Origin of the sequence: Pseudodesulfovibrio sp. lm2024 (assembly GCF_051175575.1) — a bacterium.
GTDB lineage: Bacteria > Desulfobacterota > Desulfovibrionia > Desulfovibrionales > Desulfovibrionaceae > Pseudodesulfovibrio > Pseudodesulfovibrio caledoniensis.
On the sequence record NZ_CP195092.1, the window covers coordinates 667,490 to 725,160 of the forward strand.

The following is a 57,671-nucleotide window of genomic DNA, read 5'->3' on the forward strand; positions in this document are numbered from 1 at the left end:
TGCTCCCGGTCCGGGCGCACGCGGCCCTTGTCGTCCGTGGTCTTGCGCCCGAGGATATAGGCGTCGCCGGTGCTGGGCGCTTCCAGGCCGAGCAGGATGCGGCCCAGCGTGCTCTTGCCCGAGCCGCTCCGGCCGATGAGGCCCACGCATTCCCCGGCCCGGATGGTCAGGTCCACGCCATGGAGCACCGGGACCTCCTCCGTCCGCTGGAAAAAACCGCCTCGGGAATAGGACTTGGTGATGTTCCGGGCTTCCAGGACCGGGGCGGAATCGTCCGCAGGGAAGCTTCGGGGCGTTGCGCCGGTTTCGGTCTTCATTGCAGGCTCCTTGATGCGACTTCCGGTTGCGCGGTTGCGTCCGCGGGCCGCCGATCGGGGGGCGTCAGCCCGTAGAGGCGGCAATGGGCGGCCAGCAGGTTGGCGGTGTATTCGTGCTTCGGGGCCGTGAACAGCGTCTTGACCGGGCCGCGCTCCACGATGACGCCGTCGTGCATGACCAGCATGTCGGAGGCCAGCCGGGCGATGACCGACAGGTCGTGCGTCACCAGGAGCACGCCGATGTCGCGTTGCCGCACCAGGGTTTCCACCAGGTCCAGGATGCGCGACTGGGAAACCGCGTCCAGGTCCGTGGTGGCCTCGTCCGCAATGAGAAAGTTCACGTCCAGGGCCAGGGCCAGGGCGATCATCACCCGTTGCAGCATGCCGCCGCTCATCTGAAAGGGATAGAGCGGGAGAATGGTCTTGGGGGCCGGGAATCCCACCTCGGCCAGTTCGGCCTGCCAACGGTCCGGGGTGTTCTCCCGTTTGGGCACGCCGTGCGCGGCCAGGGTCTCGCGGAAGTGGCTCTTTATGGTAAAGACCGGGTCAAAGCAGCTCATGGGGTTTTGCAGGATCATGGCCGCATGTCCGGAACGGGCCTTGCGGATGCGCGAGGAGGGTCCTTTGAGCGGCATGTGCTCCCCGTCCAGGGCGATGACTCCGTCCGAGGCCAGCTCGTGGGGGAGCAGCCCCATGACCGCCTGACAGGTCAGGGATTTGCCGCTGCCGCTTTCGCCCACCAGACCGGTAACCCGTCCCTTGTGGGCGTCGAAATCCACGCCCTGGACCAGGAGCTTGGCCCCGGATGCGATACACAGTCGACGTACGGACAAGTAGGCGTCGGGATTGGTTTTGCCGGTGCAGGACATTACAATCCCTCCGTGATGACGGCCATCCGGGCCGGTTCGGCCAGGGTGTCCTCTGGCGACGAGGATGTCTGGGTGTGCGGGTCGAGCGCATCGCGCAGCCCGTCGCCCAGGATGTTGAAGGCCATGACCGTCAGGAAGATGGCCAGCCCCGGGTACAGTATCAGTTCGGGATGGGTCCAGACGAATTGGCGGCCGTCCGCGATCATCACGCCCCATTCGGGCGTGGGCGGGGTGATGCCCAGACCGAGGAAGGAGAGGCCGGAAACGTGCATCATCATGTGGCCGATGTCCAAAGTGGCCAGGATGGCCAGCTGGGCGAAGACAGGGGGCAGCACGTGGCGCAATACGGTCATGAACCGTCCCGTGCCCGCCACCCGCGCGGCCAGGACGTATTCCCGGTTTTTAAGTGAGAGCACGAAGCTGCGGATAATGCGGGCATACCATGCCCAATGGGTCAGGGAGATGGCCAGAATGACGTTGACGATTCCTGTCCCCAATACCCCGATCATGAACATGGCCAGGATGAAAGTGGGGAAGGTCAGGAACACGTCGCAGATGCGCATCAGGATCGAGTCCACCGAACCGCCCATATATCCTGCGGTGGCGCCGATGGTGAAGCCGAGCACCAGGATGAGGCCTGCGATGACGGCCACGCAGCCGAGCGAGGTCCGGGCGCCGTAGATCAAGCGCGAAGCCAAGTCCCGGCCCAGATGATCGCAGCCTAGCGGGTGGGCCATACTCGGCGGGGCGAACTTGAGTTCCAGGGTCACCTCATCCGGGTCATAGGGCGAAAGCACCGGGGCCAGCGCCGCGGACAGGACCAGCAGCAGGACCAGGAGTCCGGCCAGGATCAGGATGCCGTGGCGCAACAAGCGGTTGGATTGCATGCTCATTGATCATCCCCCTGCATCCGGATGCGCGGATCAAGCCAGGCGTAGCCGATGTCCACCGCCAGGTTCATGAGCACGAAGATGGTGGTCATGATGAGGATGAAGCACTGCATGACCGGGTAGTCGCGGTTGTAGATGGCCGAGACGGCGTAGCGTCCCACTCCGGGCCAGGCAAAGATGGATTCGGCGATGACGGCGCCGCCGAAGAGCTCTCCGGCGTGCATGCCGATGGCCGTTATGACCGGGATGAGCGAGTTGGTCAGCACATGGCGTCCCACCACCACGGATTCGGACAGCCCCCGCGCACGGGCATAGAGCACGTAGCGCGAGTGCATATTGTCCAGCATGGTCGATCGGATCAGCCGGGTGTTGATGCACATGCTCATGCAGGACATTGTCAGGATGGGCAGGATCATGTGCGAGAACCCGCCTTTGCCCAGGGGCGGCAGCCAGTGCAACTTGATCGAAAAGATCCAGATCAGGACAAAGCCCAGGAAGAAGTTGGGGATGGAGACCCCGAAGAAGCTCAGCCCCCGGGTCATGTGGTCGGGCAGCCGGTCCTTTTTCAGCGCCGAGATCATGCCCAGCGGCAGGCTCAGCAACAGGGTCAGGGCCAGGGAGTACCCGGCCAGGATCAGGGTGTTCGGCAGGTAGTAGAGAATCTCGTCCAGGACCGGTTTCTTGGTCACGTAGGAGATGCCGAAGTCCCCGCGCACGGCCTTGCCGAGCCAGGACACGTATTGCACGGCAAACGGTTTATCCAGCCCCAGCTCGTGTCGGGCCACTTCCAGGGCCTGGTCCGTGGGCGGGATGCTGGAAAGCCGCAGGTAGGCCATGGCCGGGTCCCCCTGGCCGAGTCGTAGGATGGTGAACACCACCAGGGACACGGCCAGGAGAATGGGAATCAACAACAGAAGTCGTTTCAGGATGTATCGTGTCATGGGCTTTTCGGCCTAGTCCTTGTAGATGGTCTCAAAGGGTATTTCGTCCTTGGTCGCGCCGAAGTACGCGCCCCTGAGGCCGTCCCGATAGACCATGATGTTGGTCAGGTAGGTGATCGGCATGTACACGGCCTTTTCATGCAGCGTACCCAGGATGTACCTGTACAGTTCCTGGCGCTTGGTTTTGTCCACGCTGACCAGCACCTGATCGATGGCCTTGTCGATATCCGCCTTCATGGGCAGACCGAGCTGGGCCTGGTAGTCGGCGTGGGCAGGCACGCGCATGGAGCTGACAAAGGAGTGCGGGTCGTAGGGCGCGCCAAAGGTGTTGCCGAAGATCATGCCGAATTCGCCGCTCTTCTGCCGGGCCAGGTTGGAGTCTTTTTCCTCGCCCACCAGATTGACCTTGATGCCGACCTTCTTGAGATCACCCTGCACCACCTCGGCCACGGATTTCATCAGGGTGTCGTTGCCTGCGAAGCACAGGTCCAGGGCCAGTTCCTTGCCGTTCTTGGTGCGGTACTTGGCACCGTCGGCCAGGACCCAGCCCGCCTTGTCCAGCAGGGCCTTGGCCTTGTCCCGGTTGAAGTCGTAAGGTTTCAGCTTCAGGTCGCAATAGGGGACGCTCGGGGAAAAGAGCGTGTCGGCCCGCCGTTCCACACCCATGAAGATGTGCTCGACCATGGCGTCCCGGTCCACGGCGTGCAGTATGGCCTTGCGCACCGCGATGTCGTTGGTCGGGAAACGGTTGGTGTTCAGCGCCAAGGCACGGGTGGCCAGGGGGCCGGAGATCTTGGTGACCACGCCCGGCATGTGGCGGTAGTTCTCGAAACTATCCAGGCCGATCTGGCCCGATCCATGGCCGGCCCCGCCGTATATAAGGTCGATCTGGCCGGTCTCATAGGCCACGACCCGGGCGTTGGTGTCGGGAATGATCTTGATCAGGAGATACTTGGACTTTGTCTTGTCACCCCAGTAATCCTCGTTGCGCTCCAGCAGGGCGTATTCGCTCTTGACCGATTCCACCATCTTCCATGGGCCGGTGCCGATGGGGGCCTTGATGCCCTTGGAAGTATTGCCGCTCTCAGGCATGGCGGCCGGAGACAGGAACCGGACCGGACGGATCAGGGCCAACTCCTGCAACGCGGGATAATAAGGGTCGTTCAGGGTCAGCTTGACCGTGTATTCATCCAACACGGTGGCGGGTTCCTTCCCGGTTTCCTTGGCTTTCCATAGTTGGTTGATAAGCTCCAGCCAGTGATGGCGCTCATGGTTGAGCAGGATGGCGTCGATATTGCGTTTCACGGCCATGGCGTTGAACGGCTGGCCGTCGGAGAAGCGCACGCCCTTGCGCAGCTTGAAGGTATATTCGCGGCCGTCCGGGCTGATGACCCAGGACTCGGCCAGGCCTGGGGCGACAGTGCCGTCGGCCTGATAGCGCACCAGCGGCTCATAGATCAGGTTCTGGGAGAACATCTGGTTGGGGGAATACAGGTGCGGGTTGAACTCGCCCATGTTGGAGTTCCAGGAATAGACCAGGACATCCTTGCCTTCGGGCGGCGCAGCCTGGACGCCCGGAAGAGCGGAAAAGAGCATGAATCCGATGACGACCGTCATCGCCAAGAGCCGCCGAACCGTATCGGCGGAGCGGGAAAGACTTTGCATTACGGCTTCTCCAATGGGGTCTATTTGCATATGAATATGGAAATAATGGCATGAAGTAGCATGATAAAATAAATCAATCAATCTTAAGAGGCATGAAATATAAAAAAGTAATACTCATGCGGTGTGAAATCCAAAGGGCCGGGTAAATGACCGGCTACAGGGGGGGGAGGGCGTGGCGCGAGCGCCGTGGGTTCCGTCGTTAACGGTCCAGGGCCGTTTTCCGCTACCCGGGCATAGTGTCGGAACCGGTTGGCCGGAGCGCCGTCGCTGTCGGCGATGGCGCTCCGGTGTGCCGGTTTTCGTGGTCAGCGTTTCTTGCGTTTATGCATGCGCTTGATCTCCATGGCCACGCCCTTCCAGCGCTCCCTTTCCACGCGGTCGGCGCTCTTTTCGCTGCGGGCCCGGACGTATCCCAGTTCGCGCTGCAGCTTGCGGTAGCTCTCCAGCCGGGCCGGTTCGAGCTGGCCGTCGGCCACGGCGCGGAGCACCGCGCAGCCGGGCTCGCGTTGATGCGAGCAGTCGGGGAAGCGACAGGATTCGGCCAGGGCGCGGATGTCGGAGAACGTCGCGTCCAGGCCGCCGCCGCTTTGGGACAGAGCGATCTCGCGGATGCCCGGATTATCCATGAGCAGGCCGCCTCGGGGCATGGCGATGAACTCGCGGGAGGTCGTGGTGTGGCGGCCCTTGCCCACGCTTTGGCTTACACTGCCGGTAGCCTGAATGCGGCTGCCGTGGAGCATGTTCGCCAGCGTCGACTTGCCCGCGCCCGAAGAGCCGATCATGGATACGGTCTGGCCTTCGTTCAGGTAGCCGTGCAGTCGGTCCACGCCGCTTGCGTCCGTCGTGGATGTCAGCACCACGTCCACGCCGAAGGCCACCATCTCGATCTCCTCGCGGAATTGTTCCGGGGCCGCGTGCAGGTCCGCCTTGGTCAGGACAACCACCGGGACTATCCCGCAGTTGTAGACCAGGGCCAGGTAACGCTCGATGCGGCGCGGGTTGTAGTCGCGGTCGAGCCCGCAGACGATGAACACCGTGTCGATGTTCGCGGCGATGGGCTGTTCGCGCAGGGCCGCGCCCTCCTGTTTGCCGCGCGAACCGGCATCGCCCCGGCTCAGGGTGTTTTGGCGCGGCAGGACGCGCCGGACCACGGCCTCGTCCGCGACCACCCAGTCGCCGGTGACCGGGTAGCCCCGTTGTTGGTGGCGGATGGCGCCAGACGGGGCGCACAGCCGCTCATCGCGTCCGTCGGTGACCAGGAACAGGTCCCGCTGGGCGCTGAGCACCCGGGCCACCCGGTTGAGGTCGAGGCCGTCGGCCGCCGCCAGTTGTTCGAAGTGGCCGTTCCAGCCCAGACGGCGGAGGCGTTCCGCGCACTCCTGCCTGTTGTCGGATAAAGTCCGTGTTTTCATCTTGCTTCCATTGTGTTGCGTCGAAGTCGGGCTTCGATCGTGCGTGATCTCGGCCGACCAGGGGGCGGTCGGCGGGCAACGGGGAACGGAATGGGGAATATGGAGCAAGGGCGTAAAACAAGACCTGTTTCGGGCGAAACAAATCCGGCTGGCCGAGTCAACCAGATGGGGGCCGCGATGGAGCGCGGCCCGGAGGCAGTTTAGACCTGCGGAGCGCCCTGTTCCATATTCCGGGCGGCAAGATCCATGGACTGGAGAATCATCAAAACTCCTTGGTGCGTAATGGGTGAATGCTTATCGCAACCGCAGGCGTTGTCAAGCTGCGTTATGGCATGCGTGGTGCATATGAGAAAATCCGTGCGACAGTCCGGCAATTTTAACCGGCTTCTTGGGATAAATACCATGTGGATACTGCTTGTGACGGGCTGTATTCGGGGGTACGGGGAGTGATCTTTGAACGACTTGTTTAGGCACAAATGGGTGTTCAGGCGTTTTTCGAGGTCGAGGGCATGGCAAGTCGCGCCACGCAACTGCATGAACTTAACAATGGATTACTGTTGGATGATATTGATTGACTGTGGCGGGCTCGATAAGAATGAGAACGGTTTGTTGCGAGGAGGTCTATTGTGGGTATAGGTTTTGAGAATGCTATTGCCTTTTCTCGGGCGGTCAAACAGAACGGTCTTTCCGGGTCGCTGTTACAGCTTGGAAGACAATCCGTGCACATTACCTATAAGCAGTTCCTCCGGGTATTGCTGCGGTCCGGATTTGCGAGTTTCACCGACGGAAAGTTGGAGTTTTCACACCAGTTCCTCGACGCCTTCTCAGGTGAGTTGTGCAGGAAAGACATCCCTTCCAAGGAGGGGGATATCAACGATAAGGTCTTTTTCCATTCGCTCGGCCTGGAGGCCTTTTCCTGTGATGTGTCCGATTACGAGAATGCGGATTATGTGGTTGACCTGAACCAGGACGTCACCGCGACGATCGGCAGAACGTTTGATATCGTCTATAATGGTGGAACAATTGAACATGTCTTTGACGTCAAGGCGGTCATGGACAACATGCACGAGATGATAAGGCCCGGCGGATTCGCATGCCATGTCGCTCCTGTGGAAGGGTGGGTGAATCATGGCTATTATCAAATCTCACCGAGGATGCTGATTGATTACTACGCGGCGAACTCCTACGAGTTGCTGGAGTCGAAATATATCACGTGCCATGACGATGAATGTGTTCTTACTGAATGCATCGGGTTCGCCACGCCGCCTGCGGGGGCCCAGACGCATGTTTTCATTCTCGCGAGAAAGCCGGATCGCCATATGCAGGCGGTGATACCCCAGCAGTCCTTTACCCATGATTCGAGGGCTGTTGATTATGCGTTTGCCAAGATGCGGCACGGGAAAAAGCTGCATGATTTCGTCGCCTCGAACCCGAACGGGAGAATCGCGGCATGGTGTGGCGGAGAATATGCAGTGGAGTTTCTGGAGAGCAACCCGGACCTTGCCGGAGCCATTTCGTTTTTTGTCGACTCCAACAAAGCGAAGCAACAGACGGTGCTGTTGGGCAAACAGGTGGTCTCTCCGATGGAATGCGTCGACAGGCGTGACGAAATAGACGCCATTGCTATCCTGACTCCGGAAAGCAAAAGTCTTTACTGGTTGATACGGGCGTATGACGCGTTGAGGTCGAAGACCATCCTCGATTAGAGCGGTTCACCTGTGTCGGGCCAAACTCTTTGGCCGCCCCCACCGGGCAGGCAGGGCTGCCCGGTGGGGGCGGCGGGGTTGCGTCTCGCCCCGCGCCCCATGGAGGAGACGGAAGCGGGAGCGAGAACCTAGTAGAGTCCGAACGGACTCTCGTCCAGGCTGATGTATATATTCTTGGTCTGGCTGTAGTGCGCGAGCATCATCTTGTGGGTCTCGCGGCCGATGCCGGACTTCTTGTATCCGCCGAACGGCGTGTGGGCCGGGAGCTGGTTGTAGGTGTTGATCCACATGCGGCCGGTCTCGACCCCGGTGGCCACCCGCATGGCCCGGTTGATGTCCCGGCTCCAGACCGCGCCGCCCAGGCCGAACTCGCTGTCGTTGGCCATGGCGATGACCTCGTCCTCGTCACGGAACTTGATGACGCAGACCACCGGGCCGAAGATCTCCTCCTGGGCGATGCGCATGGAGTTGTCCACGTCCGCGAAGATGGTCGGGCTCAGGAAGCTGCCCTTGCCCAGTTCGCCATCGGTCAGCCGTGCGCCGCCCGTGACCAGGCGCGCGCCTTCCTTCTGGCCGTCCTCGATGCAGCCGAGCACCTTGCCCAGCTGGTGTCCGTTGATCAGGCTGCCCATCTCGGTGCCTTCCTCCCAGGGCAGGCCCACGTTGACCTTCTCGAATTTCTTGGTCAGGTCGGCCAGGAAGCGGTCGTGGATGTCCTCGTGGACGAAGATGCGCGAGCCCGCGCAACAGACCTGGCCCTGGTTGAACAGGATGCCCAGCAGCGCGCCCTCGACCGCCTTGTCCCAGGGGCAGTCCGGGAAGTAGATGTTGGCCGACTTGCCGCCCAGCTCCAGGGTGGCCGGGATGAGCTTCTTGGCGGCCGCGTCCGCGATCATGTAGCCGATGTCCGTGGACCCGGTGAAGGCGAGCTTGTTGAAGCCTTCGTGCTCCAGGATGTAGTTGCCGGTGGTGGAGCCGCCGCCGGTGACGACGTTGACCACCCCGGCGGGCAGGACCTGGTCCAGTATCTTGGCGAACTCCAGCAGGCTCAGGGAGGTTTCGGACGAGGGTTTGATGACCACGGTATTGCCCGCGGCCAGGGCCGGGGCGATCTTCCAGGCCGCCATGAGGAACGGGAAGTTCCAGGGGATGATCTGTCCGACCACGCCGATGGGCTCGTGGATGATGATGCTCATGGTGTTCTTGTCGATCATCGCGGCCGAGCCCTCTTCGGTCCGGATGGCGCTGGCGAAATACCGGAAGTGGTCCGAGGCGAGCGGGACGTCGATGTTCCTGGTCTCCCGGATGGGCTTGCCGTTGTCCAGGGTCTCCACCAGGGCGAGCTTGTCGGCGTGCTCGTCGATGAGGTCGGCGATCTTCAGCAGATAGGCCGCGCGCTCCTGCGGAGGCACGTCCTTCCAGGTGGCGAACGCATCCCTGGCGGCGGCCACGGCCATGTCCACGTCGCCCTTGCCCGCGTTGGCGCAGGTGGCCAGCACCTCGCCGTTGGCCGGGCAGTATGCCGTGAACGTCTTGCCGTCCCGGGCGTCCATCCATTTCCCGCCGATGTACAGTTGGTAGTTTTGGTCGATGGGGCTGTTCCCCGCCGTTCCGTCAAAGCTCATTGATTCCTTCATGACAGTACCCTCCGGTTGGATTTAGGCGACGTTGTGCGATCCGGAAGGGATCGCTTGAACCGCACCCACGGAAAGCAAGTATGGTGCCGCCTGGAGCCCGAAAGCGGAGAACGGCGGAAACAGCGGGATAGAGCCGAAAAGGCGTCTTCCAGTGCCCGCTCAAGAGTGTGACCCAATGCGGGACACTTGGCGTAGGTGTCCCGTTTTACGGTACAGGTGTTCACCTCGGAAGACCGCTTTGGCCCCACCTCGGCGAAGGGGGCGAGCCGCTTAGGAGAAGACCTGTTCCCTGGAGATCTTGTAGAAACGCATCTTGCGGTAGATGGTGTTGCGGGACAATCCCATCTCCCGGGCGACCTTGCTGACGTTCCCCCGGTGGCCGGACAACAGTTTCAGGATCAGCTCCTTTTCGCGCAACAGGTCGGTCATCGCCTTCTCCCTGTGGCCGAAGTGGAGCTCCTGGCTCGGGTAGAAGGGGGACGAGCAGACCGCCGGGCCCATGTTCCGGCCCGCGATCCGCTCGGGCAGGTGCTTGAAGGCCAGCCGGGTGGCGGCGTGGTCCGCGTTGAGCATCTTCTCGATGACGTTTTCCAGCTCGCGCACGTTGCCGGGCCAGTCGTGCCGGGCCAGCTGCTGGAGCATCTTCTCGGAGATGTGCTCGATGTGGCGGCCCTGCCGGGCGCAGATCTTGTCCAGGAGGTGGTGGAACAGGTCGTTCAGGTCGCCGATCCGCTCCCTGAGCGGGGGCACCTTCACCGGGATGACGTTCAGGCGGTAGTAGAGGTCCATGCGGAAGTTGCCCTTCTGGACCTCTCCCAGCAGGTCCTTGTTGGTGGCGCAGACGAATCGGACGTTGACCGGGATGACGCGGTCGCCGCCGATGCGAATGATGGTCTTGTCCTGGAGCACGCGCAGGAGGATGGCCTGCTGGTCCAGGGGCATGTCCCCGATCTCGTCCAGGAACAGGGTCCCGCCGTCGGCCATCTCGAACTTGCCGGGCCTGCCGCCCTTCTTGGAGCCGGTGAACGCCCCGTCCGTGTAGCCGAACAACTCGCTGGCGATCAGCTCCCGGGGCAGGGCGGCGCAGTTCAGGGCCACGAACGGGCCGCCCCGGCGCGGGCTGTGGTTGTGGATGGCCTGGGCGAACAGCTCCTTGCCCGTGCCGCTTTCACCCAGGATGAGGACGTTGCTGCTGCCCGCCGCCGCGCCCTTGGCCGCCTTGATGGCCTCGCGCAGCTTGGGGCTGGAGCCGATGATGTCCGAGAAGCCGAACGAGGCCAGGGCCCCGCTCAACCGGTTGACCAGCTTCTTGACCTTGTTGATCCGGTTGAAGAAGACGACCGTGCCGTTGGGGGCCCCGGCGTCGTCCTTGAGCGTCGTGCCCGTGACCAGGCAGTGGACGCACCCGTTGGGCGTGTCGATGATCTGCTCGACGTCTGTGTACGCCCGGCCACGGCGCAGCTGCTTCCAGATCAACGGGTTCCCGCTCAGGACCTCTTCGAGGGGCCTGCCTTCGAGGCCCGGACCCAGGATGCTTTCCCCGGCCCGGTTGATGTGGCTGATCGCGCCGGAGCCGTCCGTTATCAGCGCCCCGTCGGACATGGTGTGGAAAATCTTGTTCAGGCTGCCGTTGAGCCGGTTCAGCTCCCGGTTCTTCTTCCTGATCCGGAGCTGGTCGCGGATGGCCTCCACGGCCGCCACGACCATGCCCAGGGTGTGCAGATGGACTTCGCTGGACGGGCCCGAGACCTGGAGCACGCCGATCATGTCGCCGGTGTCGTTGAAGATGGGCGCGGCCGAGCACGTCCAGCTGTGCAGCCGGGAGCAGTAGTGCTCCATGCCGGATATCTGGATGGGCCCGCGCAGCTTGATGGCGGTGCCGATGCCGTTGGTGCCCACGGCCTCCTCGCGCCAGTCCGTGCCGGCCACCAGGTTGACCTTGGAGGCGTTGTCCTTGATCTCGTGGTCGCCGATGCACTCCAGGATCATGCCGGATTCGTCGGACAGAAAGACGACAAACCGAGAACCGGCCACGAACCGGTAGAGCCGGTCCATGAACGGTTTGGCGATGGCCAGCAGCTCGGCGCGGCCGCTGCGGGATTGCTCGATCCTCCATCCGTCACGGCCGGGGCGGCCGTTTCCGCCGCGAGGGTTCACCCTGGCCTCATGGCACCGTTCCCATGAGTGGAGGATCTCGGTCCTGACGGCTCCGGGCTGTATGGAGCCGGTGCGGACGAATTGGTTCCAAGCGCTTTCCAACGTCGAGCCCGACAATCGCAACACATTGTTTGAAGTCATCCTTTCGTACCTCCATCCGGCCTTGCGGCACAGCGCGAAAGGAGACGGCTGCAATGTGTGGCGATCCGTCGCGACGGCGCGATTCACCTTGTCGATCGTGCGTCCGGGAGGCGCAAGAAACTCCCTTTTCGGCCCGGATTGGCACAATCCCCGGCCGGAGCTCCGGCCGCGAGTATAAAATTATACAATTCATACCATCGATGGGCCGCGAAGACAAACTGTCCGGAGGATTTCACCCGCCCGGAAAACGGCCCGGCACGGGGCTCCGGAGGGGGAGGGCGGCGCGGGGTCACGAGGTGCGGAATTCGTCAATTCCGCACCTCGTGGCGTGGTCTGTCCGGGGGGCGATTACTCGAAAATGTTGCGGGTGGGCCGGAAGTGGACTATCAGGGGGGCGACGAAATGCGGATTGCAGGAAATCCGGGCCGATATGCGCAAGGAGGGGTTCCGGCGCCGGATGGCCGAGGGGGATTTCCGGTCCGGAACGCCTTGAAGGGAGAGAATCATGAAACGTATTGTGATGTTGGTCTGCGCGCTCGCGCTCTGTGCCTCCACCGCCTTTGCCGGTACGCCGGTCAAGGTGGCCCACGCCACCTGGGTCGGTTACGGCCCGCTGTATATCGCCAAGGAACTCGGCTACTTCGAAAAGGAAGGGCTGGACGTGGACCTGGTCATCATCGAGGATGAGGCCCAGTACGCAGCGGCCATGGCCTCGGGCAACATCGACGGCCTGGGCAACGTGCTCGACCGCGAGGTCATCCACTTCGCCAAGGGCACCCCGGAAGTCGTGGTCTTCGGCATGGACGAGTCGTCCGGCGGCGACGGCGTGGTCGCTTCGGGCGAGATCAGGACCGTGGCCGACCTCAAGGGCAAGACCGTCGGGCTGGACAAGTCCTCCACCTCCTATTTCTTCTTCCTGTCCATCCTGAAAAAGTACGGCGTGGACGAGAAGGACATCAACATCACCGAGATGGGCGCTTCCGACGCGGGCGCGGCCTTCGTGGCCGGCAGCATCGACGCCGCCGTGACCTGGGAGCCCTGGCTGACCAACGCGGGCCAGCGCGAGGGCGGCCACGTGCTCGTCTCCTCCAAGGACATGCCCAAGACCATCGTGGACGTGTTCGTGCTCAACGCCGACTACGTCAAGGCGCACCCCGAGGTGCCCGCCAAGATGACCAAGTGCTGGAACGAGGCCATCGCCTGGTACGAAAAGAACCCGGACAAGGGCAACGAGATCATGGCCAAGGCCATGGGACTGGAGACGCAGGAAATGGCCGACATGGCCTCGGGCGTGACCTTCATCGGCAAGGACGCCAACAAGGCGTTCTTCGACAAGTCCCGGGCCAACAGCGTGTACGAGGTCGCCGAACGGGCCATCTCCTTCTGGAAGTCCAAGGGCATCATTACCAAGGACGTGTCCGTGGACACGCTGATCAGCTCCGACTACGTCAACGCCGAGTAGCATGAAACAAGGTAATCCGACCGTGCGGAAAGGGGCGTGGCTTGCGGCCGCGTCCCTGTCCGCCGTCTTCGGCTTCTGGGCGGTCCTGGCCTACACCGGCTCGGTCAAGCCCCTGTTCCTGCCGCCGCCGCACAAGGTCTTCCTTTCCTTCGGGGAGATGTACGCGGAAGGTGTCCTCTTCTCCTACACCTGGGACAGCGTCTACCGCGTCATGGTCGGCTGGTCCCTGGCGGCCGTGATCGGCGTGCCGCTGGGCCTGGTCATCGCCACCTCCAAACGGGCCTCGCACATGGTCGCCCCGGTCATGGAGTTCGCCCGCTACCTGCCGGTGGTCGCCCTGGTCCCGCTGACCCTGCTCTATTTCGGCATCGGCGACGCCCAGAAATTCGCCATCATCTTCCTGGGCACCTTTTTCCAGCTGGTCCTGATGGTCGCGGACAGTGTGGCCAACGTGCCCGGAGACCTGAGCCGGGCCGCCGCCACCCTGGGCGCGAACCGCATGCAGACCTACCGGCTGGTCCTGTTCCCCGGCGCGCTGCCGGGCATCATGGACGACCTGCGCATCACCGTGGGCTGGGCCTGGACCTACCTGGTGGTGGCCGAACTGGTGGCCGCCAACTCGGGGCTCGGCTACATGATCCTGCGCGCCCAGCGGTTTTTGGCCATCGACCGCATCTTCGCCGGGCTGATCATCATCGGCCTGCTCGGACTTTTGACCGACTACCTGTTCAAGCTGCTGGCGCGCATCATAACTCCCTGGAGCGAAAAGAGATGACCATGCTCTCCATCGACAATCTGGGCAAGGTCTTCGACTCCAACAAGGGGGAGGTGACCGCGCTCGAGGACATCAACCTGACCGTGGATCGAGGCGAGCTGGCGGTCATCGTCGGCCCGTCCGGCTGCGGCAAGTCCACCCTGCTGAACATCGTGGCCGGGCTGGAGCACGCCTCGTCCGGCGCGGCCGTGCTCGAAGGTGCCCCCATCACCGGGCCCGGCGCGGATCGTGGCATGGTCTTCCAGTCCTACACGCTCTTTCCCTGGCTGACCGTGCGCAAGAACGTGGAGTTCGGCCTGCGCCTCAAGGGCGTGCCCGCCGCCGAGCGCGCCGAGATCGCCCGCAAGTACATCAATCTGGTGGGCTTGGCCGAGTTCGAGAACGCCCTGCCCAAGGAGCTCTCGGGCGGCATGAAGCAGCGCGTGGCCATCGCCCGCGTGCTGGCCAACAAGCCGGTCATGCTGCTCATGGACGAGCCCTTCGGGGCCCTGGACGCCCAGACCCGGCTGCTGCTCCAGGAGCTGCTCCTGGACGTCTGGCGCAAGGAATCGAGCACCATCCTGTTCATCACCCACGACATCGACGAGGCCATCCTGCTGGCCGACAACGTCTACATCATGTCCAGGCGGCCCGGCCGGATCAAGGCCAAGGTCCCGGTGGACATCGCCCGCCCGCGCGACCACAAGGCCTCGCTGACCCCGGAGTTCTCCGAGGTCAAGTCGCGGATCATGGATTTGCTCTGGGAAGAGATCTCGGCGGGCTAGGCCGGACGGCGTTTCAGAACGGTCCAGGAATCGGGTCGCGTCAGCGGCCGAGGAAGGGCGCCGACCGGAGAGGGTGGCGTCCTTTTCCTTTCCTCTCCCTCGAATGGTCATGAGTCGGACCAGCAGCTGAGAAGGGCATGCGCTGGATTCGAAGAAAGCAATCCGATTGACCGGAGTTCTCCTGCCGAGGTATTCTTTCAAGAATATGTCTTAACCCAAGGAGTCCTTCCATGCGCGCGTTCATACGCTACGTCTTGCTCGCTCTGCTGTTTTGTTCCGCTACACCCGCCTTTGCCGGGGGAATCACCAATCAGGATGTGGTGAACGCGGAAAAGGAATGGGGCGAGGCCATTGTGGCCATCGGTAAGGCCTACCAGGAGGGGAAGGACTACGAATCGGTGGCTGCCGAGGCCATTGAACGGCTCTATGCCTACGGACTCCAAGAGGTCCTCTTCAAACCCACCAAAGCGGCCGATCAGCAGTTTCGGCCCGATAAGGAGAGTGCGCTTTCCTATTTTGTGGGAGGCGTGGTGTCCGAGGACAACGGCTTTGCCCTGCACCCGTGGTCAAAAGTCCGGTTTGGGGATCAGGTGATTGTTGTCCATGACTGCGATGCCCTTGCCCAGGGAAATTACTACTTCACCGATTCCAAAACGGAGCAGGAAACCGAGGTGGAGTTCACCTTCGGGTACATCCGGGATGACCAGGGGAGGCTGCGCATCTTCCTGCACCACTCTTCCTTGCCGTACGAACCCAAGCACTGAGTTTTTTTCGTCCGGGCGGGGCGCGGCAGCGATTTTTCAAGAAACGCGTCCCCTCTCTCTAAAGATTTCGTCTTTCTCGACGATAGAAATCGTTGATAGCAGGCCTTTCGTTTAAGCCTTGGAGAGCGCCCCATGCCCAGCATATCCTTGATGTTCCCGAGCATGTCCCGCCAGGCGGGAGCGAGCGGGAATCCGCTTCGCCCCGAGGGGGCACCCGCCTTCGATGTCCGGCATGGACGGAACGAGCCGACCCGGCTGTTTGACGGCGACGTCGTCACCCTGTCGGACCCGGCTCGGGATTCGAGCCGGGGCTCGCGGCCTGCGCTCACCGATTCGAGGCCCTTTTACGAGTCTACCGCCACCTGGGAGACCGTGACCTCCCTGCACACGGCCTCGGGCAGGACGTTGGAAATCGAGGCTCTTGATGCGGGGCATTACCGCATGAACGTTCTCGACTCCCAAGGCGAAAAGGAGAAGACCGTGGACCTGGACGGGAACTACCTCGTGCGCGAGGACGAGGCCGGGAACCTTGTCGTGGAGAACTATTTCCGAGGCGACGAAACCGACGGGGACGACATCATCATCGCCACCTCGGACGAGGCTGTTTCGGGCGGGGACGGCGACGATCAAATCGTCGCTCTTGGCTTTGGCCGGAGTTCTTCCGAGAACAGCGTCATGATTGACAGCGGCGACGGGAACGACTCGGTGTTCCTGTATGGCCGCGGAAACCAACCCCTGGGTGTCGATACCGGCGACGGCGACGACCGTGTAACCGTGGCGGGATTCACGCGCGTGGCACTCGATACCGGAAGGGGCGACGACACCGTCACCGGCGAGCAGATCAGCGGCACCATCAACACCGGCGCGGGGGATGATGTCGTGGAAGCCTTGACCGAGATCGTCGCCGACATCGACACCGGAGACGGCGACGATTCCCTCCGGGCCAGGGACTTCATCGGCGGGAACATAGACACCGGGGACGGCGACGATTCGCTCCGGAGCGGGCACGCTATCGGCGGGGGCATAGACACCGGCGACGGCGACGACTCGCTCTGGGCCGTGTACTCCGTCGGCGGGAACATCGTGACGGGCGCGGGGGAGGACGAACTGAAATCCGGTTACGAAATCGTCGGCAACATCTCCACCGGAACCGGCCGGGACCGGCTCGATTCAGCCCACGATATCGACGGCAACGTCGATACCGGCGACGGCGACGACGTCCTTGGCGCCGGATATGAGATCATCGGAAATATCGCCACTGGTACTGGCAATGATTTTCTGGATGCCGGGAACGAGATCGGAGGCCATGTAGAGACCGGGGACGGCGATGATTTCCTTGGTGCCGGGTACAAGATCGGAGGCCATGTAGAGACCGGTGACGGCGGCGATGTCCTGGAGGCCGGGCATACGATCGAAGGCGATATCGACACGGGCGACGGCAACGATTTTCTGGACGCCGGGTATGACCTCAGCGCGCACGTCGACACCGGGGAGGGTTGGGACGTGGTTCGAGCTGGGTACTCGGTCTCGGGCAGTGTGTACACTGGCGAGGGGGCCAACGTGGTCAGGAGCGGGTACAAGATCGACGGCGAGATCGTCTCGGAGGGCGGTAAGGTTGCGGTGGCCGTGGGCGGGGTCTCCGCTCAAAATGACGATTTCCGCCCCTTGTCCACGCCGAGCCCGCAGCGATACGCGGACGCCTTTGACGGGCATAGCACGACCAACTATCGCCACCGTCGTTTCGACATCCACATCTGAACCCTGTACGGCTCCCCATGCAGACTCCCCCTTTGACTACGGTCAAAGGGGTTTTTTGTTCTTGTGAGGCGCAGAAAAAGGCCGCGTCCCGTCTCCGGGGCGCGGCCTTGATTTCTTTGCCTGTGGCGCTCTATGCGCTCTCGTCCGGGTCCTTGGAACCGTCCGTGGCGGCAGCCTGGGCGCTGTCCAGGTGCTGGGGCGGCTTGTACTTGAAGACCTTGCGCAGCCCCACGTAGAGCAGCGGGATGAAGAACACGCCGAGCACGGTGGCCGAGATCATGCCGCCCATGACGCCGATGCCCACGGAGTTCTGCGCGCCCGAGCCCGCGCCCGAGGCGATGGCCAGGGGGAGGACGCCGAGGATGAAGGCGAACGAGGTCATCAGGATGGGCCGCAGGCGCAGCTTGGCCGCCTTGAGGGTGGCCTTGATGACGCCCAGTCCGGCGGCCTGTTCGGCCACGGCGAATTCCACGATGAGGATGGCGTTCTTGGCGGTCAGGCCGATGGTCGTCAGCAGGCCGACCTTGAAGTAGACGTCGTTGCTTTGCCCGAAGGAGCTGGCCGCCAGCAGGGCGCCGAAGATGCCGATGGGCACGGCCATGATGACCGCGAACGGGATGGACCAGCTCTCGTACAGGGCGGCCAGGCAGAGGAAGACCACCAGCACCGAGATGGCGTAGAGCGGCGCGGCCTGGTTGCCGGAGAGCTCTTCCTGGGCGGACAGGCCGGTCCAGGACATGGCGTAGCCGGGCGGGAGCTGGGAGACCAGCCTCCTGACCTCGGCCATGGCGTCGCCCGAACTGACCCCCGCGGCGGCCTGGCCCTGGATCTCCAGGGCGGAGGCGCCGTTGTAGCGCTCCAGGCGCGGGGAGTCGTAGGTCCAGCGGCCGGAGGCGAACGAGGCGAACGGCACCATGCCGCCCTTGTCGTTGCGCACGAACCAGCGGTTCACGTCCTCGGGCTGCATGCGGAAGTCCTGGTCGCCCTGGAGGTAGACCGGCTTGACGCGGCCCCGGTCGATGAAGTCGTTGACGTAGTCGCTGCCCCAGGCTGTGGACAGGGTGGTGTTGATGTCCGAGAAGGAGAGTCCGAGGGCGCTGGCCTTTTCCTGGTCGATGTCGATGTGGTACTGGGGCTCGTCCTCCTGGCCGTTGGGCCGGGTGTTGGCCAGCAGCGGGCTCTGGGCGGCCATGCCCAGGAACTGGTTGCGCACCTCCATGAGCTTCTGGTGCCCGGCGCCGTTGATGTCGCGCAGGTAGAAGTCGAAGCCGTTGGAGTTGCCCATGCCGTGGATGGCGGGCGGGGCCAGGGTGAAGATCCGCGCCTCGCGGTTCTTCATGAAAGCCCCCATGGCCCGTCCGGCAACGGCCTGGGCCGACAGTGCCGGGTCATGGCGCTCTTCGAAGGGCTTGAGCCGGATGAAGCCGATGCCCACATTCTGGCCTGCGCCGCTGAAGCTGAAGCCGGCCACGGTGAGGACGCCTTCCACGGCGTCCTTCTCGTTGTTCAGGAAGTGGTCGCTGACCTCTTTCAGGACCCGCTTGGTGCGTTCCTGGGTCGCGCCCGTGGGCAGCTGGACCATGGAGATCAGGATGCCCTGGTCCTCCATGGGCAGAAAGGAGCTGGGCAGACGGTAGAACATCCAGCCCATGATGCCGGTGATGAGCAGGAAGACCAGCAGGAACCGGCCGGTGCGGCGCAGTATCCAGGCCGTGCCGTCGTGGTAGGCGTTGGTCCCGAGGTCGAAGACCCGGTTGAACCAGCCGAAGAAGCGGAACTTGGGCTCGCCGTGGGAGGGCTTGAGCATGGCCGCGCACAGGGCCGGGGTCAGGATCAGGGCGACCGCCACGGACAGGAGCATGGCCGAGACGATGGTCACCGAGAACTGGCGGTAGATGACGCCCACCGAGCCGCCGAAGAAGGCCATGGGCACGAAGACCGCGGACAGGACCGTGGCGATGCCCACCAGGGCCCCGGATATCTCCTTCATGGACTTGCTCGTGGCCTCGCGCGCGCCCAGCCCTTCGGTGGCCATGACGCGCTCCACGTTCTCGACCACGACGATGGCGTCGTCAACGAGCAGGCCGATGGCCAGGACCATGGCGAACATGGTCAGCGTGTTGATCGAGTACCCCATTACCGAAAGCACGGCGAAGGTGCCGAGCAGAACGACGGGCACGGCGATGGTCGGGATGAACGTGGCCCGGATGTTCTGCAGGAACAGGAACATGACGATGAAGACCAGGATGATGGCCTCGATCAGCGTCTCGATGACGTCCTCGATGGACAGCTTGACGAAGGGCGTGGTGTCGTAGGGATAGACGACTTCCACCCCGGTCGGGAAGGTCGGCTTGAGCTCGTTGATGGTCTTCACGACCGCATCGGCGGTCTGGATGGCGTTGGCCCCGGTGGCCAGCTGGATGGCCAGACCCGCAGTGGGGTGGTTGTTGTAGGTCGTGCTGGTGGTGTAGCTCTCGGCGTCGAGCTCGACCCGGGCCACGTCGCGGATGCGCACCACCGAACCGTCGGGGGAACTCTTGATGATGATGTCCCTGAACTGCTCGGGGGTCTGGAGCCGCGAGCGCGCGGTGATGGTTGCGTTGAGCTGCTGCCCCCGGATTGCGGGCAGGCCGCCGAGCTGTCCGGCGGAGATCTGGGTGTTCTGGGCCTCGATGGCCCGGGCCACGTCGCTGGGCATGAGCGAGTATTCGGTCAACTCGTCCGGGTTGAGCCAGATGCGCATGGCGTAGGACGAGGAGAACAGCTGGGTGTCGCCCACGCCCTCCACGCGCTTGAGGGTGTCGTTCAGGGAGCTGTCCACGAAGTCGGCAAGGTCCGTGGAGGTCATGGTGTCGTCGGTGGAGACGAAACCGAGGACCATCAGGAAGCTGGCCGACGACTTGGTCACGCTCAGCCCGTTGCTTTGAACCACGTCGGGCAGCTGGGAGGTGACCTGTTGCAGCTTGTTCTGGACCTGCATCTGGGCCACGTCCGGGTTGGCCGCGTTGGTGAAGGTCAGGGAGATCTCCGTTTCGCCAGTGGAGGTCGACGTGGAGGTCATGTAGTCCAGGAAGTCGATGCCGGTCATGCCCTGCTCGATGACCTTGGTCACCGAGTTTTCCACGGTCTTGGCGTCCGCGCCGGGATAGTTGCAGGTGATGCGGACCGTGGTCGGGGCGATGTCGGGGTACTGGGAGATGGACAGCGTCCGCAGGGCCAGCAGGCCGCCCAGCATGATGACGATGGCGATAACCCATGCGAAGATGGGCCGCCGGATAAAAAACTCGGACATGTGAGGCCTAGCTTTCCTTGGCTTCGGTGGCGGGGGCTTCGGTGGCGGAGGATGCGGCGGCCGAAACGGGCTTGATCTCGCCGGTGGCGTCGTCCACGGCCATCTCCTTGACGGTCACGACCTGGCCCGGGCGGACGGACTGGGAACCCTGGATGATCAGGCGGTCGCCGTCCTTGAGGCCGGAGCCGACCAGCCAGGAGTTGCCGTGGCTGCCGCGCACCTTGAGAAGGCGTTGCTGGACCTTGTTGTCCTTGTCAACGAACAGGGCCGAGGCTTCGCCCTTGGGGGTCCGGCCGACCGCCAACTGGGGCAACAGGAATCCGTTCTGGAACACGCCGTCCTCAATGATGGCCCGGACGTACATGCCGGGCAGGAGGAGGCGGTCCGGGTTGGGGAACTCGGCGCGCAGGGTGTAGGTGCCGGTGGACTCGTCCACCTTGGCCCCGGAGAACTCCACGGTCCCCTCATAGGGATAGATGGTCCCGTTCTCGAGCTTGAGCTTGACCTTCATGGTCTTGCCCTCGACGGTGATCGCGCCCGAGGCGATGGCCTGGCGAAGGTTGAGCATGGTGGTGCTCGACTGGGTCAGGTCCACGTTGATGGGATCGAGCTGCCGGATGGTCGTCAGCGGCGCGCTCTGGTTGGCGGTGACCAGCGCGCCGGGGGTCAGGTCGGACATCTCCACGCGGCCGCTGATGGGCGCCCTGATATCGGTGTAGTCCAGGCTGATCTTGGCGCTTTCCAGGGCGGCCTTGGCCGAGGCGATGGCCGCCAGGTCGGATTCGTACACGGACTTGGCGTCCTGGTAGTCCTGCTCGGAGATGGCCCCCTGGTCGATCAGCTCGGCGTAGCGCTTGGCCTTGCTTTCGGAGCTGGGCAGAGAGGCCTGGGCCTTTTTGAGGGCGGCCAGGGCGTTGCTGTATTCGGCCCTGTAGGTCGAGGGCGCGACGCGGTAGAGCACTTCGCCGGCCTGGACCTCACTGCCTTCGCGGAACAGACGCTCGCGCAGAATGCCGTCCACCTGGGGGCGGACTTCAGCCACCAGCGAGGCGCTGGTCCGGCCCGGAAGTTCGGTGGTCAGCGGCACGGACTGCGGGTGCAGGACCTCGACGCCGACCTCCACCGGAGCCCGGGTGGCCGAGGCCTTGGGGGTTTTGTCTTCGCAGCCGGCCAGCCCTCCGAGGACCAGCAGGCTGAGCAGGAGCAACGGGACGCAGGCTACACGGCCCGTCGCGAAACGGGAATATATGGACAGGATCTGCAATGCGGATTCCTCCTTGACGCTTGAAAGCGACATCATTTACGGTACTCGCCAGTACAATTATGGTCGGATGGCCCGGCTGTCAATCGAATAAATTGTGAAAAATTGTTAAATGGAGGTGGCGACATGGGGCCCCATGCCAAGCCCCGGCGCGGTCGGCCCAAGGCCATGTCCGACGCCAAGCGCCGCGCGCAGATCGTCCAATCGGCCGAAAAGCTCTTTGTCCGCAAGGGGTACGCCGGGACCTGCACCCATGAGATCGCGGCCGCGTGCAAGATATCCAAGCAGACCCTGTACCGGCTCTTCCCCTGCAAACTCGATCTGTTCGTCGCCGTGGTCGAGGCCCATCGCCTGAAGATGATCGACTTCGGCGACGGGTATGATGCCCTGCCCCTGGATCAGGCCCTGGCCCGCATGTTCATGATAGACATGGATCAGGAAAGCTACGAGATCCGCGCGGGCTTTATGCGCACGGCCAACATGGAGTCCCTGCAGCATCCGCAACTGCACGAAATCCTGCGGTACCATGGCGGACAGAAGGCGCTCGAGGGGCTGGTGGACTGGCTGGACCGACAGTGTCGCAAGGGCAGGCTGGTCATCGCCAACACGAGTCTTGCGGCACGCATGCTTGTGGATTCGTTTATCGGTTCCGTCTTTCTCGACGCCTTGGGCGGGTTCACCTGGATCGACCGGGAGGAGCGCATCGCCCACTTCAGGCAGTGTATCGACATCTTCCTCCACGGGGCCCTGCCCCCGGACGGCCGCTGCGCCTCCCCCGCCTGATTCCCGATTTCCTCTACCAGCGGTAGGCGCTCGCCCTCTTCCCGATGATGTTCAGCCGGTAATGTTCGGCGCTGGCCCTGCCCGTCGCGCCGCAGCAGACGTGCAGGGGCAGCAGGTGCTCCTCCCTGGGGTGGCAGTAGCGCGCGTGGGGCGCGGTTTCCCAGCCGAGGAGCCGTTTCTTCCTTTCCTCGTGGTCCAGCGAAGGGGACGAGCAGGTCTCGATCAGCCATTGCTCGAAGGCCTCGTTCCAGCTCCGCGTCTTGTCCGTGTCCCGCGTGAAAAAGGCGCGCATGTTGTGGAAGGAAAACCCGGACCCGACGATCAGCAGGTTTTCGCGTTCCAGTCCGGCCAGCGCCTCGCCCATGGCCACGTGCGCCGCCGGGTCGAGCCCCTTTATCAGGGAGAGCTGCACGCACGGGATGTCCGCCTCGGGGTACATGATCGTCAGCGGGATGAACACGCCGTGGTCCAGGCCGCGTTCCGCGTCCGCGCGGGTGGCGAACCCCTTGTCCTCGAGCGCGTCGCGCACGGCGTTGGCCAGGTTCGGCGCGCCGGGGGCGGGGTAGCGCAGCTCGTAGGACTCGGGCGGGAACCCGTAGTAGTCGTAATACAGTTCCGGTCGGACCGCCGAGGTCACGTTGGGCACGGGCTCCTCCCAATGGGCGCTGATCACGAGTATGGCCGAGGGCCGGGGAATCTCCCGGGTCAGCAGCCTGAGGTTGTCGACCATCTCCGTATGGCCCGCGTCGCCCAGCACGGGCAGGGGGCCCGCGCCGTGGGAGACGTACAGCACGGTGTGTTCCGGTTTGTTCATATCCACCCCTTGCATCCTGTCGGTGTCGCCCGGCTCAGGCCGGGGATGGTTGGGCCGCCTGGTCGGCCAGCTCGCGGGCCAGCTTGATCAGCGTTTCGCCCTCTTCCAGCCCGTCCAGGAACCGGGCCGGGATGCCGGACAACCCCACCTGGGCCCCGACCAGCGCGCCGGTCAGGATGGTCCGGGCCTGGTTCTGGCCGCCGCCGTTCAGGGAGTTGAGCACGGCGGACTCGAAATCGTCGTGGAACCGGGCGGCCAGGTAATAGGCCGCCGGGAGCATGTGGTAGATGGCGCAGGGCATGCCGTAGACCAGGGAGACCTTCCAGGCGGGCTCGATGCGGATGTCCGGGTCGGCGGCGGCCATGGCCATGTAGCCGGGAGAGAGCAGGGCGTCTGGCGAGGCGAAGCGGCCCACGCGCGGCGGGTCCGGGTCGCCGGGGCGCGGGGCCTTGAATCCGTCGCGGGTCACCGCGTGGAACGGCAGCACGCCGTCCTTGACCAGTTGCATGAGCTTGCCCGGCAGGTCGGGGTCGAGCCGGTTCCCTTGCACAAGCATGGCCAGGACCGCGCCATAGGCCACGGTCATGGACACGACCACGTCATCGGCCTGGGTCAGGACCGCGTTTTTGCTCACGGCCGAGGCCAACCGGCCCGGGTCCAGTGCGTAGCGCACCGCGATGGCCAGGGTCCGCTCGATGGCCTCGGTGGTGTCGGCGTGCCCGCCGGTCTGGCCCCAGGGCAGCCCCTTTTCCACGCGCCGCCGCCACGCCTCGCGGATGGACTGGCTGGTGTATCCGCCCGGCCCGTTCGCCGGTTCGCCGTTGAGCTGGGGGAACAGCTCCACGTCCATGCGGCGGCAGAAATCCTCCTCCGCGTACCGTCCGCGCTCCACCAGGGAGCGGACCGTCAGCTTGAGGATGAACCCGGCCTGGGAGAGCTGGCCCGCCCTCATGCCCTCATGGTAGCGGCCTGGTTTGGGATCGGTGTAGCCGTCTATCCAGTCCCCGTAGTCGCGGCGCATCTCGTCCAGATCATAATACCAATGCGGCCCCAGCCCGAGGGCGTCGCCGATGAACGCGCCCATGACCGCCCCGGCGGCACGGTCGCGAAAAGCTTCTGCGGACATGCTCTTCTCCCAGGTCAAAGGTTGCGTCACGCCCGGACATATCCGGGACTTTATGGTCATGTTACGGCCCTGGAGGCTTTTGCGAAAGCTCTTTTTCCGCGCAAAGGAGGGCTTACGCATAAAAACGGTCCGTTTTTCGGTCTCGCTGGAGTTGGAAAACAGGATCTGCGCGCTCCCCGAAAACGTCCTTGCGTCCGCCCGTGATTGCACCCCCGCCTCGAACCCGGCCGGAGAAAATATTTGCGGCCCGATTTTTTGGCGGGGACCGCAAAAAAGGGCGATTTTTTGATTGACCGATCAATTAAAAGTTGCACTTTTTTGAAAAAAGTAATTAAAACGTATAGTTGAACGTCAATATTTTTCTTCACATTTTAAATCGGTGTGGTAGAGGTGAGTCGTAGCCGGTTGGAGACCGGCCTTGAGAAGCCAATAAATTTAAAAAGAGGATATTATCATGAAGCGTTTCACCTTTGCCCTGATGTTCGTGTTTACCGTTTTTCTGACCGCCGCCTTTGCCGCCGCCCCGACCTTTGCGGGCGCGTTCCAGTCCCATGACACCAAGGCCCACACCGTGGCCGAGGCCAAGGCCTCCAGCGTGGACACCGGCGTGGCCCTGCACGGCCGCATCGTCAAGGTCATCAACGACAACAGCGTGCTGTTCTCCGACAACACCGGCGAACTGCTCGTGCACATGGCCGACGCCAACAAGACCGCCGTCACCAACGCCGACGTGGACGTCAACGGCAAGATCGTCAGCGACCTCCTGTACACCGAAGTCCAGGCCGACTCCGTGACCATGCACAACTAGACCCGGACGATAGACGATTACAAAAAAAGGGACGCCCCGAGGGGCGTCCCTTTTTTTTGCCTCCGGCGGCTGGGGGAAGGGGAAGGAAAACCCTTTGAAAAGGGCTTTTCCTTCCCCTTCCCCCAGACCCCCCATTCCCATCCTTTCCGAAACTTTTTGTGCCGCTTCGCGGGAGCCGTGCGTTGGCATGAGTCGTTCAATATTTGATCCAATTGTCTCATTCGTCCAGGCGTCAGCGAAGAGGGTGGGCTTGTCTCGACCCACCGCACGCGCGGATGCGCATACAAAAAGTTTCGGAGGGTGAGAGGGGGTTGGGGGGTCCAGGGGGGAAGGGGGAGGCGTCCTCAAAAAAAGGCCTCCCGTCGGGGACGGGAGGCCGGGTAGCGCGGGGTGTGATTCCTCAGGAGTATATTTTGTAAGTTGCGGTCACAAAACTCCCCCCGCGTTACTTTCGGTTTAGCGGCCGTCGTCGCACGGTTCGCCCGCGCCCGGGCTTTCGGCGGAGATGCCGGTGGCGCACGCGGCCGGGTCTTCGGCTTCGGGTCCCACGGGCTCGGCCTCGGCCATGCGGCTGAGGATGGCGTAGCGGGTGTCGTAGTCCTGTTCGATCTTGTCGCGGTATGCCTTGGACAGGTCCGGGTGGAACCGTTCGAGCATGGCGTAGCGATTTTCGCCGGACAGGAACTCCTGGAGCGTGCCGTCCGGGGCCTTGGAATCGAGCTGGAACGGGTTCTTGTTCTGGTCGGCCAGCTGCGGATCGAAGCGGTAGAGCGGCCAGTAGCCGGAATCCACGGCCAGTTTCTGTTCGAGCTGGGTCTTGCCCATGCCCTTCTTGATGCCCTGGTTGATGCACGGTGCGTAGCAGATGATCAGGGACGGTCCGTTGTAGGCCTCGGCCTCGCGGAACGCCTTGAGCAGCTGCTGTTTGTCCGCGCCCATGGAGACCGAGGCCACGTAGACGTAGCCGTAGGTCATGGCCATGCGGCCGAGGTCCTTCTTGCCGGTGCCCTTGCCCGCGGCCGCGAACTTGGCGATGGACCCGAGCGGCGTGGCCTTGGACGACTGGCCGCCGGTGTTGGAATAGACCTCGGTGTCCAGGACCAGGATGTTGATGTCCTCGCCCGAGGCCAGCACGTGGTCCACGCCGCCGTAGCCGATGTCGTAGGCCCACCCGTCGCCGCCGAAGATCCACACGGACTTCTTGGTGAACAGGTCGGCGTCGGCCGCGATGGCCAGCAGCGCCGGATCGAGGGCGCCGTCCAGGGCGGCTTTGAGGGCCGCGCCGGTGGCGGCGGATTCCTCGGGATCGTCCTTGGCGGCCAGCCAGTTCTCCAGGGCGGTCTTGACCTCGCCCGTGGCCCCGCACAGGGCGTTTTCACAGTTGGCGATGAGGATTTCCCGGCGGTTGTTGAGGCCCATCTCGATGCCGTAGCCGAACTCGGCCGCGTCCTCGAACAGGGAGTTGCCCCACGCCGGGCCGAAGCCGTCGCGGTTGACGCAGTAAGGAGTGGAGGGAGCCGAAGCGCCCCAGATGGACGAGCAGCCCGTGGCGTTGGCGATGATCATGCGCTCACCGAAGAGCTGGGTCAGCACCTTGACGTACGGGGTCTCGCCGCAACCGGCGCACGCCCCGGAGAACTCCATGAGCGGCTGGCGGAACTGGGACCCCTTGACCGTGTCGCGCTTGAAGGCGTCCTGGTAGGCCACGGTCTCGGAGAAGTCGAAGTTGGGCACCTGGGCCGGGGTCTGGGAGGCTATGGGCTGCATGATCAGCGCCTTTTCCTTGGCCGGGCAGATGTCGGCGCAGTTGCCGCAGCCCAGGCAGTCCAGGGTGTTGACCTGCATGCGGTAGCGCATGCCCTTGACGTCCTTGCCCTTGGCCTCGAGGGTGGCGAAGGCGGCGGGCGCTTTGGCCGCGTCCGCTTCGCTGATCAGCACCGGGCGCAGGGCGGCGTGCGGACAGACGAACGCGCACTGGTTGCACTGGATGCAGTTGTCCGCGATCCACTGGGGCACGTTGATGGCCACGCCGCGCTTCTCGTATTTCGAGGTGGCGGCGGGCATGGTCCCGTCCTTGGAAAAGGCGGACACCGGCAGGGTGTCGCCCTTCTGGGCCAACATGGGGCGCATGACGTTCTTGACGTAGTCGGGCTCGTCGGCCTCGGGCGCGGGGTCGTCCGCGAGGCTCGCCCAGGCTGCCGGGACGTCCACCTTGACCAATGCGTCGGCGGCCTTGTCCACGGCGGCGCAGTTCATTTCCACGATCTTCGGGCCCTTCTTGCCGTAGGCGGCCTCGATGCCGCCCTTGAGCAGGCTGACCGCCTGGTCGAACGGGATGACGTCGGCCAGCTTGAAGAAGGCGGTCTGCATGACCATGTTGATGCGCCCGCCCAGGCCGACCTCACCCGCGATCCTGACCGCGTCCACGGTGTAGAAGTTGAGTTTTTTCTCGGCGATGGTCCTTCGCATGGCGGCGGGCAGCCGTTTTTCGATCTCGTCGCCGGTCCAGGCGCAGTTGAGCACGAAGGTGCCGCCGTCCTTGATCCCCTCTAGCACGTCGTAGAGGTTGACGTAGCTCGGGTTGTGGCAGGCCACGTAGTCGGCGGCGGTGACCAGGTAGGTGGACTGGATGGGCTCGTTGCCGAAGCGCAGGTGGGAGATGGTGATGCCGCCGGACTTTTTGGAGTCGTAGGCGAAGTACCCTTGGGCGTACATGTCGGTGTTGTCGCCGATGATCTTGATGGCCTGCTTGTTCGCGCCCACCGTGCCGTCCGAACCGAGACCCCAGAACTTGCACTGCACGGTGCCCTTGGGGGTTGTGTCCAGGGTCCCGGTCAGGACGAGGGAGGAGTTCGTCACATCGTCGTCGATGCCCACGGTGAAGCGGGTCTTGGGGGATTCGGCGGCCAGGTTGTCGAACACGGCCTTGGCCATGGCCGGGGTGAATTCCTTTGAGCCCAGGCCGTAGCGTCCGCCGACCACGGCCGGGCCGTGGCCCTGCTCGAAGAGCACGGCGCAGACGTCCTGGTACAGGGGGTCGCCCATGGCGCCGGGCTCCTTGGTCCGGTCGAGGACCGCGAGCTTTTTGCAGGAGGCGGGCAGCACGGACAGGAAATGGGCGGCGGAGAAGGGCCGGTACAGGCGGACCTTGATCAGGCCGACCTTTTCGCCCTGTTTGAGCAGATGATTGATCACCTCTTCGATGGTTTCGCAGGAAGAGCCCATGGACACGACGACCCGCTCGGCGTCGGGCGCGCCCACGTAGTCGAACGGCTTGTACGCGCGTCCGGTCAGGGCCGAGACCTTGGCCATGTACTCCTCCACGATGGCCGGGATGGCCTCGTAGTTGGGGTTGGCCGCCTCGCGTCCCTGGAAGTAGATGTCCGGGTTCTGGGCCGTGCCCCGGATGTCCGGGTGCTCGGGGTTCATGGCGCGCTTGCGGAACTCGGCCACCTTGCCCTGGTTGAGCAGGGGCAGCATGTCCGCGTAGTCGATGGTCTCGATCTTCTGGATTTCGTGGGAGGTCCTGAAGCCGTCGAAGAAGGAGACGAAGGGCACGGATGATTCCACCGTGGCCAGGTGGGCGACCAGGGCGAGGTCCATGACCTCCTGGACCGAGGCCGAGGCGAGCATGGCGAAGCCGGTCTGGCGGCAGGCCATGACGTCCTGGTGGTCGCCGAAGATGGACAGGGCGTGCCCGGCCAGGGCGCGCGCCGAGACGTGGAACACGCAGGGCATGAGCTCGCCCGCGATCTTGTACATGTTCGGGATCATCAGCAGCAGCCCCTGGGACGCGGTGAAGGTCGTGGTCAACGCGCCGCCGGCCAGGGACCCGTGGACCGCGCCCGCCGCGCCCGCCTCGGACTGCATCTGGCGGATCTTCAGGGGATGGCCGAAGACGTTCTTCTTGCCCTGCGCGGCCCATTCGTCGGCGATCTCTCCCATGGTGGAGGACGGGGTGATGGGATAGATGGCGGCGGTCTCGCTCATGGCGTAGGCCACCCAGGCGGCGGCGGTGTTGCCGTCCATGGTTTTCATTTTGGACATGTCGTGCTCCGTATTCTTTTTTATGACTGTTGTCTGTTCAGGTATATCACTGCTCGACCAGTGCCTTGGTGGCGTGGGCGATTTCCAGTTCCTCGTTGGTCGGGACCACCAGCACGGCCACCGGGCTGTCGTCGGTGCTGATGCGCCGTACGCCCGGTTCGCGCGTCTCGTTGCGCTCGGGCGAAATCTTGATGCCGAGCCCTTCCAGCCCCGCGCAGGCCTCGGCCCGGACAAAGGCGTCGTTCTCGCCGATGCCCGCGGTGAAGACCACGGCGTCGGCCCGGCCGAGCACGGCCAGGTACGCGCCGATGCGCTCCTTGACCCGGTAGGCGAACATCTCGAAGGCGAGCTGGGCCGCCTCGTTTCCCTTTTCCCGGGCCGCGTGCACGTCGCGCATGTCGTTCAGCCCGCAGATGCCGAGCAGGCCGCTCTGCTTGTTCAACAGGGTATCCACTTCGGTCACACTCATCTTTTTGTGCCGGGCGATGAACGGGAACAGGGCCGGGTCCACGTCGCCTGAGCGGGTGCCCATCATCAGTCCGGCCAGGGGGGTCAGCCCCATGGTGGTGTCCGCGCATTGGCCGTTCTTGACCGCCGCCATGGAACAGCCGTTGCCCAGGTGGGCGGTGATCAGGTCGATCTCGTCCACGGGCTTGCCGAGGAACTTGGCGGCTTCGCGGGTGACGTACTTGTGCGAGGTCCCGTGGAAGCCGTACTTGCGGATTTTGAGCTCCTCGTAGAGGTCCGTGGGCACCGGGTAGAGGTACGCCTTGGGCGGCATGGTCTGGTGGAATTCGGTGTCGAACACGGTCACGTTGGGCGTGCCGGGAAAGAGTTCCAGGGCGGCTTCGATGCCCACCAGGTTGGCGGCGTGCAGCGGGGCCAGCGGGACGTTCGCCCGGATGGTCTCGACCACGTCCGCGTCCACCAGGACCGGGGCCGAGAAGGACTCGCCGCCCTGGACCACACGGTGCCCCACGGCGTCGATGTCGGTCAGGGAGCCGATGACGCCCCATTCCTCGCCGATGAGCTTTTCGACCATCAGCCCCATGGCCGCCTTGTGGTTCAGGATGCGCCTGTGCTCCACGGATTTGGCGTCGGGCCACTTGTCCGGGTTGGATTTCTGGGTGATGGAGCCCATGTCCTCGCCGATGCGCTCGATCAGGCCAGAGGCCATGACCCGATCGCCGTCCATGTCGATGAGCTGGTATTTGAGCGAGGAGCTGCCGGAGTTGATGACCAGGATATGCATGCTAGACGTTCCTTTGGGCCTGGGCCTGGATGGCGGTGATGGCCACGGTGTTGACGATGTCGCGTACGCGGCAGCCGCGCGACAGGTCGTTGACCGGCTTGTTCAGCCCCTGGAGGACCGGGCCGATGGCCGTGGAGCCGGGCACGGCCCGCTGCACCGCCTTGTAGGTGTTGTTGCCGGTGTTCAGGTCCGGGAAGACAAAGACCGTGGCCTTGCCCGCCACCTCGGAGCCGGGCAGTTTGGTCCTGGCCACCTCCGGGTCCACGGCCGCGTCGTATTGCAGCGGCCCCTCGATGGGCAGGTCGAGCCCGCGCTCCGCGGCCAGCTTCCTGGCGATGGCCGTGGCCTCGGCCACCTTGTCCACCTCCGCGCCCGTGCCGGACCCGCCCGTGGAATAGGAGAGCATGGCCACGTACGGGTCGATGCCGAAGATGCGCGCGGTCTGGGCCGAGCTCAAAGCGATCTCGGCCAGTTGTCCGGCGTCGGGCTTCGGGTTGACCGCGCAATCGCCGAAGCAGACCACGCGGTCGCCCATGCACATGAGGAACACGGACGAGACGATGGAGGCGTCCGGCCGGGTCTTGATGAATTCGAAGGCGGGCCGGATGGTTTGTGCCGTGGTGGTCACCGAGCCGGAGACCATGCCGTCCGCGTGCCCCGCGTGGACCATCATGGTCCCGAAATAGGTGGGGTCCACGATGCGGTCCCGGGCGTCCTCCATGCGGATGCCCTTGTGGCTCCGGGCTTCGAAATAGCGCCTGGCGTAGTCCTCGAGCAGGGCGGATTGCGCCGGGTCGACCACGTCCGCGCCGTTGAGCTGCACACCGAGGTTGGCGGCCTGGGCCCGGACGGCCTCGGGGTCGCCGAGCAGGGTGATGTCGGCCACGTTGCGCCGCTGCAGGATCTCCGTTGCCCGGAGGATGCGCTCGCTCGACCCTTCGGGCAGGACGATGCGCATGCGCTGGGCGCGGGCCTTTTCGATCAGGTTGTACTCGAACATGATCGGCGTGATCTTGGTGGACTGGGTGGCCACCAGCCGGTCGCGCAGCTGTTCGATGTCCACCCGGGACTCGAACAGGCCGATGGCCGCCGCGATCTTGGCCGGGTGCTCGGGGTCGATGGTCCCGTGCAGGGCCTGGAGGGTCTGGGTGGCCTTGAAGGTGTGGTCCTCCACGCTCAGGATGGGCAGGGGGATGCCGGTCCACCCCTCGATGAGCCGGTGCATGGTCATGGACGGTTGGATGCCGCCGGTCAGGACCATGCCCGCGATGTTGCCGTAGGCGGCGGACTGGCGCGAGGAGATGGCCGCCAGGATGATGTCCATGCGGTCGCCCGGGGTGATGATCAACGCCCCGTCCTCGATGTATTCCAGGAAATGGGTGATGTGCATGGCCGCGGTCAGGAAGCTGTCCACCTGGGTGTCCAGGCTGCCGTGGCCGTACAGGACCTTGGCGTCCAGCCACTTGATCACGTCGTGGATGGTCGGGTTGCCCAGCCGCTTGTCGTCCGGGATGGCGTAGGTCAGCAGCGGGTGCGAAGTGCTGGTCCGGGCCTCGATGTCCTTCAGGGTCTCGGGGGAGAAGTCCTGGCGGGCGCGGTTGACGATCAGCCCCATGACCTCCAGGCCGCGCTCCTCGAAGATGCCCACCGTGCGCTGGGCCGAGGAGCAGACCTCGTCGTCGGACCGGTCCATGCCGTTGACCACGAGCAGGACCGGACAGCCCAGGTTGGAGACGATGGAGGCGTTGATCTCGAACTCCAGGGTGGCGCTGCCGCCGATGTAGTCCGTGCCCTCGCACAAAACGAAGTCGTACTCCTTTTCCAGCTCCTTGAACTTGTTCAGGGTGCTCTCCAGCAGCAACTCCTTGTTGCCGCTGTTGATCAGCCTGCGGGCCTCGCTCAGGGTGTAGCCGTAGGCCCGTTCGTACTCCTGGTCGAGCTTGAAGTGGCGAAGCATGAGGTCGATGTCGTGGTCCTTGCGGCCGTCCACCGGGTCGTTGATGACCGGGCGGAACACGGCCACGCGCTGGAGGCTTGCGCGCAGCAGGTGCATGACCCCGAGGACGATGGCGGACTTGCCGCTGCGCGCCTCGGTGGCGGCTATGTAGAGGCTCTTGGACATATCGGTCTCCTTGGACCGGCCGGTGGAGAACCGGGAGAAGGCGGTTGTCGGAGCGCCTCCTCCCGGCCGGATGCCGTGGGTGACGTCGGGGCTGTTGACGACGGCATCCGCTATGCTCCGTAGGGCATGGGGTATGGCAATGGGTTAACGGTCCGGGGAGGTCTCCCTCTCCTCGGCCAGGAACGGCTCGTCGCGGTCGTAGCAGACCAGCCCGCAGCGCAGGCAGCGGTCGGCCTCGGCCAGGGCCTGTTCCTCGTTGAGCGGGCCCTCCACCTCGTTGAAGGTGCAGTTGCGCTCGTCGCCGTGGCACAAATGGGGCAGGACCGCCCGCTTCTTGCGCTCCACGGAATCGATTTCCTTGAACAACGTATAGGGGATCATGCCTTTTTGCGTGGTCTCCGGGATGGGCACGGCTTCTTGGGTCAGGTGGTAGTGGATGGACCGGGCGGCCTTGCGGCCGTCGCCGATGGCCGAGATGACCAGGTCCGGGCCGGTGTACACGTCGCCTGCGGTGAACACACCGGGGATGGCGGTCTCGAAGGTGTCGGGGTCGGCCACGATGGTCTGCCACTTGGTGGTCTCCAGCGGGCAGGTCCCTTCCGGGCTGTCGTCGTACAGGCAGGCGAGGTCCGGCTTCTGGCCGATGGCCGGGATGATCAGGGTGGCCTCCATGCGCTGCTCGGACCCCTCCTTCTTGACCGGGCGGCGGCGTCCGGACTCGTCCGGCTCGCCCAGCTCCATCTCGTAATATTCCAGGTGCGTGGCCCGGCCGTTCTCGTCGCCGATGACGCGCGCGGGCGCGGCCAGGAACTTGAACCGGACGCCCTCGTCCTCGGCCCCGACGATCTCTTCCACGTCGGCGGGCATCTCGTTGCGCGTGCGCCGGTACATGAGCGTCACTTCCGCGCCCAGCCGGACGCAGGTCCGGGCCGCGTCGATGGCAGTGTTGCCGCCGCCGACCACGATGACCTTGTCGCCGGTCTCGGGCTTCTGGCCCAGGGCGTGGGCGGTCAGGAACTCAATGCCGCCCATGACGCCGTCCAGGTCCTCGCCCTCGGCGTACATGCCCGACGCCTGCCACGCGCCGATGCCGATGAAGACCGCGTCGAAGCCGTCGGCCTTGAGGGATTCCAGGGTGAAGTCGCGGCCAAACTTGGTGTTCATCTTCGCCTCGACGCCGAGGTCCAAGATTCCCTGGATCTCCCAGTCGAGGTCCGCCTTGGGCAGCCGGTACTCCGGGATGCCGTAGCGGGTCTGGCCGCCGAGCGCGGGCATGGCGTCGAAGATGGTCGGGCTGTGCCCGAGGCGGCGCAGGAAATAGGCGCAGGACAACCCGGCCGGGCCGCCGCCGATGACGGCCACGCGCTTGCCGGTGTCCTTGGCGCAGTGCACGGGCAGGTGTTCGCCCGAGCGCAGCTCGCGGTCGGCCACGAACCTCTTTAACATGTTGATGCCCACGGTCTCGTCCACGTACTGGCGGCGGCAGACCGTCTCGCACGGGCGGGGGCAGACCCGGCCGCAGGTGACCAGCAGCGGGTTGCGCTCCTTGATGGTCATGACTGCGCCGTCGTAGTCGCCCGCCTTGATCTGCTCGATGTAGCGCGGGATGTTGATTTGGGCCGGGCACTTCTGGCGGCACGGGGCCAGGCAGTCGGTGGTCTGGTTGAGGTGCAGCAGCCGCGCGGACATGCCGGACACGCCGATGACCCCGCGCGGGCAGGCGTCCACGCAGTTGCCGCACGCCTTGCACTGGTTCGGGTCGATGACCGGCAGTCCTTCCGGGCCCATGTGGATGGCGTCGAACGGGCAGGCGCGCACGCAGGATCCCAGCCCCAGGCACCCTTCGGGGCAGGATTTGGACCCGCCGTAGAGCAGGTGGGCGGCCCGGCAGTCCAGCGCGCCCTCGTAGTGGAACAGGTCGGCGGCCCGCAGCCCGCCGGTGCAGTCGCGCACGGCCAGTTCGGGCTCGCGCTCGATGACCTCCTGGCCCATGAGGGCCGCGATGGTCGCGATGGCCTCACCGTCGGCCACGATGCAGACCGAGGCCGGGGCCTTGCCCGCCACGATGGCGGCCGCCGCGCCCGAGCAGCCGGGGAAGCCGCAGCCGCCGCAGTTGGCGCCGGGCAGGTTGTCCTCGATGAGCGCGATGCGCGGGTCCTCCTTGACGAAGAGGAGCTTCGAGGCGATGCCCAGGATGGCCGCGGCCAGCAGGCCGATGCCGAACAGAGTCAGTCCCGATGTGAGTATCATGATGTCGTCCCGTTCCCGTTTTAATCCGTTAAATCATGCCCTTGAAGGCGAAGAAGGCGAGCGACATGAGCCCGGCCATGATCAGCCCGATGGGCGTGCCGCGCATGGCGATGGGCAGCCTCCGCACGGCCAGCTTTTCGCGGATGCCCGCCAAAAGGACCAGGGCGAGCATGAAGCCCAGCCCCGAGGCGAAGGAGAACATGACCGTCTTGGCAAAGCCGAACTCCTCGCGCTGGCAGATGAGCGCGATGCCCATGACCGCGCAGTTGGTGGTGATCAGCGGCAGGAAGATGCCCAGCGACTTGTACAGGGGCGGGATGACCTTCTTGAGGAACATCTCCACGAACTGGACCAGGGCCGCGATGACCAGGATGAAGGCCAGGGTCTGGAGGAAGTCCAGGCCGAAGGGCGCGAGCACGTACTCCTGGACCAGCCAGGTGATGGCCGCGGCCATGACGGCCACGAAGACCACGGCCCCGCCCATGCCGATGGCCACGCCCGTGTCCTTGGACGTGCCGATGAACGGGCAGTTGCCCAGGTACTGGGCCAGGACGATGTTGTTGACGAACATCGCCCCGATGAAGAGAAGGAAGTATTCCTGCATGATCGTTTCCTCGAATGGGAGGCTGTTGAAAAACGGCGATCTGCGTCGTTGCTTCAAAAAGTTCAAACCCTCACGTACAGGAAGTACGCTTCGGCCTTGAACTTTTTTCGCGCCTAGCATCTCACCATTTTTGAACAGCCTCCAATTTTGATTTTTTCAATACTCGTCAACAGTTCTTGTGGCCGCAGCCGCCGCACGCGCCGCAGTCGTGGGTCGGGCCCTGGACCGCGGCCAGCCCCTTGCGTTTGCGCCGGACGTTTTCGACAAAGGTCATGATGCACAGCAGCACGCCCAGGGAGACGAACGCGCCCGGGGCCTGGACCATGATGCCGATGGGCTCAAATCCGTCCCAGGCCACGTTGACCCCGAAGATCATGCCCGTGCCGAGCAGCTCGCGCAGGGCCCCGAGAAAGGTCAGGGACAGGGTGAAGCCGATGCCCATGCCCAGCCCGTCGGCCATGGACAGGAGGACCGGGTTCTTGGAGGCGAACGCCTCGGCCCGCCCCAGGATGATGCAGTTGACCACGATGAGCGGCACGAAGATGCCCAGCTGCTGGTAGAGTGGATAGGCGAACGCCTGCATGAGCAGCTCCACGGCCACCACCAGCGAGGCGGAGATGGCGATGAAGCAGGCGATGCGCACCTTGGCCGGGATGGCCTTCCTGAGCAGGGAGATCATCATGTTGGACAGGGTCAGGACAAAGACCACGGCCGCGCCCATGCCCAGCCCGTTGTTGGCGGTGTTGGTCACGGCCAGGGTCGGGCAGAGCCCCAGGACCAGCTTGAACGGGGGCAGATCGGTCCACAGCCCCTTGGAGAATTCCTTCCACAATCTGTTCATGTTCGACTCCGGTTGACGGCGGGCCTAGGACCAGCCGCCGGCGAGTTTGTCTTTCAGGGCGTTGAATATGGCCACGGCCCGCTGCACCGCGATGACCGTGCCGGTGGACGAGATGGTCGCCCCGGCCACGGCCTCGATGTCGCCGCCGTCCTTCTTCAGTTCCACGGACTCGAGCGCGTGCCCCCTGAACTGGGTGGTGTAGCCGTGTTCGGCCACGCGCGCGCCCACGCCCGGGGTCTCCTTCAGGGTGGTGATGCCGATGCCGGTCAGGTGCATGGCCTGGACGTCGAAGCCGACCATGACGCCGATGTCGCCGCCGTAGCCCTTGCCCGAGGTCTCGAAGGCCACGCCGGTGAGCTTTCCGCCCTTGAGGGCCGGGAACACGGTCACGGTCCGGCCGTCCACGTCGAATTTCCTGCGGTCCTTGATCGGGTTGTTGTCGTAGTCGCCTAAGACCGACTCGATGGCCGGGGCCTGGACGTAGGTCAGTACCTGCTCCTCGATGATCGGGGCGGTGACCTGTTTGAGCGCGGCCAGGGTGACGCCCGCGATGCCGCAGATGAGCGACAGGACGATCATCATTTTCATCATTTCCTTCATGGCCTACCTCCTTCCGAACGGCTTGGGCCGGATGCGTTCGAGCACCGGGGTGAACAGGTTGGCCAGCAGGATGGCGAAGGGCACGCCGTCCGGGTACGCGCCGAAGGTCCGGATGATGATGATCAGCACGCCGGTCAGGATGCCGAAGAGCAGCATGGGCACCTGCCGGTTGGGGCTGGACGGCCCGTCCGTGGCCAGGAAGAAGGCCCCGAACAGGGTGGACCCGGTCAGCAGGTGGAAGGCCGGAGAGGCGTAGATGGACGGATCGAGCCAGTGGAACAGGAAGGCGGTCAGGGCCGCGCCGCCGATGACGCCCACCGGGATGATGGACGAGATGTGCTTGCGCATGATCAGGAGCATGCCGCCCAGGAGCACCCCCGCGATCTGGACCGCGCCCAGGCCGCCGAGCTGCTTGCCCAGGAAGAGCTGCCGGGTGTCGGTGATCTGGACCGCGTCCAGCCCGAAGTTCTTGAGCTGGGCCAGGGGGTAGGTCAGGTCCGTGGCCAGCATGGAGGCATCCACGTCCATGTATGCGGGCCAGGAGATGCGGCACACGGCCCAGCCGATGAGCGGGGCGCAGAACGGGCTGCCGCCCAGCGGCCCGAAGACCATCTTGCCGAGCACGATGGAGGCCGCGCTGCCGAAGGCCGCCAGCCACCAGGGGGCCGAGGCCGGAAGCAGGAAGGCGAAGGACAGGCCCACGGTGAAGGCGTGCAGGTCGTGGACATCGGTCTCCCGGTCCATGAAATAGTCGCAGGCCATCTCGGCCAGCACGGCGGCGGCCATGGACAGGGCCATGACCCGCACGGCGGCCATGCCGAAGGTCATGGCCGCCATGACGGCGGCGGGCAGCATGGCCATCAGTATCATCAACATCCGGTCCCGCACGGTGGTGCCGCAGTGGCGGTGGGGCGGGACCGAGACGGTCAGGGCAAAGGGGTTGAGGGGTTTCACGACTGGGTTTCCTCCCCGGACTGGGCTGCGGTCTTCGCCAATTCGCTCTTGGCGAGCCGGATGTATTGGAGCATGGGGCGGCGGGCGATGCAGAAGTAGCCGCACAGGCCGCATTCGAAACAGGCGTCCACGGCCTCGGCCTCGGCCTTGGCGTATTGGCCGAACTCGGCGTAGCTGGTGATCATGGACGGGTCGAGGCGGGCCGGACAGCGGCGCACGCATTCGCCGCAGCCCACGCAGCCCGCGTCCACGGCCACCGGGGCCGGGTTGCGGACCAGGCCCACGGCCGTGGTGGCGCGGTCCACGCCCTGGCCGGGCGAGGCGGCCGCCGTGCCGCGCAGCACGCCGCCCAGGACGATGCGGTCGCCGTCGCGGATGGTCTCGCCGTCGTTGGTCAGGATCTCGCCCACCGGGGTGCCCAGGGTGATCAGCCGGGCCGAGTTGCCCACGGTGACCATGGTCTCCATGACCGGCAGGCCGGTGTCCATGATCAGCCCGGCGTGGAAGACCGTCTCCAGGCCGATCACCAGGGTGTTGTCCGGCATCTCGATGCCGGTCACCGCCTTGGCCACCAGGGGATCGAGCGCCTGGGGGTACTGGTCGGACAGGACCTTGACCTCCATGCCCGGCAGGCTCTCGCGCACGCCCCCGGGCACGGCCAGGAAGACGTCCACGGGCACGATGCCCCGGACCAGGGCCTCGGCTCCGGCCGTGAGGATGTCGCGCTTCTCGGCCAGCAGCGTTCGCCGGGAGCGCAGGTTCGGCTCCTCGTCCATGGCGTTGATGATCAGGGTATCCACCTGGTCGCAGGCCGGGACGTCGGCCCCGAGCTCGCGCAGCCGGGTCAGGATCTCCGGGCCGCTCAGGCCGTCCAGGACCTCGGGCACCACGGTCGCGCCCTCGGTGGGGTCGATGCGGATGCGGTACGGGTCCACGTGTTCCACGGTCCCGGCGCAGGGCGCGTGGATATCGCCCCTGCCCGGCGCGGACGCGGTGGCGATGCGTTCGCCGCGTTTGACCTCCTGGCCGCAGGTGACCAGCGGGCAGTGCCGGGCCAGGTTCATCTCCGCCTTGGCGGCGGGTGTCTCTTGAATCGTCATGTTCCGTCTACCTGCTGATGTGGCATTGGTTGCAGTGGTCCGGGCCGTAGGGGCCCGCGCCCATTTCCTCGTGGCAGGACATGCACTGGTCGTGGAAGGCGTTCATGCGCGGCAGGACCAGTTCCCTGGTCTCGGCCTCGTGGCACTGGTTGCAGGCCGAGAAGTCGCCGTCGTAGTCGGTCATGTCCTTCTGGATATGGCAGGACTTGCAACTGGACAGCCCCTTGTCGAACATGTCCTCGTGGCACTGGCCGCAGCTTTCGTGACCGGCCTCGCGCATGGACAACAGCTCGTCCGTGCTCTTTTCCGCATGGCAGTTGGTGCACTTCTGCGGTTCGGGCTCGATCTCCTTGCCGTGGTGGCAGTCCGAGCAGTCCGAGGCGTATTCTGTATGGGCCTCGTGGTCGAAGTTGATCTTGTCGTATTCCACGTGATGGCAGCGCACGCAGTAGGATTCGTTGGGGAAGGAATCCACGTGGTTGTCCACGAAATTTTCATCGAAATCGTTGGGATGGCAGGAGCCGCAGGCCAGGGCCCCGTCCTCGGGGGTGACGATGGGCTGGGCCTTGTCGTGGTGGCAGCGGGAGCATTCGATCTGGTAGTCCCTGTGGTGGACCAGGTGGGAGAAGATGACCTTGCCCCCGTTGTTCTCGAACAGGATGCGCACGGGCATCGGCTGCGACTGGCCGGATCGGACATAGCCGACGATGGCCACCGCCAGGAGCACGATGGTCGCCGCCAGGACCGGAAATATCTTCGATTTTGAACGCATCTTTCCTCTCCGCCGCACGTGTGACGGCAGCTCCGGGTGGTTACAGGTGAAGGGTCATGTCAATCCGCGGGCGGCCGGAGCCGCCCGCGGGGTTTTTGTCGTTACTTGGGAATGACCGCCCAATCCGGCACGATGTTGAGGTCCACGCCCCACAGCACGGGGAGGATGTAGACCACGAAGGCCGTGATCAGGATCGTTCCGAATATGTTCAGCCAGACGCCTGTCTTGGCCATCTGCTTGATGGTCACGCATCCGCTGCCGAAGATGACGGCGTTGGGCGGCGTGGCCACCGGGAGCATGAAGGCGTAGGAGGCCGCCACGCACGCGCCCACGATGGTCGCGAACGGGTGCACGCCCATGGCGATGGCCGCCGAGCCCATGATGGGCACGAGCAGGGTGGCGGTGGCCGTGTTGGAGGTGATCTCGGTCAGGAAGATGGTGATCAGGACCACAGCGCCCACGAAGATGATCATGCTCGTGCCTTCCAGCGCGCCGAGCTGGCCCGCGATGTAGGCGGCCAGACCGGTTTTGGCGAAGCCGTTGGCGATGGCCAGGCCGCCGCCGAAGAGCAGGATCACGTCCCAGGGAATCTTCACGGCGGTCTTCCAGTCCAGGAGGAACTCGCTCTTCTTGAAGTTCACGGGGATGGCGAACAGAATCAGCGCGCCGAAGATGGCGATGGTGGCGTCGCCGATGTACTTGAAGTGGGGCATGATGCCCAGGACGAAGGAGGATTTGGCCATGAAGCCGCGCGCCAGCCAGAAGGCGGCCATGAAACAGCCCACGACCACGATCTTCTTTTCCGCGCTGGACATGGGGCCGAGCTTCTTCACTTCGTCGTTGATGATCTTGGCGCCGCCGGCCAGCTCCATGCCGCCCGTGGGGAACAGGATCTTGGTCAGCAGGACCCAGGCGAAGGCCATGGTGATGACCGCCAGGGGCACGCCGAAGAGCATCCACTGGCCGAAGCCGATCTGCACGCCGAACATCTTCTCGACCATGCCCGCCATGACGGTGTTGGGCGGGGTGCCGATGATGGTGGCCACGCCGCCGATGGACGCGGCGTAGGCGATGCCGAGCATCAGGCCGCGGCCGAAGTTGAACTCGGGGCCGACGTTGATGCTGCACTCGCGCAGGTGGTCGGAGTCGAATCCGGTGGCCTGCTGGATGACGGCCAGCCCGATGGGCACCATCATCATGGCCGTGGCGGTGTTGGACACCCACATGGACAGGAAGCCGGTGGCGACCATGAAGCCCATGGTCATGCGCGCCGGGCTCGTGCCGATGGCCTTGATGGTGTACAGGGCCACGCGGCGGTGCAGGTTCCACCGCTCCATGGTCACGGCCAGGAAGAAGCCGCCCATGAACAGGTATATCAAATGGTTGGCGTACGGAGACGTGGACGCCGCGGACTTCATGACGCCCAGTATGGGGAACAGGGCGATGGGCAGCAGGGAGGTGGCCGGAATGGGGATCGCCTCCGTGATCCACCAGATGGCCATCAGCGCGGTGACCGCCGCCACGCGCCACGCCTCGAGCTTCATGCCTTCGGGAGCCGGGATGAGCAGCATGGCGACAAACACGATGGGTCCCAGGAAGAACCCTATTTGTTTGCCCTTGTTGGAATCAGCCTGATCAGACATTTTACACTCCTCAATTAGAACGTTTTCACCTCGGAAAGGACCGCAACCCCAGACGACGCTGAGTAAAGACCGGGCGGAGCACCCCGCTCCGCCCGGAACTTATTTATATTCCAAGATGATAGGTTTCGACGAAGGCGCTGACGCGCTTGCCGGACTCGGCGATGCGCTTGCTCAGCGAGGACTTGTACTCGTCCAGGTCGAGCTGCTTGCGGGCCACGCCCTCCTCCATGGCGGCCTTGGCCACGGCCACGGAGACGTACTCGATGAGCCGCAGGTCCAGCGCCTTGGGGATGACGTAGTCGGGCCCGAACTCGAGCTTGTCCACGCCGAACGCCTCGCAGACGTATTTCGGGGCCTCGGTCTTGGCCAGGTCGGCCAGGGCCTGGGCGGCGGCCAGCTTCATGCCTTCGGTGATGGCCGTGGCGCCGCAGTCGAGCGCGCCGCGGAAGATGAACGGGAAGCCGAGCACGTTGTTGACCTGGTTCGGGAAGTCCGAGCGGCCGGTGCCCATGATGCAGTCCGGGCGCGCCTCCTTGGCGTCGTCGTAGGTGATCTCCGGGTCCGGGTTGGCGCAGGCGAAGATGATCGGGCAGTTGTCGGACATGGACTTGACCATCTCCTTGGAGACGACGCCCGCCTTGGACAGACCCAGGAAGCAGTCCGCGCCGACCATGGCCTCGGCCAGGGAGCCGTAGGCCTTTTCAGTGGCGTACTGCTGCTTGAACTCGTTCAGGTCGGTGCGGGACTTGTTGATGTGTCCCTTGGAGTCGAACATGGCGATGTTTTCGAACTTCACGCCCATGTTCCGGTACAGGTTGGTGCAGGCGATGGCCGCCGCGCCCGCGCCGGAGATGACCACGCGCATCTGCGCCGGGTCCTTGCCCGAGATCTCAAGCGCGTTCATCATGCCGGCAGCGGTGACGATGGCCGTGCCGTGCTGGTCGTCATGGAAGACCGGGATGTTCATTTCCTTTTTCAGCTTCTCTTCGATGTAGAAGCATTCCGGGGCCTTGATGTCTTCGAGGTTGATGCCGCCGAAGGTCGGCTCCAGCGCCTTGGTGACCGCGCACAGTTCGTCGGGGTCGGTCACGTTGAGGTTGATGTCGTAGACGTCCACGTCGCCGAAGACCTTGAACAGCACGCCCTTGCCCTCCATGACCGGCTTGCCGGCCAGGGGCCCGATGTTGCCCAGGCCGAGCACGGCGGTGCCGTTGGAGACCACGGCCACGAGGTTGCCGCGTCCGGTGTACTCGTAGACCAGTTCCGGGTTCTCGTGGATCGCCTTGCACGCCTCGGCCACGCCGGGGCTGTAGGCCATGGACAGATGCTTCTGGGTCTTGCACGGCTTGACCGGAACGACCTCGACCTTCCCTTTCCTGCCATGGGAATGGTAGTTCAGGGCCTCCTCTTTGGTGAATAATGCCATTTCGTATCTCCTTGATGGTTGTGCGTTATTCGATGCCCGCGGCCTTGCGGTCGGGCACGGCGTACAGTTCGCCGCCGTGGGAATCGTTGATGACGAGCAGGGGGAAGTCCTCGACCTTCATCTCGCGGATGGCCTCGGGGCCGAGCTCGTCGAAGGCGATGACGTTGGACTCCACGATGGAGTTGGACAGCAGCGCGCCCGCGCCGCCGGTGGCGCCGAAGTACACGGCGGTGTAGTCCTGCATGGCCTGGCGGGTGGGGGCGTCGCGCTTGCCCTTGCCGATGGTCGCCTTGAGCCCCAGGGAGTAGAGGCGCGGGGCGTAGGAGTCCATGCGGTAGGAGGTGGTCGGTCCGGCCGCGCCGATGGGGCGGCCCGGAGGGGCCGGGGAGGGGCCGACGTAGTAGATGGCCGCGCCCTTGAGGTCGAACGGCAGTTCCTTGCCCGCGTCGAGCAGGTCCACCAGCTTCTTGTGGGCCGCGTCGCGCGCGGAGTAGATGGTTCCGGTCAGGAAGACCACGTCGCCCGCCTTGAGCTGGGCGATGTCCGCGTCGGTCAGCGGAGTATTCAGTTTGTATTCTGCCATTAGAGTACGACCTCCTCGTGCCGCTGGGAGTGGCACTGCACGTTGACCGCCAGGGGCAGGCTCGCCAGGTGGCACGGTTCCATGGTGATCTTCACGCCGAGCACGGTGGTCTTGCCGCCCAGCCCCATGGGGCCGATGCCCAGGGCGTTGATGGCGTCTTCGAGTTCCTTTTCCTTGGCCGCGACGTCCGGGTCCGGATGGGTGTCGTCGAGCTTGCGCAGCAGACCGCGCTTGGCGATCTTGGCCGCGTGCTCGAAGGTCCCGCCGATGCCCACGCCGATGACCGTGGGCGGGCAGGGGTTGGGGCCCGCCTCGGCCACGCGGTTGATGACGAACTTCTTGATCCCCTCCCAGCCCTGGGCCGGGGCGAGCATGGTCACGCGGGACATGTTCTCGGCGCCGCCGCCCTTGGCCATGTAGGAGATCTTGAGCTTGTCGCCGGGCACGAAGTCGAAGTGGATGATGGCCGGGGTGCCGTCGCCGGTGTTGGCCCGGGAGAGCGGGTCGCAGGCGGACTTGCGCAGGTAGCCGTCGGCGTAGCCCTTGCGGGTGCCCTCGTTGATGGCGTCGCGCAGGTTGCCGCCTTCGATGCGCACTTCGTCGCCCACTTCCACGAAGTAGACGGCCAGTCCGCAGTCCTGGCACAGGGGCAGCTTGGTGTCGAAGGCCAGGTCCGCGTTCTCCAGGAGCTGGCGGATCACTTCCTTGGCCGAGGGGCTGGTTTCCTCGGCCATGGCCTTTTCGAGCCGGGCGCGCACGTCGGCGGGCAGCTCGGTGTTGGAACTGACGCACATCTTGGCGACGGCGTCGACGATGTCGCTGGTCTTGATGGTACGCATGCTATTTCTTCCTGAAGATCTGCTTCATTGCGGTGATGCCCATCTTGCGGCGCAGGAAGCCGAGCTGGTTCTGCAGGGGCAGCCCCTTGGGACAGACGTCTTCGCAGGCCAGCAGGCCCATGCAGCCGAAGATGCCGTTGTCGTTGCCGATGACCTCGAAGTATTCGCGGTCCGTGCGCTCGTCGCGGGGGTCGACCACGAAGCGGGCGATGCGGTTCAAGGCCGCCGCGCCCATGAAGTCGTCGCGCAGCCGCGCGGTGCCGCAGGCCGAGATGCAGCAGCCGCATTCGATGCAGCGCTCCAGCTCGTAGATCTGCTCGGCCACCTCGTTGTCCATGCGCTCCTCTTCCCGGGCCGGGTCGAAGACCTTGTTGGTGTGCACCCAGGACTCGGTCTTGGCGTACATCTCGCGGAACCAGACGCCCGTGTCCACGGACAGGTCGCCGACGAGCTTGAAGACCGGCAGGGGGTGCAGGACGATGTGGCCGGGCTGGTCCTTGGTCTTGGTCTGGCAGGCCAGGCCCGGGCGGCCGTTGATGACCATGGCGCACGCGCCGCAGATGCCCGCCCGGCAGCAGAAGTCGAAGACCAGGCTCGGGTCCTGCTCCTCGCGCAGCCGGTTCAGGGCGATGAACAGGGTCATGTTCGGCGTCTCGTCCAGGATGAATTCCTGCATGTGCGGGACGTCGCCCTTCCTCTCGGGATTGTACCGGAATATTTCGAATTTCAGTTGTCTACCCATGATATGTTCCTTTCTTGACCGGGTTACTTCTTCTTCCCGATTTCGGTGACGGGGCTCTTCACGGTGCGCTCCTTCACGTACTTCTCGTCAGCCGGGATGATCTTGCCGCCGCCGTAGCCGCGGTCGCCCGGGGGCAGTTCGAACAGCGGGGTGGTGTCCTCGTACTTGAGGTCGGGCATGTCCGCGCCTTCGGGCCAGTAGGCCAGGGTGCGGTTGAGCCACTCGGCGTCGTTGCGCTCGGGGAAGTCCTCGCGGTTGTGGGAGCCGCGCGATTCGGTGCGCATCAGGGCGGCCTGGGCGATGCACATGGCCAATCTGACCTGGCCCTCCAGCTTCATGGCCGCGGCCAGCTCGTGGTTGGCCCCCACGCCGTCGGAGACCAGGCCGACCTTGCGGGCCTTTTCCATGGTCCCCTGCAGGGTCTGGACGCACTCCTCCAGGCCTTCCTTGTTGCGGAAGACGAAGCAGCCCTTCATCAGCGCTTCCTGCATCTCGTTGCGCACCTCGTAGACGTTCAGCTTGCCGTTGCGGCCGTGGGTGAGGTCGTGGATGCGCTCTTCCTGGCGCTTGACCTCGGCGTTGATCGCCTTGGTGTCGAAGGTGGTCTCGTAGCCCTTGAGGAACTCGACGATCTTGGCGCCGATGATGCCGCCCGCGACCACGGTCTCGGCCAGGGAGTTGCCGCCCAGCCGGTTGAAGCCGTGCATGTCCCAGCAGGCCGCTTCGCCGGCGGAGTACAACCCCTTGAGGCCGTAGACCGCGCCGTCCTTGTCGGTCCGGATGCCGGCCATGGTGTAGTGCTGGGTCGGGCGCACGGGGATCAGTTCCACGCGCGGGTCCACGCCCAGGAAGTGGTGGCAGATCTCGTCCACTTCGCGCAGCTTGGTGGAGATGTGCTTGTCGCCGAGGTGGCGGATGTCCAGCCAGAGGTGTTCGCCGTAGGGGGACTTCACGCCCTTGCCCGCGCGCATGTGCTCGGTCATCCGGCGGGAGACCACGTCGCGCGAGGCCAGCTCGGCCTTTTCCGGCTCGTAGATGTGCATGAACCGTTCTTCGTTGACGTCGAGCAGCGTTCCGCCGTCGCCGCGGCAGCCCTCGGTGACCAGGATGTCGGTGGGCACGATGCCGGTGGGGTGGAACTGGATGGATTCCGGGTTGCCTATGGGCACCAGCCCGGTCTCGTGGGCCAGGATGTGGCCGCCGCCGTCGCAGATGACCGCGTTGGTGGTGGCCTTGTAGATGCGCCCGAAACCGCCGGTGCAGATGGCCGTGGCCTTGGCCAGGTGGACTTCAAGCACGCCGTTGCGCAGGTCGCGGACCACCGCGCCCATGCACTTGTCGCCGTCATGGATCAGGGAGATCGCTTCCTTCTTGTCGAACACGTCGATGCCGAGTTCGGCGCAGCGGTTGTCCATGGTGCACATGACCGCGTGCCCGGTGCCGTCCGAGGTGTAGCAGGTGCGCCACTTGGCCGTGCCGCCGAAGGAACGGGCCGTGATCAGCCCCTCGTTCTCTTCCTTTTCGTACTTTTCGAATTTCTCGCCGCCCTTGAAGTAGAAGGACTGGCCGGGCACCACGCGGTTCCAGGGCACGCCCCAGGCCGCCAGACGGCGCATCTCGATGGGCGCGGCGTCGGCGAAGAGCCGGGCGACCTCCTGGTCGCAGCCCCAGTCCGAGCCCTTGACGGTGTCGATGAAGTGGACGTCCGGGTTGTCGCCCTCGCCCTTGGCGCAGTTGCCGAGCGCGGCCTGCATGCCGCCCTGGGCGGCCGAGGAGTGGGAGCGCCGGGCGGGCACGATGGACAGGCAGGTGGCCTTGAAGCCGTTCTGGGCGGCCTCGCAGGCCACGCGCTCGCCGGACAGTCCGGCGCCGATGACGAGCAGGTCGGAATAGAATGTCTGCATGGAGTTCTCCTCGTTAGCTCAGCGTTATGAAGCGGATCAGGGTGATGACGCCGATGACCATGAAGATGGAGAACAGGGTCGTCTCGAAGCGCTTGAAGCCCTTCCGCTGTTCGGATTTCACGAAACCCCACTTCACGGCGATGCGGTAGAAGCCGACGCTGACGTGAAGCTCCACGCTGGGAAGGAGGATCATGTAGAAGAGGAACCACCAGAAGTGCTGCATGCGCGCGGCGGACTTGGCGGCGGTGATGGGCAGGTCGTTGAGCACGACCCACATGTGGATGGCGCCCAGGATCAGGATGATCATGGCGGTCGCGGCCTGGACGACCCACAGCCAGGTGTCGCGGTGCTTCATCATCTTGGCGTGGGCCCAGATGGTGCCCTGCCCCTCGGCGCGGAAGGGAATCTTGCGTGCGGCCAGGGCGAAGTGGACCAGGAAGGTCAGAAAGATCAGCGGTCCGCCGACCTGGGCCATGTAGGTGGCCTCGAAGAAGCCGGCGATGGCGTTCATGACGCTCGGGGAAATGACCACCGAAGACACGAGCAGCATGTGACACCACATGAAAAGGATCAGGCTTGCTCCCGTCAGCATCTGCAGCCAGTCGAGGGCGGCATCGGTGAGGGACACGCCTGGGACGGATGTCGTAAAGGTTTTCATCATTCTTCACCTGTTGTTCATGATTGATACGATTTGAAAGAACCCCTGCCTCTTCCGTCGCGCCGCGCGCGGAACGCGTTTTCCGGATCGGTCCGGTACACGCGTTCCCCGGCGGCTCGATGCGCTTGCCGAGATCCCCAAGAGAGAACCTCCCCAATACATCGTAAATGGATCGCAACGGATTCAGATGAGCAACAGGCATGCCAGAAGAGTGTGGCTAAAAAGTCACACTATTCCGAAGCTATAATAAGTCGCGAGAATATAGATGAGCGGATTCCTGCCGATCCGGGGGTGGGCGGTCGGCAAGAATCCGCCGAAGGGCTATTCAGACCGTTTCAGTCCGTATTTGGTCATCTTTTCGTTCAGGGTGCGGCGGGGGATGCCGAGGTCGTCGATGACGTCCTTGATGACGCCGCCGTTGCGGTTCAGGGATTCCTGGATCAGGTGGCGCTCGAACAGTGCGACCTGGTCGCGCAGGCTGACGGCCTGGGACGCGGTGTCCCCGGTCTTGGCGGCCATGATCTTGGAGATGCGCTCCTTGGGCGGCAGGGGCGAAAGGATGTAGCGCTCGGCCAGGCTCTTGAGCTCGCGGACGTTGCCGGGCCAGTCGTGGCTCATCATCAGGGGCAGCCCCTCGGGCCCGAGCGGGGCGGCGACCACGCCGTAGGTGTCGGCCGTGCGCTCCAGGAAGAAGGAGAAGAGCAGGGGGATGTCGTCCGTGCGCTCGCGCAGAGGCGGGACGTTCAACTCCACGGTATTGATGCGGAAATAGAGGTCCTCGCGCAGCCTGCCCTCGTCGATGGCCGTGCGCGGATTTTCGTTCATGGCGGAAATCAGCCGAAAGGTCACCGGCCGGGGCGAGTTGGCCCCCAGCGGGGTGATCTCGCGCATTTCGAGCGCGCGCAGCAGCTTGCCCTGGACGTCCAGCGGCATGGAGTTGAGCTCGTCCAGGAACAGGGTCCCGCCGTTGGCCGCCTCCAGCTTGCCGATGCGCTTGCCCTGGGCCCCGGTAAACGCCCCGCTGACGTGGCCGAACAACTCGCTCTCGGCCATGTCCACCGGGATGGTCGCGCAGTTGAGCGCCATGTACGGGCCCTTGTTCAGCAGGGAGAGGTTGTGGATGGCCCGGGCGATGACCTCCTTGCCCGTGCCGGTCTCGCCGAAGATGAGCACGTTGGCCGGGGTGGGCGCGATATGGGATATTTCCTTCTTCAGTTCGCGCATGGGCTGGCTGGTGCCCACCAGCCGGGAGTCGATGCCCTCGCAGTCGGACAGGGCCATCTTGAGCTGGCGGTTTTCGAGCACCAGCCTGCGCTTTTCCAGGGCGCGCTTGATGGTCTCCACGATCTGCTCGGGGTCGAAGGGCTTTTCCACGAAGTCGTAGGCCCCGCCCCGGATGGCCTCCACGGCCATGGCGATGTCGCCGTGCCCGGTGAACAGGACCACCGGGATGTGCTCGTCGATGGCCGCGATCTCCTTCTGGAAGGCCAGCCCGTCCAGGCCGGGCATCTTCACGTCGGTCAGCACTATGCCCGCGTAATCCGGGTTGATGTCGCGCAGGGCCACGCGGGCGTCCGCGTAGTCCGTGACCTCGAAATCCGACAGCTCCAGCCATTGCCGGGCGGAATCCCGGACCGACTGCTCGTCGTCGACCAATATGACTTTCTTCATGATTTATTCTTATCCTGTTGCTGCTTGGAAAGGGGAATATGGACAAAGAACTCGGCCCCGTTCGGATCGCGGTTGGCCACCCGGAAGTCGCCCTTCATGTCCTTGACGATCTTGTAGGAAATGGACAGCCCCAGCCCCACGCCGATGCCCTCCTTCTTGGTGGTCACGAAGGGCTCGAAGATCTTCTTGCCGACCTCTTCGGCGATGCCGGGGCCGTTGTCCCAGACGTGGATGGTCGCCTTGTCGTCCTCCACGGCCAGGCGCACGCCGATGAGCGGGGACTCGACCTCCAGCAGGGCGTCCAGCGCGTTGCGGAAGAGGTTGATCAGGACCTGCTCCATGCGCATGCGGTCGCCCCGGATGAAGACCGGCTGGCCGGGCATGGACAGCTTGAGGTCGCAGTTCTCCACTAAAATTTGGTGTTTCATCAGGTTGACCGCTTCCTTGATGGCCAGGCGCAGGTCGAACTCGATGTCCTTGTCCGTGGTCCGCCGGGCGAAGGACTTGAGCTGGCCCGTGACCTTGGCCATGCGGTCGCCCAGCTCCGAGACCTTGACCAGGGTGGGGTCCAGGTCGTCGAGCTTCATGCGCTTGAGCATCAAGCGGCAGGAGGCCACGTAGGTCTTGGTGGCCGCGATGGGCTGGTTGAGTTCGTGGGCGATGGCCGTGGCCATCTCGCCCAGCGCGGCCAGCTTGCCCGCCTGGACCAGCTCCTCCTGGGCCGAGCGCAATTCGTGCTCGGTGCGCTTGCGCTCCTCCACCTCCTGGGCCAGCTGGCGGTTGATGTCCCGGATGCGGTTGGCCTCCACGGCCTGCTGTTTGGAGAGCTGCCGCTGGCGGCGCTCGCGCAGGAACAGGCGGGTCAGCACGGCCAGTCCCAGGAGCACGAAGGTGGTCAGGGAGACGCCCAGGGTCCGCTCCCAGAGCGGTCCCTGGGGCGTGAGATAGCTGATCTTCCAGTCCGTGCCTGGGATGCCCCGGGTGTTCAGCAAAAACCGTTCGGTGCCGATGGTCGTCTCGCGGACAAAGCCGAACCGGGTCCGGGTGTGCCAGGCCAAGTGCTTGAGCTGGTACTTGGGATAGTGCTCGCGGTCGTGGATCTCCTGGATCATGCCCGCGTCCAGCGGCGTCAGGGTCATGTACTTCCAGGACGGCCGGCTGGTCAGGACGATGACCCCGTTGGAGTCGGTCACCAGCAGGGTCTCGCCGCCCTCCTTCCAGAGGTGCTCCAGCGGGGACAGGGCGATCTTGGCCACGGCCACGCCGATGATCTCGTCCTTGTCCTTGATCGGGTGGGAGATGTAGATGCCGGGCTCGCCCCGGGTGATGCCCACGCCGAAGAAGGTCCCCTGGCGGCCCTCCATGGCGTCCTTGAAATAGGGCCGGAAGCCGAGGTCCAGGCCGATGAAGGCGTTGGGGCGGTCCCAGTTGGAGGCCGCCTTGACGATGCCGTCCGTGCCGATGATGTAGACCACGGACGACTCGGCGATGGTGTTCACGCGCTTGAGGAAGCGGTTGACGGGCACGCCCTCGCCGCCCCGGGTCAGGAAGGCGGTGACCATGCCGTTCTCGGAGATGAGGTAGGGCAGGTACTCGTACTTGCGCAGCTCGGAGTCCAGGGTCATCTCGTACAGGGTCAGCCGTTCGTCCGAGACCCGCTCCAGGTCCTGGAGGTAGTCGTACTGCACCAGCAGGCCGACGATGAACGGCAGGCCGATGAGCAAAAAGATGCCGAGCGTCACGGCCGGGGTGTTGAATCGGGTCTCGTTGGAGGTCTTCATGCTTCGCCTGTCCGTGTCCGCGAGGGCGCGGTGGTTGGGTCTGTTTCGGGCCGTTCTTCAGCAATAGGCGGAAATCCGCCGATCAGGCAAGGCCAAAAGCGGCTCCCCTGGGCCGTGTTCGCGGTCAACATGTCGGGATAATTCGCATTGTCGAGAAACAGGGGCGACGTCATGCCCTGAGTACAGCAAAAAGGATACCGACACCGGCCGCGCGCCCGGTGTTTTTCGCCGTCAGTGCGGGAAATTGTCGGTGTAGGCCACGGTCCGGTCGGGCAGAAACCAGATGCAGGCGCTCTGCGGCGAGTATTTTTCGAGGAACTGAGCGCCCCGGGCCGGGCCCATGATGAACAGGGTGGTGGCCAGGGCGTCGGCCAGTTCGGCGGTGTCCGCGATGACCGTCACCCCGATGGACCGGTGGGCCGAGTCCATGGTCGAGGGGTCGATGATGTGATGGTGCTCGATGGGGCCGTCCTTTTTCTTCGGGGCCACGAACTGGCGATAGTCGCCCGAGCCGCACACGCTCCTGTCGCGGATGGTGATCGTCTGGAACACGGCGTCGTTGCGGGGGTGGCGGACGCCCACGTGCCAGTCGCGGTCGCCGAAGCAGCGGAAGTCGCCCCCGGCCTCGACGATGCCGGATTGCACGCCGTGCTTTTGCAGCAGGGCCACGGCCGCGTCCACGATGGCCCCCTTGGCGATGCCGCCGAGGTCCAGGGCCATGCCCTCCCTCTTGAGCCGCACCCGATCGCCGGGCCGGTCCATGAGGACCATGCGGAAGTCCACCAGCCCGGACTTGGCCCGGGCCACGGACTCGTCCATGGCGTAGTAGAAGGGCGAGGTGGTCAGGGCCCCCACCGTGGGGTCGAAGATGCCGCCCGTGGCCGCGCTGAACTTGAGCGCCCGGTCGAGCAGGGCGAAGGCGCGCGGCGTGACCTTGACCCAGGCGTGCCCGGCCGCGCGGTTGATCCGTCCGATGGAGCCGCGCGGGTTGCGGTGGTCGAAGTCCTGCTGCAGGGCGCGCATGGCGGTCATGGTCCGGCGGGCCGCCTGGGTGGCGGACTTGCGGCTCGGGGCCTCGATGGTCAGCTTGACCACCGTGCCCATGGCCACGTCGGTGAAGCGGTAGAGATCGTCCTCGTGGGCCTCCATGCGCAGGGTCGGGGACAGGTTCAGGACGAGCATCAGGCCGAGGAGTCCGGCGGCCAGCCCGGTGGCGGTCCAGGCCAGGCCGTCGCCCCAGTGGAACTGGTCGCGGAAGACATGGGCCAGCAGGGGCAGGCAGCAGAGCGCGCCGATCAGGGCCGCGATCCTGAGCCCCGGCGCCGGGGAATGCAGGGTGTGGACTACGGCCCCGCCGAGCAGAGGCCCCAGCAGGAAGCCGAGCCCGGAGGCGAGGTTGGCCGCGCCGAAGACCGCGCCCTGCCTGCGGCTCAGGGTGGAGGCGAAATACATGGAGGCCGGGATGGACAGGGCCGCGCCCAGGCCGAGGAGCACGCCGAAGGTGGCGAACTGCCAGAGCAAACGGCACTCGCCCAGGGCGTAGAGCGCGCCCGCGCTGACCAGCATGCCCAAGACCACGCGGTCCATGTCCGGGCTCTTGCCGCCGAACCGGCCCGTGAGCAGCAGCCCCAGGAAGGTGGCCAGGCCGGGCGCGGCGAAGGTGGCCGCGATGACCGGCCCGTGGCGGCCCAAGGTCTCGGCCAGGACGAGGGGGTAGAAGGCGGTGGTCAGCCCGATGCCCAGGCTGCGCCCGCCGATGGCCAGGAGCAGGGCGGCGGCGCGTCCCCGGGAACCGGCCGGCCCGGCCTTGGGCGGTGCCGGGCGGCTGGTGGCCGCCTCGCGCGGCATGAGCAGGAAGGTGGCGGCCAGGGCCAGCCCCAGGCAGAGGGACAGGCCGATGAGGACCGGCCCCATGACCCCGGTGGTGTAAAGCAGGCTGCCGAGGATGGGCCCGGCAAAGGCGGCCGCGTTGAACAGGGCGGCGTGGACCGCGAACCGGCGCGACAGGGACGGTCCTTCGGCCGAGCCGCCCAGGGCGGCCAGCCCCACGGGCCGGACCAGGCCGGTGACCATGCCCATGGCCACCTGCACCGCGTACAGGGTGGTCAGGCTAGGGGCCGCGAAATAGGCCAGGGGGATGACGCAGCCCAAAGCCGAGGCCAGGGCCAGGACCGGCTTGGGCCCGAACCGGTCGGCGGCCATGCCGGACAGGGGCGAGACCAGCAGCTTGGCCAGGTAGTACCCGGCGAACGCGGAGCCCAGCCACGCGCCGCTGACCCGGTCGTCCAGGCTGAGCAGCGGGATGGTGAAGGCGAACAGGCCCACCCCGAGGGAGGTGAACAGCCCGCCGATCAGTACGGCGGCGAGGGTGCAGTTGTTCCCGTTCAAACGCATGTCGCCGTCAGTGGATGAACTGCTCGTTGAAGATGCGCTCCTCCAGGGAGTGGTCCGGGGCGAACAGGATGCGCGCCGGGCGCGCGTGGTCCTCGCGGACCTGGATGTGGGCCACGTCGCGGACCTCCAGGAAGTCGGCGGTGGCGCTGACCGGCCGCAGCCCCGGCCAGAGGATGTCGAACTCCACGCTGGCGGTGTTGGGCAGCAGGGCCCCGGACCAGCGCCGGGGCCGGAAGGGGCAGATGGGGGTCAGGGCCATGACGTTGGACCCCAGCGGGATGATCGGACCGTGGGCGGACAGGTTGTAGGCCGTGGAGCCCGCCGGAGTGGCGACCATGACCCCGTCGCAGACCAGGTTGTCCAGCCGCTTGCGGCCGTTGATGAACAGCCGGATATGGGCCGACTGCTGGGAGGTGCGCAGCATGGCCACCTCGTTGAAGGCCAGGGCCGAGACGCGGTCGCCCTCCAGGGTGATGGCGGTCATGGCCAGCGGGTTCAGGAGGTGCTCCTGGGCCGCGTTGATCCGTTCGATGAGGTTGTCCGGGTTGAACTGGTTGAGCAGAAAGCCGATGGTTCCGCAGTTCATGCCGTAGATGGGCAGTTTCCGGTCCAGATACTCGTGCACGGTCCGGAGCATGAACCCGTCCCCGCCCAGGGCCACCAGGGCGTCGGCCTCGTCCACCGGGACCAGGGCATAGCGTTCCTTCAGGACGGCGAAACGTTCCTGGGCGGCGTGTGTGTCCGAGGCGACGCAGGCGATATGGTGAATAGCGGATTCCATGGTGCGGCCCATCCTTTTGCTCCGGTTCATTGCTGGACCAACTACCCTGCATGGCCCGTGCCGTAAAGAGGCTCACGCGGTTTTCCATTCGCTGGACGAGAAAAGGCCGCACGGCGCGGGATGCGCCGTGCGGCCCCAAAGAGGAGGATTGTCGGGTCAGATGGCTTCGTCGCGGTGGCAGTCCTTGGAGTAGATGTACTCCATGCGCTCGCGGCCGATGCCGTAGCACGCCTGCTTGCAGAACGGGGCGATCCAGATGAAGTCGCCGGACTGGACGGGCAGCCATTTCTCATCGAGCAGGTACAGCCCTTCGCCCTGGTAGATGTACATGCCGTGCTCCTGCACGTGGGTCTCCACGAAGGGATGGCAGCCGCCGGGCAGGAAGGCCAGGGTGTGGAAGTTCATGTCGAATGCCTGGTCCACGGGCAGAAGATCGCGCACGAACACGTTTTCCATGGAGTCGTACAGGCTCTCGTCGATGTCGCGGATGGAGCCGGTGACCATCCACGGAGCCTGGACCGCCGGGTCCGGGTGGGGGATGAAGCGCTGCTTGTAGAGCAGGATCTCCACTGGCGCGTCGCCCGAGGAGGCGAAGGAAATGCCCTTGCCCGGAGGCGCGTAGATGTAGCCGCCCGCGGACAGGGTGGCGGTCTTGCCGTCCACGGTGGCCTTGAGCGTGCCCTCGCCGGACATGACGAAGAGCAGGGTCTCGATGTTCTCGGCCTGGCCGTAGGGCATGGTCGTCCTGCCCTCGGTGGACACGGCGCCGACCATCTGCACGAAGTTGGCCCCGAGCTTGGGCGAGGCCACAATGGACAGGGCGCAGTCCTCGATGCCCGGCACGACGTTGATGACCCGGCCCTCGGTGGTGATGACCGCGTACTTGCCGGGCACGTACTCGGAGCGGTTTTTCAGGAAGCCTTCGGGATAAGGCATGGTGGTTGTCCTTGTTGCGTTCGGCCTGCTTGGTTCAAGGCCGGGACGCGGAGGAGAGGTCGTTCCCCCCGCGCCTCGGTGTGGGGAGGTGTACTACTTTCCGAACTTGTCGCGCCAGATTTTTCCGGTCTTTTCCATGTCCGAATCCGCCCAGGTGCGGCGCATGCGGTTCAGGGTGGGCATGCCCAGGGAGAATTCCTGGAGCCAGTTGCGGGCGAAGATGCCGCGCTCGGTCTCCTCGAAGATCTCCTCCATGGCCTGCTCGTTGATCACGCGCGGGCCGCTGTGGCGCACGGCGAACTCGCAGGTCCGGCTGGCCCGGGAGGTCAGGTAGGCCTCGATGCCCACGGCGTCGATGTCGTCGATGATGGACCGGATGGAGCGGATCGCCTTGGCGTAGGCGAAGGAGCGGGGATAGCCGTTCTTGACCATGATGTTGAACATGGTCCGCATGAGGTGGATGGTCCCGCCGTACAGGACCTGCTCCTCGTAGTTGTCGCCCTCGGTCTCGTGCTGGAAGGTCATGTCCACCACGCCCACGCGGGTGGAGCCCACGGCCTTGGAGATGGCCAGGGCGGTCTCCTTCGCCTGTCCGCTGACGTCCTGGTCCACGGACACGCAGCCCCAGATGCCGGAGCCGTCCTTGAACTTCTGGCGGGTGACCGGGCCGGGGCCGTTGGGCACGAACAGGACCACGTCCACGTCCTTGGGCGGCTTGATGGTCCCGTAGAGGATGGCGAAGCCGTGGGCGAAGCTCAGGGTCTGGCCGGGCTTGAGATGCTTGTGGATGGACTCGTAGTAGACGGAAGGCTGGGCCGGATCCTGGAGCAGGATGTGGACGATGTCCGCCTTGTCCACGGCCTCCTCGATGGAGTAGACCGTAAAGCCGTCGGCCTCGGCCTTGTCCCAGCTGGAGTGGCGGGTGCGGTCGCCCGCGCCCACGATGATCTTCACGCCGGACTCGCGCATGTTCATGGATTGGGCGCGGCCCTGGCTGCCGTAGCCGATGATGGCCACGGTCTTGCCGTCCAGCACGGACAGGTCCACGTCTTCGTCACGGTAGATTTTCTCGAATTCGATGTCGCTCATGGTTGTTCCTTTTTTCTGGCTGCTGTCTTGTCCGGTGCGGGGACGCCTAGGCGTATTCCGCGCCTTCCGGGTCGTTGCAGGTCTTGATAATGCAGTTCAGGAGCACGTCGGCTCCGGCCGCGCAGTCCGCCCAGGAGGTTTCCTCCACCTCGGCATGGCTCCGGCCCCCGATGGAGGGCACGAAGATCATGGCGCTGGGCGCGAACTGGTTGATGTACACGGTGTCGTGGGACGCGCCTGAGACCATGTCCAGGGCGGGCAGGCCCAACTCCCCGGCGGTCTCGTGGATCATGGAGACCAGGGCCTGGTTGAAGGGCGCGCGCTCCACCTCCCAGGTCTTGCGGATGTCCACGCTGGTCCCGGTGACCTCGGCGTGGGTGCGGATGGCCTTTTCGATGTCCGCGCAGACGCGGTCGGTCTCGCTCTCGTCCCAGCCGCGCACGTCGATGGTGAAGTGGAGGTTCCCGGCGATGACGTTTCGCGAGTTGGGGGAGGGATGGACCTCGCCCACGGTGGCCACCACGTTGTCCGAGGCCAGGCCGATCTCAAAGATATCCGAGGCCATGCGGGCAAAGGCGTAGACCGCGTCCTTGCGCTCGTTCATGGGCGTGGGCCCGGCGTGGTTGGGCACGCCGGTTATCTCCACGTCGTACCAGCGCAGGCAGACGATGCCCTTGGGCACGCCGATGGTCTTCCCCTGGCGCTCCAGGACCGGGCCCTGCTCGATGTGGTACTCGAAGTTGGCGTGCAGCGGCCCGGGGTCGAAGTCCTCCGCGCCCTTGTAGCCGATGCGCTCAAGCTCCCCGCCGAAGGTCAGCCCCTCGCGGTCGGTCAGTCCGTACATCTCGTCGCGGTCGAGCTTGCCCGCGAACACGCCGGAACCGGTGGTGCCCGGGGTGAAGCGGCTGCCTTCCTCGTTGGTCCAGTTGACCACGATCAGGTCGCGCTCAAGGGTCACGCCCGCGTCGTTCAGGGCGCAGACCGCCTCCAGCCCGCCGATGATGCCGAGGATGCCGTCGAAGCGCCCGCCCTGCGGCTGGGAGTCGCAGTGGGAGCCGGTCAGGACCGGCGGCAGGTCGCGGTTCTTGCCGGGCCGGACAAAGAACATGTTGCCCATGCGGTCGATCTTCGTCTCGCAGCCCGCGGCCTCGAACCACGCCTTGAGCTGATTGCGGGCGTCCCGGTCCTCGTCGCTCAGGGCCAGGCGGGTCACGCCGTTGTTCCTGGTCGCCCCGAAGGCGGCGATCTCGGTCAGGAACCGTTCAAGCCGCGCGGGGTCGGTTTTCAAATTCGCCTTGGTCATTGGTCATTTCCCTTTGTTGTTCACGGGGATCACCGGT

The 57,671-nt window shown here is 64.8% G+C and carries 45 protein-coding genes (2 of these 45 running past the window's edge); 8 read left to right on the forward strand and 37 right to left on the reverse strand.

Features of this window, described 5'->3' with window-relative positions; translation table 11 throughout:
• The 6 genes from ACR42D_RS03045 to rsgA all read right to left on the reverse strand — a co-directional run.
• Positions 1–317: the 5' portion of an ABC transporter ATP-binding protein gene (locus ACR42D_RS03045; RefSeq protein ID WP_484565390.1), read on the reverse strand. 535 nt of this gene lie to the left of the window's left edge; 317 of the gene's 852 nt are visible here — the first part of the coding sequence; its start codon is at positions 315–317; its stop codon lies beyond the left edge, outside the window.
• Complete coding sequence (locus ACR42D_RS03050; RefSeq protein WP_484565391.1) at positions 314–1,186, reverse strand: ATP-binding cassette domain-containing protein; 873 nt, start codon at positions 1,184–1,186, stop codon at positions 314–316. Before ACR42D_RS03050 ends, ACR42D_RS03045 begins: the two co-directional genes overlap by 4 nt.
• Entirely contained in the window at positions 1,186–2,079 is an 894-nt protein-coding gene (nikC, locus tag ACR42D_RS03055; RefSeq protein WP_484565392.1) for a nickel ABC transporter permease subunit NikC, read from the reverse strand. Before nikC ends, ACR42D_RS03050 begins: the two co-directional genes overlap by 1 nt.
• Positions 2,076–3,017 carry a nickel ABC transporter permease subunit NikB gene (gene nikB / locus ACR42D_RS03060; protein WP_484565393.1) on the reverse strand — a complete coding sequence of 314 codons (942 nt, stop codon included), beginning with the start codon at positions 3,015–3,017 and terminating at the stop codon, positions 2,076–2,078. Before nikB ends, nikC begins: the two co-directional genes overlap by 4 nt.
• 12 nt (positions 3,018–3,029) lie before the next feature.
• Positions 3,030–4,634, reverse strand: coding sequence for a nickel ABC transporter substrate-binding protein (gene nikA, locus ACR42D_RS03065; protein WP_484565394.1), 1,605 nt, complete (start codon positions 4,632–4,634; stop codon positions 3,030–3,032).
• Positions 4,635–4,987: 353 nt separating this feature from the next.
• On the reverse strand, positions 4,988–6,094 hold the full coding sequence (gene rsgA, locus ACR42D_RS03070; protein ID WP_484565395.1) for a ribosome small subunit-dependent GTPase A: 1,107 nt from the start codon (positions 6,092–6,094) through the stop codon (positions 4,988–4,990).
• Between the two features lie 626 nt (positions 6,095–6,720).
• On the opposite strand from rsgA, the gene ACR42D_RS03075 reads away from it, so the two are divergent.
• The gene (locus ACR42D_RS03075) at positions 6,721–7,800 is read left to right on the forward strand and encodes a hypothetical protein (protein WP_484565396.1); all 1,080 of its coding nucleotides are present in this window, start codon (positions 6,721–6,723) and stop codon (positions 7,798–7,800) included.
• 128 nt (positions 7,801–7,928) lie between these two features.
• Here the strand turns inward: ACR42D_RS03075 and ACR42D_RS03080 are convergent, their stop codons facing one another.
• Together ACR42D_RS03080 and ACR42D_RS03085 are read right to left on the reverse strand one after the other, a co-directional pair.
• A complete protein-coding gene (locus ACR42D_RS03080) occupies positions 7,929–9,437 on the reverse strand; it encodes an aldehyde dehydrogenase family protein (protein ID WP_484565397.1) in 1,509 nt (502 codons plus the stop codon).
• 270 nt (positions 9,438–9,707) lie between these two features.
• On the reverse strand, positions 9,708–11,735 hold the full coding sequence (locus tag ACR42D_RS03085; RefSeq protein WP_484565398.1) for a sigma-54-dependent Fis family transcriptional regulator: 2,028 nt from the start codon (positions 11,733–11,735) through the stop codon (positions 9,708–9,710).
• A gap of 505 nt (positions 11,736–12,240) precedes the next feature.
• Between ACR42D_RS03085 and ACR42D_RS03090 the strand changes: the two genes are divergently transcribed.
• From ACR42D_RS03090 to ACR42D_RS03110, 5 genes are all read left to right on the forward strand, one after another.
• Positions 12,241–13,197: an ABC transporter substrate-binding protein gene (locus ACR42D_RS03090; RefSeq protein ID WP_484565399.1), complete on the forward strand. Its 957-nt coding sequence runs from the start codon at positions 12,241–12,243 to the stop codon at positions 13,195–13,197.
• A gap of 1 nt (position 13,198) precedes the next feature.
• Entirely contained in the window at positions 13,199–13,972 is a 774-nt protein-coding gene (locus ACR42D_RS03095) for an ABC transporter permease (protein ID WP_484565400.1), read from the forward strand.
• Positions 13,969–14,736, forward strand: a complete 768-nt coding sequence (locus tag ACR42D_RS03100; RefSeq protein ID WP_484565401.1) for an ABC transporter ATP-binding protein — start codon at positions 13,969–13,971, stop codon at positions 14,734–14,736. Before ACR42D_RS03095 ends, ACR42D_RS03100 begins: the two co-directional genes overlap by 4 nt.
• A 230-nt stretch (positions 14,737–14,966) precedes the next feature.
• Complete coding sequence (locus ACR42D_RS03105) at positions 14,967–15,500, forward strand: hypothetical protein (protein ID WP_484565402.1); 534 nt, start codon at positions 14,967–14,969, stop codon at positions 15,498–15,500.
• A gap of 132 nt (positions 15,501–15,632) precedes the next feature.
• Complete coding sequence (locus tag ACR42D_RS03110; protein WP_484565403.1) at positions 15,633–17,258, forward strand: autotransporter outer membrane beta-barrel domain-containing protein; 1,626 nt, start codon at positions 15,633–15,635, stop codon at positions 17,256–17,258.
• Between the two features lie 130 nt (positions 17,259–17,388).
• On the opposite strand, the gene ACR42D_RS03115 is transcribed toward ACR42D_RS03110, so the two are convergent.
• Complete coding sequence (locus tag ACR42D_RS03115) at positions 17,389–20,550, reverse strand: efflux RND transporter permease subunit (protein WP_484565404.1); 3,162 nt, start codon at positions 20,548–20,550, stop codon at positions 17,389–17,391.
• A gap of 7 nt (positions 20,551–20,557) precedes the next feature.
• Positions 20,558–21,850 carry an efflux RND transporter periplasmic adaptor subunit gene (locus ACR42D_RS03120; RefSeq protein ID WP_484565405.1) on the reverse strand — a complete coding sequence of 431 codons (1,293 nt, stop codon included), beginning with the start codon at positions 21,848–21,850 and terminating at the stop codon, positions 20,558–20,560.
• Between the two features lie 87 nt (positions 21,851–21,937).
• Here ACR42D_RS03120 and ACR42D_RS03125 point away from each other — a divergent pair, with 87 nt between their 5' ends.
• A complete protein-coding gene (locus ACR42D_RS03125; RefSeq protein WP_484565406.1) occupies positions 21,938–22,594 on the forward strand; it encodes a TetR/AcrR family transcriptional regulator in 657 nt (218 codons plus the stop codon).
• A 13-nt stretch (positions 22,595–22,607) separates the two neighbouring features.
• Here the strand turns inward: ACR42D_RS03125 and ACR42D_RS03130 are convergent, their stop codons facing one another.
• Together ACR42D_RS03130 and ACR42D_RS03135 are read right to left on the reverse strand one after the other, a co-directional pair.
• On the reverse strand, positions 22,608–23,408 hold the full coding sequence (locus tag ACR42D_RS03130; protein ID WP_484565407.1) for a DODA-type extradiol aromatic ring-opening family dioxygenase: 801 nt from the start codon (positions 23,406–23,408) through the stop codon (positions 22,608–22,610).
• A gap of 34 nt (positions 23,409–23,442) precedes the next feature.
• Positions 23,443–24,534, reverse strand: a complete 1,092-nt coding sequence (locus ACR42D_RS03135) for an ADP-ribosylglycohydrolase family protein (RefSeq protein ID WP_484565408.1) — start codon at positions 24,532–24,534, stop codon at positions 23,443–23,445.
• Between the two features lie 454 nt (positions 24,535–24,988).
• On the opposite strand from ACR42D_RS03135, the gene ACR42D_RS03140 reads away from it, so the two are divergent.
• Positions 24,989–25,342, forward strand: a complete 354-nt coding sequence (locus tag ACR42D_RS03140) for a NirD/YgiW/YdeI family stress tolerance protein (RefSeq protein ID WP_484565409.1) — start codon at positions 24,989–24,991, stop codon at positions 25,340–25,342.
• A gap of 456 nt (positions 25,343–25,798) precedes the next feature.
• On the opposite strand, the gene nifJ is transcribed toward ACR42D_RS03140, so the two are convergent.
• From nifJ to allB, 25 genes are all read right to left on the reverse strand, one after another.
• The gene (gene nifJ / locus ACR42D_RS03145) at positions 25,799–29,389 is read right to left on the reverse strand and encodes a pyruvate:ferredoxin (flavodoxin) oxidoreductase (RefSeq protein ID WP_484565410.1); all 3,591 of its coding nucleotides are present in this window, start codon (positions 29,387–29,389) and stop codon (positions 25,799–25,801) included.
• A 46-nt stretch (positions 29,390–29,435) separates the two neighbouring features.
• Positions 29,436–30,641: an acetate kinase gene (locus ACR42D_RS03150; RefSeq protein WP_484565411.1), complete on the reverse strand. Its 1,206-nt coding sequence runs from the start codon at positions 30,639–30,641 to the stop codon at positions 29,436–29,438.
• Between the two features lies 1 nt (position 30,642).
• Positions 30,643–32,763, reverse strand: a complete 2,121-nt coding sequence (pta, locus tag ACR42D_RS03155) for a phosphate acetyltransferase (RefSeq protein WP_484565412.1) — start codon at positions 32,761–32,763, stop codon at positions 30,643–30,645.
• A 144-nt stretch (positions 32,764–32,907) separates the two neighbouring features.
• Positions 32,908–35,013: an FAD-dependent oxidoreductase gene (locus ACR42D_RS03160; RefSeq protein WP_484565413.1), complete on the reverse strand. Its 2,106-nt coding sequence runs from the start codon at positions 35,011–35,013 to the stop codon at positions 32,908–32,910.
• A 28-nt stretch (positions 35,014–35,041) separates the two neighbouring features.
• Positions 35,042–35,617 carry an electron transport complex protein RnfA gene (locus tag ACR42D_RS03165; RefSeq protein ID WP_484565414.1) on the reverse strand — a complete coding sequence of 192 codons (576 nt, stop codon included), beginning with the start codon at positions 35,615–35,617 and terminating at the stop codon, positions 35,042–35,044.
• 166 nt (positions 35,618–35,783) lie between these two features.
• Positions 35,784–36,458 carry an electron transport complex subunit RsxE gene (gene rsxE / locus ACR42D_RS03170; RefSeq protein ID WP_484565415.1) on the reverse strand — a complete coding sequence of 225 codons (675 nt, stop codon included), beginning with the start codon at positions 36,456–36,458 and terminating at the stop codon, positions 35,784–35,786.
• Between the two features lie 24 nt (positions 36,459–36,482).
• Positions 36,483–37,058 carry an RnfABCDGE type electron transport complex subunit G gene (rnfG, locus tag ACR42D_RS03175; protein WP_484565416.1) on the reverse strand — a complete coding sequence of 192 codons (576 nt, stop codon included), beginning with the start codon at positions 37,056–37,058 and terminating at the stop codon, positions 36,483–36,485.
• A 3-nt stretch (positions 37,059–37,061) separates the two neighbouring features.
• Positions 37,062–38,012 (reverse strand): RnfABCDGE type electron transport complex subunit D, encoded by a 951-nt coding sequence (locus ACR42D_RS03180; protein WP_484565417.1) that lies wholly within the window; start codon positions 38,010–38,012, stop codon positions 37,062–37,064.
• The gene (locus ACR42D_RS03185; protein WP_484565418.1) at positions 38,009–39,112 is read right to left on the reverse strand and encodes a 4Fe-4S dicluster domain-containing protein; all 1,104 of its coding nucleotides are present in this window, start codon (positions 39,110–39,112) and stop codon (positions 38,009–38,011) included. The genes ACR42D_RS03180 and ACR42D_RS03185 overlap by 4 nt, the downstream gene beginning before the upstream one ends.
• A gap of 7 nt (positions 39,113–39,119) precedes the next feature.
• Positions 39,120–39,884: a cytochrome c3 family protein gene (locus tag ACR42D_RS03190; protein WP_484565419.1), complete on the reverse strand. Its 765-nt coding sequence runs from the start codon at positions 39,882–39,884 to the stop codon at positions 39,120–39,122.
• A 101-nt stretch (positions 39,885–39,985) separates the two neighbouring features.
• The gene (locus ACR42D_RS03195) at positions 39,986–41,527 is read right to left on the reverse strand and encodes an SLC13 family permease (protein ID WP_484565420.1); all 1,542 of its coding nucleotides are present in this window, start codon (positions 41,525–41,527) and stop codon (positions 39,986–39,988) included.
• Positions 41,528–41,630: 103 nt separating this feature from the next.
• Positions 41,631–42,953 carry a malic enzyme-like NAD(P)-binding protein gene (locus tag ACR42D_RS03200; protein ID WP_484565421.1) on the reverse strand — a complete coding sequence of 441 codons (1,323 nt, stop codon included), beginning with the start codon at positions 42,951–42,953 and terminating at the stop codon, positions 41,631–41,633.
• Between the two features lie 25 nt (positions 42,954–42,978).
• Positions 42,979–43,536 carry a Fe-S-containing hydro-lyase gene (locus tag ACR42D_RS03205; RefSeq protein ID WP_484565422.1) on the reverse strand — a complete coding sequence of 186 codons (558 nt, stop codon included), beginning with the start codon at positions 43,534–43,536 and terminating at the stop codon, positions 42,979–42,981.
• Positions 43,536–44,375, reverse strand: a complete 840-nt coding sequence (locus ACR42D_RS03210; RefSeq protein ID WP_484565423.1) for a fumarate hydratase — start codon at positions 44,373–44,375, stop codon at positions 43,536–43,538. The genes ACR42D_RS03205 and ACR42D_RS03210 overlap by 1 nt, the downstream gene beginning before the upstream one ends.
• Before the next feature lies 1 nt (position 44,376).
• Positions 44,377–45,117, reverse strand: a complete 741-nt coding sequence (locus ACR42D_RS03215) for a fumarate reductase iron-sulfur subunit (protein ID WP_484565424.1) — start codon at positions 45,115–45,117, stop codon at positions 44,377–44,379.
• A gap of 23 nt (positions 45,118–45,140) precedes the next feature.
• Positions 45,141–47,021 carry a fumarate reductase flavoprotein subunit gene (locus ACR42D_RS03220; RefSeq protein ID WP_484565425.1) on the reverse strand — a complete coding sequence of 627 codons (1,881 nt, stop codon included), beginning with the start codon at positions 47,019–47,021 and terminating at the stop codon, positions 45,141–45,143.
• A gap of 13 nt (positions 47,022–47,034) precedes the next feature.
• The gene (locus ACR42D_RS03225; RefSeq protein ID WP_484568433.1) at positions 47,035–47,679 is read right to left on the reverse strand and encodes a succinate dehydrogenase/fumarate reductase transmembrane subunit; all 645 of its coding nucleotides are present in this window, start codon (positions 47,677–47,679) and stop codon (positions 47,035–47,037) included.
• 321 nt (positions 47,680–48,000) lie between these two features.
• Positions 48,001–49,350, reverse strand: coding sequence for a sigma-54-dependent transcriptional regulator (locus tag ACR42D_RS03230; protein ID WP_484565426.1), 1,350 nt, complete (start codon positions 49,348–49,350; stop codon positions 48,001–48,003).
• Positions 49,347–51,131 carry a sensor histidine kinase gene (locus ACR42D_RS03235; protein WP_484565427.1) on the reverse strand — a complete coding sequence of 595 codons (1,785 nt, stop codon included), beginning with the start codon at positions 51,129–51,131 and terminating at the stop codon, positions 49,347–49,349. The genes ACR42D_RS03230 and ACR42D_RS03235 overlap by 4 nt, the downstream gene beginning before the upstream one ends.
• A 231-nt stretch (positions 51,132–51,362) precedes the next feature.
• On the reverse strand, positions 51,363–53,525 hold the full coding sequence (locus tag ACR42D_RS03240) for an MFS transporter (RefSeq protein ID WP_484565428.1): 2,163 nt from the start codon (positions 53,523–53,525) through the stop codon (positions 51,363–51,365).
• A 7-nt stretch (positions 53,526–53,532) separates the two neighbouring features.
• A complete protein-coding gene (locus tag ACR42D_RS03245) occupies positions 53,533–54,306 on the reverse strand; it encodes an NAD kinase (protein ID WP_484565429.1) in 774 nt (257 codons plus the stop codon).
• Between the two features lie 156 nt (positions 54,307–54,462).
• The gene (gene allE / locus ACR42D_RS03250; RefSeq protein WP_484565430.1) at positions 54,463–55,242 is read right to left on the reverse strand and encodes a (S)-ureidoglycine aminohydrolase; all 780 of its coding nucleotides are present in this window, start codon (positions 55,240–55,242) and stop codon (positions 54,463–54,465) included.
• 93 nt (positions 55,243–55,335) lie between these two features.
• Complete coding sequence (gene ilvC, locus ACR42D_RS03255; protein WP_484565431.1) at positions 55,336–56,331, reverse strand: ketol-acid reductoisomerase; 996 nt, start codon at positions 56,329–56,331, stop codon at positions 55,336–55,338.
• Between the two features lie 46 nt (positions 56,332–56,377).
• Positions 56,378–57,634, reverse strand: a complete 1,257-nt coding sequence (locus ACR42D_RS03260; RefSeq protein WP_484565432.1) for an allantoate amidohydrolase — start codon at positions 57,632–57,634, stop codon at positions 56,378–56,380.
• A 3-nt stretch (positions 57,635–57,637) separates the two neighbouring features.
• Positions 57,638–57,671: the 3' portion of an allantoinase AllB gene (allB, locus tag ACR42D_RS03265; protein ID WP_484565433.1), read on the reverse strand. 1,346 nt of this gene lie beyond the right edge of the window; the window shows 34 of its 1,380 coding nt (coding positions 1,347–1,380); the start codon falls outside the window, past its right edge; the stop codon is at positions 57,638–57,640.

What these genes read in the sequence shown, in the direction of transcription:
- ACR42D_RS03050 (WP_484565391.1), bottom strand. Translation starts at nt 1,186, where the DNA reads ATGTCCTGCACCGGCAAAACCAATCCCGACGCCTACTTGTCCGTACGT.
- nikC (WP_484565392.1), bottom strand. Translation starts at nt 2,079, where the DNA reads ATGAGCATGCAATCCAACCGCTTGTTGCGCCACGGCATCCTGATCCTG.
- nikB (WP_484565393.1), bottom strand. Translation starts at nt 3,017, where the DNA reads ATGACACGATACATCCTGAAACGACTTCTGTTGTTGATTCCCATTCTC.
- nikA (WP_484565394.1), bottom strand. Translation starts at nt 4,634, where the DNA reads ATGACGGTCGTCATCGGATTCATGCTCTTTTCCGCTCTTCCGGGCGTC.
- rsgA (WP_484565395.1), bottom strand. Translation starts at nt 6,094, where the DNA reads ATGAAAACACGGACTTTATCCGACAACAGGCAGGAGTGCGCGGAACGC.
- ACR42D_RS03080 (WP_484565397.1), bottom strand. Translation starts at nt 9,437, where the DNA reads ATGAAGGAATCAATGAGCTTTGACGGAACGGCGGGGAACAGCCCCATC.
- ACR42D_RS03085 (WP_484565398.1), bottom strand. Translation starts at nt 11,735, where the DNA reads ATGACTTCAAACAATGTGTTGCGATTGTCGGGCTCGACGTTGGAAAGC.
- ACR42D_RS03090 (WP_484565399.1), top strand. Translation starts at nt 12,241, where the DNA reads ATGAAACGTATTGTGATGTTGGTCTGCGCGCTCGCGCTCTGTGCCTCC.
- ACR42D_RS03095 (WP_484565400.1), top strand. Translation starts at nt 13,199, where the DNA reads ATGAAACAAGGTAATCCGACCGTGCGGAAAGGGGCGTGGCTTGCGGCC.
- ACR42D_RS03100 (WP_484565401.1), top strand. Translation starts at nt 13,969, where the DNA reads ATGACCATGCTCTCCATCGACAATCTGGGCAAGGTCTTCGACTCCAAC.
- ACR42D_RS03105 (WP_484565402.1), top strand. Translation starts at nt 14,967, where the DNA reads ATGCGCGCGTTCATACGCTACGTCTTGCTCGCTCTGCTGTTTTGTTCC.
- ACR42D_RS03110 (WP_484565403.1), top strand. Translation starts at nt 15,633, where the DNA reads ATGCCCAGCATATCCTTGATGTTCCCGAGCATGTCCCGCCAGGCGGGA.
- ACR42D_RS03115 (WP_484565404.1), bottom strand. Translation starts at nt 20,550, where the DNA reads ATGTCCGAGTTTTTTATCCGGCGGCCCATCTTCGCATGGGTTATCGCC.
- ACR42D_RS03120 (WP_484565405.1), bottom strand. Translation starts at nt 21,850, where the DNA reads ATGATGTCGCTTTCAAGCGTCAAGGAGGAATCCGCATTGCAGATCCTG.
- ACR42D_RS03125 (WP_484565406.1), top strand. Translation starts at nt 21,938, where the DNA reads ATGGGGCCCCATGCCAAGCCCCGGCGCGGTCGGCCCAAGGCCATGTCC.
- ACR42D_RS03130 (WP_484565407.1), bottom strand. Translation starts at nt 23,408, where the DNA reads ATGAACAAACCGGAACACACCGTGCTGTACGTCTCCCACGGCGCGGGC.
- ACR42D_RS03135 (WP_484565408.1), bottom strand. Translation starts at nt 24,534, where the DNA reads ATGTCCGCAGAAGCTTTTCGCGACCGTGCCGCCGGGGCGGTCATGGGC.
- ACR42D_RS03140 (WP_484565409.1), top strand. Translation starts at nt 24,989, where the DNA reads ATGAAGCGTTTCACCTTTGCCCTGATGTTCGTGTTTACCGTTTTTCTG.
- nifJ (WP_484565410.1), bottom strand. Translation starts at nt 29,389, where the DNA reads ATGTCCAAAATGAAAACCATGGACGGCAACACCGCCGCCGCCTGGGTG.
- ACR42D_RS03150 (WP_484565411.1), bottom strand. Translation starts at nt 30,641, where the DNA reads ATGCATATCCTGGTCATCAACTCCGGCAGCTCCTCGCTCAAATACCAG.
- pta (WP_484565412.1), bottom strand. Translation starts at nt 32,763, where the DNA reads ATGTCCAAGAGCCTCTACATAGCCGCCACCGAGGCGCGCAGCGGCAAG.
- ACR42D_RS03160 (WP_484565413.1), bottom strand. Translation starts at nt 35,013, where the DNA reads ATGATACTCACATCGGGACTGACTCTGTTCGGCATCGGCCTGCTGGCC.
- ACR42D_RS03165 (WP_484565414.1), bottom strand. Translation starts at nt 35,617, where the DNA reads ATGCAGGAATACTTCCTTCTCTTCATCGGGGCGATGTTCGTCAACAAC.
- rsxE (WP_484565415.1), bottom strand. Translation starts at nt 36,458, where the DNA reads ATGAACAGATTGTGGAAGGAATTCTCCAAGGGGCTGTGGACCGATCTG.
- rnfG (WP_484565416.1), bottom strand. Translation starts at nt 37,058, where the DNA reads ATGAAGGAAATGATGAAAATGATGATCGTCCTGTCGCTCATCTGCGGC.
- ACR42D_RS03185 (WP_484565418.1), bottom strand. Translation starts at nt 39,112, where the DNA reads ATGACGATTCAAGAGACACCCGCCGCCAAGGCGGAGATGAACCTGGCC.
- ACR42D_RS03190 (WP_484565419.1), bottom strand. Translation starts at nt 39,884, where the DNA reads ATGCGTTCAAAATCGAAGATATTTCCGGTCCTGGCGGCGACCATCGTG.
- ACR42D_RS03195 (WP_484565420.1), bottom strand. Translation starts at nt 41,527, where the DNA reads ATGTCTGATCAGGCTGATTCCAACAAGGGCAAACAAATAGGGTTCTTC.
- ACR42D_RS03200 (WP_484565421.1), bottom strand. Translation starts at nt 42,953, where the DNA reads ATGGCATTATTCACCAAAGAGGAGGCCCTGAACTACCATTCCCATGGC.
- ACR42D_RS03205 (WP_484565422.1), bottom strand. Translation starts at nt 43,536, where the DNA reads ATGGCAGAATACAAACTGAATACTCCGCTGACCGACGCGGACATCGCC.
- ACR42D_RS03210 (WP_484565423.1), bottom strand. Translation starts at nt 44,375, where the DNA reads ATGCGTACCATCAAGACCAGCGACATCGTCGACGCCGTCGCCAAGATG.
- ACR42D_RS03215 (WP_484565424.1), bottom strand. Translation starts at nt 45,117, where the DNA reads ATGGGTAGACAACTGAAATTCGAAATATTCCGGTACAATCCCGAGAGG.
- ACR42D_RS03220 (WP_484565425.1), bottom strand. Translation starts at nt 47,021, where the DNA reads ATGCAGACATTCTATTCCGACCTGCTCGTCATCGGCGCCGGACTGTCC.
- ACR42D_RS03225 (WP_484568433.1), bottom strand. Translation starts at nt 47,679, where the DNA reads ATGAAAACCTTTACGACATCCGTCCCAGGCGTGTCCCTCACCGATGCC.
- ACR42D_RS03230 (WP_484565426.1), bottom strand. Translation starts at nt 49,350, where the DNA reads ATGAAGAAAGTCATATTGGTCGACGACGAGCAGTCGGTCCGGGATTCC.
- ACR42D_RS03235 (WP_484565427.1), bottom strand. Translation starts at nt 51,131, where the DNA reads ATGAAGACCTCCAACGAGACCCGATTCAACACCCCGGCCGTGACGCTC.
- ACR42D_RS03240 (WP_484565428.1), bottom strand. Translation starts at nt 53,525, where the DNA reads ATGCGTTTGAACGGGAACAACTGCACCCTCGCCGCCGTACTGATCGGC.
- ACR42D_RS03245 (WP_484565429.1), bottom strand. Translation starts at nt 54,306, where the DNA reads ATGGAATCCGCTATTCACCATATCGCCTGCGTCGCCTCGGACACACAC.
- allE (WP_484565430.1), bottom strand. Translation starts at nt 55,242, where the DNA reads ATGCCTTATCCCGAAGGCTTCCTGAAAAACCGCTCCGAGTACGTGCCC.
- ilvC (WP_484565431.1), bottom strand. Translation starts at nt 56,331, where the DNA reads ATGAGCGACATCGAATTCGAGAAAATCTACCGTGACGAAGACGTGGAC.
- ACR42D_RS03260 (WP_484565432.1), bottom strand. Translation starts at nt 57,634, where the DNA reads ATGACCAAGGCGAATTTGAAAACCGACCCCGCGCGGCTTGAACGGTTC.